We start from the raw sequence: 52,512 nt of genomic DNA, 5'->3' as shown, positions 1-52,512 counted from the left end.
CCAGCTCCTCCAGCCCGGTCTTGTCGTACACCGAGATCAACGCACGGCGGATGGGAACACGGTCAAGCTGCTTCAAGCTCACGCAAATCTCCAAGGATGGATGGCTTCGGGGATGCCTCAAGTCTAGCGCCGGGCCCCTCTCCGGCCCCGACTGTGAAGCCGGCCCGCGGTGTGGGTAACCTCATGAAGGCAGCAGAAGGAGAACGGAAGAACATGTCAGCACCGGCGGCGGAGGACGCAGCACTGCGGATCGGGCGCTTCTCACTGGCGGTGTGGCTGGTCGGGCTCCTGATCCTCGGCGGAGCATTGGCCTTTGCCGCACCACGGCTGCTGCCGCACCTGTTCAGCGCCGACTGGGACCAAGATTCCCCCGCACATTCGGCGGCAGAACCGGCAGCAGAGACCGGCGACGGCGACGCGCCCGTCCCCGGCGGCGATGCGGACAATGGGACTGACGGGGACAGTGGGACTGCCGCGAGCGCCGGGGCTGCGCCGGAGGGCCAAACCCCGGCGCAATCCGACCGGGCCGGCAGTTATTCGGGATCCGGCAATGCCGCGATTGATTACCAGCGGCCGGCCGGGTACAGCGGCCCGTTCGAGATCGTCGTCAACAGCGGCGTCGATGTCAGCGTGGCTGTGGACGATCCGGGCAACCCGGAGTGGCCGGTCCACTTCCTCTACAGCTCCGCCGACCGGGCCGAACCGGCCGCCGCGCTCCTGGCCCCGGCACGAGACAAGTTCACCCTTACCATCGAAGCTGAAGGCGACTGGCAGCTGGAGGTCCGGCCGGTCCCCTATGCCGAGCTGGAAGACGGCACGGCCTCCGGTAACGGCCCGGCCTTGGTGCGCTATGAGGGCGAGGAAGTGCTGGCCGAATTCACCTATCAGGGGGAAGCCAACATCGCCGTCTATACCTGGCAGGAATCGCGCCGGAACCTGGTGGTCAACAAGATCGGCAGCAGCTCCACCAGGTTCTCCTGGCAGCCGTACCCGGTGACCTATTTCCTGGTGGACACCACCGACGGCCAGTGGAGCTTCCGCGTGGGACGCTGAGGCCACGCCTGAACTGGGCCTAAGGTAGAGCCAGATCCCGAGTCAGTTCCTTTAAGGGGAGACACCCATGTCGTTTGCCGAAACGCTTGACCAGGCGTTCAAGGCCCGCATCCCGGTGCTGTACGTGGAGAGCCACGAAGAAGCACGGGTGCACGCCGAAGTGCTCAAGTGCGCCGCCGCCCTGCGCACGCCGCGGCCGGTATGGACGTGGAATGCCAGCAGCGGGCTGATCTCCCCCAGCGACGGCCAGCAGTCCAACACCACCGCCCCGGCGCGGGCCCTGGACCGGGTGCTCGGCACGCACGACCCAGGCGTTTTCATCTTCTTCGACCTGCACGCCTATTTCGGCACCGACCAGCGCCCGGCGGACCCCGAGGTGGTCCGGAAAGTCCGCGAAATCTCCGCCGTCTTCCGGCAGGGCAGCGCCGGACGGGTGCTGATCATCGTGGCCCCGCTGCTGCGGATTCCGCCCGAGCTGGACAAGGCCGTCACGCTGGTGGACTTTCCGCTGCCCAGCCATGACGAGATCCGGGCCATGCTCACCCACATGATCAACCAAAATTCCGACGGCGGACGGATCAAGGTCGCGCTCAGCGAAGCCGACCAAGAGAACATGGTCCAGGCGGCGCTCGGCCTGACCATGGCGGAAGCCGAGAACGCCTTTGCCCGCGCGATGGTCGACGACGGCGAGCTGACCGCCGACGATGTCCGGGTAGTGCTGGACGAAAAGCGCCAGACCATCCGCAAGTCCGGTCTGTTGGACTACGTGGACGTCAAGATCAGCCTGGATGAGGTCGGCGGCCTGAACAACCTCAAGCGCTGGCTGGCCAAACGGAAGGGCTCCTGGCTCGATGCCGCAGCAGACTTCGGCCTCCCCTCCCCCAAGGGCGTGCTGATCACCGGCGTCCCCGGCTGCGGGAAGTCCCTGACCGCCAAGGCGATGGCCTCGGGCTGGGGGCTGCCGCTGCTGCGCATGGACATCGGCCGGGTCTTCTCCGGGCTGGTCGGCTCCAGCGAGCAGAACATGCGAAACGCCATCGCCACCGCCGAAGCCATTTCCCCCGCCATCCTGTGGATCGACGAGATCGAGAAGGGCTTCGCCGGCACCAACGGCGAAGGCGATTCGGGCACCTCCGCCCGGGTCTTCGCGTCCTTCCTGACCTGGATGCAGGAGAAACGCCATCCGGTGTTCGTCGTCGCCACCGCCAACAACATCGACCGGCTGCCGCCGGAGTTCATGCGCAAGGGCCGGTTCGATGAGATCTTCTTCGTAGACCTGCCCAGCGACGCGGAACGCCGGGTGATCTGGCAAATCCAGATGGCCGGCCAGAGCACCCCGGCCAACCAGCTGGGCGCCATCGCCGACGATCCAGCCGCCGTCGAGCTCCTCGCCGGCGCTTCGGAGAACTACTCCGGCGCTGAGATCGAGCAGGCCGTGATCGCCGCGCTCTTCGACGCCTACGCCGAACACCGCCACGTACTTCTGGCCGACCTGCAGCGCGCCGTGTCCAACATGATCCCGCTGGCCATCACCCAGGCGGAGGAAGTCAGTGCCATCCGGCAATGGGCGGCGTTGCGGGCGGTCGGCGCCACCGGCAGCGAGGACCTGGACACCGGTACCCCGCATCCGGCCGATCCGCGGCCACCCGCCGGCACCCGGCCGGCCGTATCGTCGGGCCAGCCGGTCCGTGGCGGCCGCACCGTGGACTTCTAGCCAGCACCCGATTCCGAAGGAGAAGCGATGGACCAGCAACAACTCATTGTCACGGTCGGACCCGACGGCACCGTGGCGGCCGAAACCCGCAACATCTTCGGCAGCGACTGCCTGGACTACATCACGGTGCTGGAAGACCTGCTGGAAGCGGAAACCGTCTCCAGCTCCTACACCGAGGACTACGCCCGCACCGCGGTCACCGCCAGCGACTACGTACACAATGAGTCGGCAGACTAGCCCCGCTGCGCCCGACCAGCTGGCCGGACTGGCACCGGAGTCCCGGATCAACAACGGCTCGGTCCCGGCGCGAACCGATGCCGAAACCATCCGGTATGCGCGGTTCCTTCCGGCCACGGACGCCGAGGGGCCCGGCCGGCGGGCTGCGCTCTGGCTGCAAGGCTGCTCCATCCGGTGCCCCGGCTGCTTCAACCCGCACCTCTGGGCGGACCGCGGCGCAGACCTCGTTTCGACCGCGGAACTCGCTGCCGACATGGTTCAGCAGGCAGTGGCTGCCGGATCCCAAGGGCTGACCCTGCTGGGCGGCGAACCCTTCGAGCAGGCGGCGGCCAGCGCCGTCGTCGCGCGTTCCTTCCGGGACGCCGGGCTGTCGGTGATGACCTTCACGGGCTACCGGCACCAGGACCTGCAGCGCTGGGCGGCGAACCGGGAGGACATCGCCGGCCTGCTGGCCGCCACCGATCTGCTGGCCGACGGCCCCTATCTGCAGGACCGCCCTGACCTGCAGCGGCCGTGGATCGGTTCCACCAACCAGGGCCTGACCGCGCTGACCGGCCGCTACCGGGACCTGCTGGAGGACATCGGCGTCCAGCCGGACCGGATCGAGATCCGGATTGCACCCGACGGCACCGTCGGGCTGAACGGCTGGGCCTCCGATGACCAACTGGACGCCCTGCTGGCCGATCTGGGCACCCGCGCCGACCGGCCCGGCGCCAGGGCTCGCGCCGACAGGCCCGGCATGTCCGGCGCGGCTGCCACCCGCCGCAGCGCGTCCCGCCACGCTCTTGACCCCGCCACGTCCCGCCCGGTCCCGGCCGGCACCCGACCAGGAGAAACCCCATGAGTGTTTCCGTGCTGCTCATCCCCGCCGCCATCGCCGCCGTCGCCGCCGTCAACAGCGCCATCGACAACAGAGCCCAGAACCGTGAAGCGGCCAAGGCCCAGGAAGCAGCGGTGCCGCAGGTCCAGGTGCGCACCCGCATGCGGGACCTGGACTTGCTGCAGGCTGCCCTGGCGGACACGCAGGCCCAGGTCACCCGTGCCGCGAAGGACTCGATCGAGGCCGCTTGGACGGACGCCACCGCGGTGTTCGAGCGCGACGCCGAAGGCATCTGGCAGGTCCACTTCAGCGGTGAGGACGTTGACCGGCGGCGGGCGGCCGAAATCGTCCAGGCCATCGACGACGCCTACGCCCGGAGGGTCCAGCAGGCGGTGGTCCGGAAGCTGCGCGAACGGGCGCACACCGCGGGCTTGGAACTCGCGTCGGAGACGGTCGAAGAAGACCAAAGCGTCACCATGGTCCTGAATGTCCGCCGCTGACCAATCCCCTGCCATCACCGGCCGGACGGGCAAGCCGCCGCTCCTCTGGCTGGTTGCCGGCAGTCTGTGGTTGCTGGTGCCGCTGCTCGGAATCGGGTTCCTGAGCTGGGCCGGTTTCATCATCATCGGTTTGCTGGCCCGCCGTGCCGCTTGGATGTCTGCCGGCGCTTTCTACCTGGTGGTGCTGGTGGTTTCGCTCTTCATGAACGAACAACCAGGGCGCACCGCCCGCGTGCTGATCTGGGCCATCTGCTCCGTGCACGCGCTGGGCATCAATCATGCCTGGCTGCGCGATCGCTGGGCCCACGCCTCGCGCTCCTCCGGCAGCCTGTGGGCTGCCCTCCTACGCATGTCATCCCCGGACACTGCCATGGACAGCACGACGGCGATGCCCCCCGTCCGCGCACTGTTCCGCCGTCACCCCGGTGCTGCAGCCGCTCCCTTCCATCCCGGCACGGCACTTGCCCCTGCTCCCCGCTCTGGCCCCGCCCCTGCCCCTGCAAACTGGGCCGCCGAGCTCCTCAACGCTCCCGGGCTCGACGCCGCCAGTTACTACGCCGGCAGCGCCGCTCCCCACGCAGCCGGGACTTCGCGGCCTCCCGCCGATCCTGTGGACATCAATAGCGCGTCTGCGGCAGCGTTGCAGAAGCTGAACGGAATCAGCAGGCACAAGGCACGCAAGGCCGTCCGGCTGCGCAACGAGCGCGGACCGTTCCGCTCGGTAGAAGATTTCGGCGCCGCACTGGGGATTTCGCAACCTGACCTGGTGGTGTTGCTTCCGCTGGTGGTCTGCAAACTCCCGCCGACCATGCCGGCATCTTTTGGAAGGTCGGTGGATTACTGATGGCGCCTGCCCAACCCACCCTGGGATGGAATCTGCGCCAGAGCCTCTGGGTGCTGGTGCCCGCGGGGACCTTCGGGTTCCTGGGCGGGGCCGCCTTGCTGGTGGTCGGTTCGCGGGCGAGGCGGCCGCTGTGGTGGATCATCGGTCTGGTCCACATCACCCTCAGCGGAGTGGCCCTGGCGCTGCTTGACGGCACCGGGGTGCAGGAAGAGGTCGCAACGTGGCTGCTCTTGACCTGCTGGCTGGCCGGCAGCAGCTTTGCCGTGGCCATCAATCCCGAGTACCTACGGTTCAAGTGGGACCGTGACCGCACCGCGGCCCAGCCGCCCCGCACCACTGGGCGCACCACCGGGGCTCGCTCCGGCAGCCAGCTCAATACCCGGCGCCAGCCGCGTGACCGGGCTCGCGGAGCCAACGGCAAGCCGGCGCCCCGTGCCGGTTCCCGCAACAGAGCCAAGGCACCGGGAGCCGGGGTGTCTAGGAAATCCCGCTCGCCGCGCCGGGGCTCGGCGGCCTCTGCCAGCACCGGGGCCGCTGCCGGCGGGCCACCCGCACCGCATTCGAACCCGGCAAGTGTTGCCTCTTCGGCGCGTGCCGCCGCAGCGCTGGATACCGTCGACGTCAACACTGCCACCGCCAACGAGCTGGAATCCCTGCCGGGATTCTCCCGGGCTCTGGCCCAGAAAGCGGTCGAGGCCAGGAAGAAGCGCGGCGCCTTCACCTCGGAACAGGATTTCGCTGCCGCCCTGGATCTGGCGCCGCACATCTTCCAGCGGCTGCGCGGCCGTATCGTCTGCGGACGCCCGCCGCAGACACCGCCGTCGTTCGGACGGATCGTGGACTACTGAGGCCTTCCGCGCCTAACCGTCAGTGATGTGGGGCCGCGGGTGGTGGATCTATTTCCCCCACCGCCGGAAGAATTGCGCTCAGCGTCTCGTCTCGTACCTGGTGAGGACCACGCCGCCGGGAAAGGTCCGCGTCTCCACTAAATCCAGGTTCACCCAGCTGTCCAGCGCGGTGAAGAACGGCGTGCCGCCGCCCACCAGGACCGGATGGGTCACGATTGTGTACTCGTCGATTAGCCCGGCCCGCATGGCCGCCCCGGCGAGCGTTGCACCACCAACCCTCATCGGCTCGCCGTCGTCGGCCTTAAGTCGGCTGATCTCTGCTACAGCGTCGCCGGTGACCAGGCGGGTGTTCCAGTCGACCTCGTCGATCGTCGAGGAGAACACCACCTTCGGCGTGTCCCGCCAGTTCCGCGCGAACTCGATCTGCGCCGGGGTGGCATTGGGCTGCTGGTCGCCGGTCGGCCAGTGGGACCTCATGGCCTCCCACAGCTTGCGCCCATACAGCAACAGGCCGACCGCCCGCTCCTGGTCGAGCCACCACTGAAACAGCTCGTCGCTCGGCCCGCTCCAGCCGAGGTCGTCGCCGGGCGCGGCGATGTAGCCGTCCAGTGTCAGGTTCATGCCGTAGATCAGTTTCCGCATGGCGCCAGCCTTCCGTCAGTGGTGCTCCAGCGTATAGACCGGGCGCGGCCGAGTCATCCGGCAATGGCCAGCACGATGGCCGCGACGCCGAACGGGATGTCAAGCACGAAGCAGAACTCGGCCAGCGACCGCGGGACCACCGTGTTGCGCCGCCAGTGCACGTAGTCCCATGCGGCGTGGCTGGCCAAGGCGACACCGGCCAAAGCGAGGCCTAGACGTGGGGAGACCAGGACGGCGACGACGGCCACGCCGCCGAAGCCGAGCATCGCCAGCCCCTGGGCAGTGAGGGGATGGGCCTGGGCCCGGCGCAGCACGCCGGCGACGACCAGCACGGCCGCGAAGCCCGCCAGGCCCACCCACCAGGAGAGGCCGGTAATCTCGCTGACGGCGACCACGACCGACGCGACGGGGATTCCGGCCCAAGCGGCCCAAGGTCGACCGAGCGCTGCGGCGGCCAGGTAGCAGCTGGCCGCGGCCGCCACCGTGATGGCCACCGCATCGGCGGCCACCCCGGTTACGATCTGAAACGTCGCAGCGGCCAACCCCAATGCTGCGGGCCAATACCCTAGTACCGGCCGCCGAACACGGGCACCATCGGCGGCCACGGTCGTTGATCGATTCGTCGATGTCATGGCGCCGCGACCTTCACGATCCGACCCTTCCGCCGGTTCCACACTGGCCCGGTCCTGTGGTGGTGCGAGTAGTCCTCGCGGCGCAGGAGCATGGCGACGAACATCGGCAACACCATCTCGAAGTAGTGGCCGACCAACCTGAAAACCTGTGGCTTCATGACACAACCCTCAGTTCGTGGTAACGCGAACATTCTCGCATCAGCGACGTTACGCTGGGATGAGGATTAATGCAAGAGAATTCGCGTTATGATTCAGGGATGGACCAGGGACGAACCATGCAGCGCCCCGGAGGACGGTCGGCTCGCGTACGCTCCGCCGTTCACGCGGCCGCGCTCGAGCTGTTGGAAACGCGCTCGTGGGAGGAGTTGAGCATCCCGCTGGTGGCCGAGGTGTCAGGGGTGCACCAAGCCACGATCTACCGGAGGTGGGGGACGATGTCGGCCCTGCTGAATGACGTGGTCAACGAGTGGTCGGCCACGACCGCGTCGCTTCCCTGCACCGGCTCCCTGCGCGATGACCTCCACATCTATGCCGCGGCGGTCGCGAAATCGTTGAGGGATGGGAACGTCCCGCTGATCCTTCGGGCCGTGGTCCTGGAGATCCGTCCGGGAGAACGGCGTCAGGCTTCCCCGGCGTTCGCCGAACGCGAACGTCAACTGCAGTCGATGATCGACCAGTCAGAGGCGCGCGGCGAATCCGTGCCAACGCTGGCGGAACTGCTCGAGCTGGTCGTGGCGCCCTTGTACTTCTATGCCCTATTCACCGAAGCGATGGCCGAGGCGGAGGCGGCACGTCTCGTCGATCGGCTACTCGACATCGTCGCTCACCGTGGCCCCGATGCCCCGGCGGCGACCTCATGAGGGCTCTTCGGACGATCCGCGACCTGACCGAAAGAGGAAGCACAATCGGCGCATGATTGACCTCCATCGTGAAGGGCCGGCCCAGATCGCAATGAACGTCCCGCATGGCCATCGTGCAGTGGAGCGACTTCCGAATTGTTGAGTGTGACCGGAGCACCGGGCTGGCCGGGCCAGCCGGCGAGGTCTCCTGGGCCGTGGTCGTAGACGAGCGGGTCGTCCTGGAGACGGGCATCTGGGTGACGCGGGGCGCCCGTGGTCGCGGCGTCGGACGAGCGGCCATGGCCGCAGTGTTGCGCGAAGCCGCCAAACAGAAGGCCATTCAGCGACCGGTGCCGACGCCGACCCCGACGCGACTAAAGTTTGTAGCAACTCCGTTGGAAGGCCATGAATGACGCAGACCGCTTCCCTGCCCACCGGCGACCAGGTCGTGCAGGAACTTCCCTGGCGCTGGCGGGTCCAAGGCAAGATTTTCCTACTCGGCGGGCTCGGCTTCATGTTCGATGCCTGGGACGTCACGCTCAACGGCGTCCTGATCCCGTTGCTGTCCGACCACTGGGACCTCGTTCCGGCCCAAGCCGCTTGGATCGGCACTGCGAATCTGATCGGCATGGCCCTCGGTGCCTTCATCTGGGGGTCAATCGCCGACCTCATCGGCCGCAAGACGGCGTTCACCGCCACCTTGCTGGTCTTCTCCGTGTTCACGGTCTGCGGGGCCTTCGCACCGGACATCGTCTGGTTCTGCGTGTTCCGGTTCATCGCCGGCTTCGGGCTGGGCGGCTGCGTACCCGTTGACTACGCGCTGGTCGGCGAATTCACCCCGCGCCGGCTGCGCGGCCGCGTCCTCACCGCCATGGACGGCTGGTGGCCCGTCGGCGCCGCGCTTTGCGGTTTCGTCTCCGCCATCATCATGGCCACCGTGGCCGACTGGCGCTTCACCATGCTGATCATGGTCCTGCCCGCCCTGCTGGTCTTCTGGGTCCGCAGGTCGGTGCCCGAATCCCCGCTCTATCTGGTCAGCCGCGGCCGAACGGCGGAGGCCGAACAAGTCATCAACGGCATGATCGAGCGGACCGGCGGCACCGTTCGTGAATGGCGGCTGCCCGAAGCGGGCGAAGCACCGCGCTTGTCCGCCGTCAACGTCCTGGTGCAGTTCAAAGCCATCTGGAAATTCAACTGGAAAATTACGACGGCGGCCTGGGCCCTGTTCTTCAGCATCCTGCTGGTCTACTACCTGGCCCTGACCTGGATGCCGATTATCCTCATCGACGCCGGATTCGCCGCAGCGCGGGCCTTCCTCACCACGGCCGGCATGGCCGCCGTCGGCCTGGTGGGCGTCATCATCGCCGCCTACTTCGTCGAGAAGACCGGCCGGAAGTGGATCCTCGCCATCACCGGCCCGTTGTCGGCGCTGGCGCTCGTCGTCGTCGCACTCCTCATCGACGTTCCCCCGGCGGTGGTGGCCCTGCTGCTGGTCTACGGCATGGTCGTGCAGATCGCCATTCCCGTGCTGTATACCTATGTCTCCGAGCTCTACCCCACCGAACTGCGCGGGTCGGGCTTCGGCTGGGCGTCGACGTTCTCCCGCGTTGGCGCCGGCTTCGGCCCGCTCATCTTTGCATCGGTCATGTGGCCCTATCTGGGCCTTGCGTGGTCGTTCGCCATTGCCGGCGTCTTGGTGCTGATCGCGGTGCTGTGGATGGCTCGCTTCTCCCCCGAGACTAAGGGCGCCGAACTGCTCTAATTCGGGCAGTCACCTGGATGCCTCCCGAACCCAAATGCGCCCTTCCACCATCAGGCGGAAGGGCGCACGTGTAGAGGATCTGTCTTTACTCCGGCAGACCGGCATCCGGCGTTTCGTCGACAGCGACCATCGACCACGCGCCGTCGGCGTAGTTGGCAGTTACCGTCAGCGTGGTTCCGTCCGAATCCCACTCCTTGGTTTCCACGGTCTTGCCGTCCTTGTCCAGGGTGGTGCGGGCGTCTTCCATGTACGGGACCACGGCCCTGAGGTTTCCCTCGTCATCCTTGGCTTCTTCCAGCGCCACCACATTCAGCGCCTTCGGCTGTCCGCCGGCAATCCAGCCCCCATCTGCGTAAACAGCCTCAATGGCGTCCGCCTCGGACATGCAGCTGTCGCAGTCAGCTGCGACTTCGCGCATCAGGTCTGCATCGCCGGTTTGGATCGCATAGTTCATCGCATCAAAGTAGTAGTACGTGAAGGACGCCAAACCCTGGGCGGTGTCCTCGGCCATCCGGTCGTTCTTCTCCGGCGTCCGGACGTTCTGCGCCGGCGCTTCAGTGGTTGCCGACACCGGCTTGTTGCTTACTTCGGCCTTGTCCGACTCGGCCTCGCTGCCACAGCCCACAAGCGCAACAGCTGCCATGGTCACCACGGCGCCGGACATCATCAACTTCTTCATGGTCTCCCCTGGGATAACGGAATGAGAGGGAGCCGACGTCTTCGCATCTAGGCGGCGTCAGCACCGTCACATACCCTATCGCCGGGATGCACTCCAAACTCTGAAAAGAGTGCTTCAAGTGTGGCAGATCACACCCATCTTCCATGCCCGTTTAGCAACCCGCCCCCTCCGGATTCTCCAGGCAATTGTCTGCGTAGTTATTCACCACGGACCGCCAGACGCTGAGAGCCACTGCAGCGCTATCTATCTGCGCTTCACCCGAAATCGCTATCCAGTCCGAACCGTTGATCGAGTACTCGCCTCTGTAAGTAGTCGTCAACGAAACTTGAACGTCACCGGTCTTCGTATATCGGTGACTTGTAGCGGTCTTTTCCCCCAATCGATCAGCCGGGAGCGGGCCTCCAGGCTGGTTTGTCGGCCCCAATGAGGAGCCATCGCCGTAACTCCAGGTGTAGGAGGTGGGAATCGCGCGAACAATTACATCAAAACCATCTATCTCCTCATTAAACGTCTGCTCATTCGGACTCGCATAGACGTTGGTTTCAGCTCCGATCAACGTATGCGGAACAGGCTCAACTGACAGCCTCGATGGAGCAATCGGCAGCCGCCGGAAGAACTCAATGGTCAGCACCGGCAATTCCTCACCACCATCTGCAGTGGCTTCCAGTGGCCTATCTGAGTACTGACAGATTGTTCTAGTCGTATCCACCCACTGTGGCGGGCTCTGACCCGCCGGTGCTTCGAGAATGCGCATTAGAGTTCCATCAGCGCCGATTGAACATTGTGAGTTGATGAGCACACATTCAATGGCAACATTGGACAGGTCGGGCGCACAGACTGGCTCATATTTGCGTTGTGGAATTGCCACGTGTCCACCCACATTATGCGCTGCTGGTTCCTGTTCCACAGGCGCTTGTCCTGGTACCTGCTTTTCGCCCCGGACGACAGCATCATTGTCTAACCAGTCGGTGGCGATGTTCGGATTAGCCGAACTTACAGTCGCTGGAAGTGCGATAAGTATTGCCAGCAACGCCGAGATCGTTAGCGCTCTCGCGCAGAGCAGTTCCTGTGAATAGTATGGGATCACGAGGCACCATCCGGACGAGCGACTCCCTCGATGATCCACCGGTCTTCCTCGTAGCGTACTGTAGCGACCCAAAGAAGCGGGTCCACAAAACCATCAGCCTTTCCGACGACTTTGTCATCTTCATAGATAACCAAGGGCTGCTGGGTGATGAAAACGATCGGCGCATATTTCCCATCAGCCGTTTCAACGAACCGGTCTTCAATATCCGTGGGCTCAATCTGTCCTCCCACTATCCATTTATCGCCGTCATGGCCTGCGCGGATTGTCTTCTTAAATTCCTTACAGATGGCACACCCGGGCGCGGTGGCCTTCTCCAGCGGCGCCAAGTCTCCAGTCTCATAGGCATAAGACACAGTCTCAAACCAATACGGTAGGAATGCCTGAAGCCCCTGCGGCGATTTTAAGGATGCTGCATCTGGCATTTTTGGAACTGGGACGTTTTCGGCCGGGCCGTCTTCCGACGCTGGCTTGTATGTTGCAGTGGGGTCTGGACTTTGAACTGCCGCCGACGCAACGGGAGCGGGCGATGCGGATGGTTCGGCACCGCCCGGCCCGGTGCAGGCAGTGAGGGCGAGGGCTGCCGCAGTAATGAGGAGAACGGTGATGCGGGCGCGCGTTGTAGCTATGAGTGTTGGCTGCTGGCTCACTCAGACCCCCGGGTGCTGGACGGGCTGGACGCTTGGTGCGAGTCAGTCTAGCCAGACGCATCGACAGGTGCGGAGGTTTTCCACAGGTTTGGTTTTCTGCGGGTGGAAAGCGTGCGCCGCCCTTGACAGCAGCACGTAAATCTCGCGTGGCTAGGCGCAGGAGAACCGCGCCGACGCCCCCGTGGCGGGCACCGGCGTCGTTGTTCGAGGAAGCCTAGGCGAGCTTGGCGAGTGTCTCCACGAGGAGGCGGCGTTCCTCCACCTTGATCCGTTCGTGCAGCGACTCTTCGGTGTCGTCGTCCAGCACGGGCACCGCCGCCTGCGCAAGGATGGGACCGGTATCGACGCCGGAATCCACCAGGTGCACGGTCACGCCGGTGATCTTGACGCCGTGGGCCATGGCATCGCGCACGCCGTGAGCGCCGGGGAAGGACGGCAGCAGGGCCGGGTGGGTGTTGACCAGGCGTCCCTCGAAGCGGGCGACGAATTCGGCGTCAAGGATGCGCATGAAGCCTGCCAACAGCACCACGTCCGGGTTGTTGGCCGCAACGGCTTCTTCCAGGGCACGGTTCCATTCGGGCCGTGAGGCGAAGTCGGCGGGGGCCACGGTGAAGGTCCGGATGCCCGCCTCGGCGGCACGTTCCAGCCCGCGGCAGCCGGGGACGTCGCTGCCCACCGCGGCGATCTCGGCATCGAGCCGGCCGTCGCGCACGGCGTCGATGACGGCCTGCAGGTTGGTGCCGGAGCCAGAAACGAGGACCAGTATGCGCATGGAATCAACTTTATGCGTCCCTCTCGCCTAGGCTTAATCCATGCAGCAGACCACGCGCCCGGAGCCGACCGAGGAACAAATCAAGTCGGCGGGGCTATTTGTCCGTGTGCTGCTGCTCCTGCTGGCTTCCACCTTCCTAGCCACGGCTCTCCCGCTCCCTTGGAAAGCGGTGGCTCCGGCGCTGGCCGTGGCGAGCATCGTGGTGGCCGTGATCGGTCTGGTGAAAGCGGTGCGCGCGGGGCTGCCCGGCTCGCTGCGGCTCACCTATGTTCTGGGCATCGGTGCCGGTGCATTCTTCCTGCTGACCACGCTGGCGCAGGTGTTGTTCTGGCCTTTGACCGCCGCCTTCGAGGACTGCAATCAGTTGGCAGTCACGCAGTCGGCCCGCGAAGCATGCCTGGGCCATTATGAGGACAAGCTGATGAACTTCACAAACCTGTTGAACCCGTAGTTCACTTGCGGCTGCGGGCCCGGGCCGGCTCGCGCTCCAGCCAAGGCGCGACGGCATGGCCGATCATGGTGCCGAGCGCGACTTCACCGGCAACCCACAGCGCGGTCCACAACGGATCCGGCCCGATCTCGGTCAGCCGGCCGATACCGAGCGAACCATTGGACAGCCACACCAGCGCGGCCGCCGCTGCTCCCGCGACGGCACCAACGAACAGCCCCAGGAGCAGGGTGGAAGCGGAGGCCGTGAACCAGCGGGCCTGGATCTTGATGGAGAGCCACTCGTCGAAGTGGTTTTCACCCTCGCGCAGGAACCACCAGCCGGCCAACACACCGGCTACCACCGGTACGCCGAGGGCGGCCAGCCCGTAGGTCAGCTCGCCGGACGGCAGCGCGCCCAGCACCGGCAAGGCGGGCATCGGTCCCACCGTGGTTGCCAGCGGACCGATGGAACTGCCGGAGCCGATGGCGAATCCGGCCCCCGAGCTCCACGAGAGCGCCCACACGACGAAGTTGGGTACAAGTCCCAACTGCGCCACCGTCAGGACGACGCCGCCGATGATCCCGGGGCCGAGCTGTTCGTAGATTTCCACGACTTCGGCCCAGTGCAGGCCCAAATCCACTGCCAGCAGCAGCGCAGAGAGCGCCACCGCAGCGGTCACAGCCAGCAGCCCGGCACGGACGCCGGCCCACACGTAGGATCCGGCCCAACGGGAATGCTGGCTGGTGCGGGCCACCCATGCGGCCGCGTCGACGCCGATCAACCGGGCCCAGGACCCGGCTTCGCGGTACGCGCCCACAATCAGCCCCGCTCCCGCCGGCAGCAGCGGAATGAGGGCCCCGGCCAGCACGGAAATTTCCACTTCATCGGTCTGCACCAGATAGGCGGTCGCTGCGCCCACGGCAGCGTAGGTTCCGAGCGCACCGACCAGTGCCTGCCATAACTGGTCCGTATAGGAGGCCCGGGCCAGCCGCCGTCCGGCCCGCCAAGACAGGAAGAACGGGATGAGCGTGAGGCCCAGCGGTACCAGCGACAACGTTCCGCGCATCGTTTCGGCCGAACTGGCGCCGGTTTGGATGGCCAGGTCCAGCGGAACGCCGTGGATGAGCAGCCAGGCCTGGCCGCCGAGCCGAGCCAGCGAATCGAAGCTGCGGTCGTCAAAACCGTCGGCAAACCACACGCCCACCAGCGGCAACAGCACCACGATGGCCGACAGCAGGGCGCATTGGAAGAACTCGAAGGCACCCTGCAGCCACAGGGGCATCGGCAGTCCGGCCTGACCGTCCGGTCGCGACGTGAGTTTCATTGCTTCTATGGTGCCAGTCCAGTTGCCCCCGTCCGCTTAGCGACGCGGCGCCGTGGCCATCGGCACATGGCAAGCACACACCGGCGTCGTACTTTCCCAGAGCACGACGGCGGAGGCTCGGCTCACGCTCCCGGGTCCGGTAATCGGGCCTCAGGCAGCGGGTTCGATGTTCTGGTTGCCGCGGAAAACGTTAAGAGGGTCGTACTGGTGCTTGATCCGGGCCAGCCTGTTGTAGTTCTCTTCCCCGAATGCTGCCTTGATCCGGTCCTGCCCCTCGTGGCCGATAAAGTTCAAATACACCCCGCCGGTGGCGTAGTCGGAAATCTCCCGGCGGAACCCCCGTGCCCATTCGATGGCCTCCTCGGTCTGGGCAGGATCCTGCCAGAGCGCGAAGGGATGGCTCACCCAGGTGGCGTCGCGCCGGGCCATCGGCGTGCTCGTGTCGTCGACCTGAGCCACGGCACCGCCCCATGGGAGCAGCAGCAACTGCGAGGACGGGTGCGGCAACTTGGCTCCGCGGCGCAGGAAAACATCAATCGCGGGGTCCGGGAACTCGTCATGGTATTCGGCGGACCAATAATTAAACTGGTCCGGTTGATCGTCGAGCATCGATTGGAACTCCGCATACGGCCGCGGCGCCACGATGTCGACAGCGGGCCCCCAGTTGCGCACAATCTCGAGCGTTTCCTCGCCGGTTTCGGGCTCTCCCGCGTGGACAAAGACCACGCCGAGCGCGGGTTTGTTCTGCAGGTCAGCCGGAACGAATTCCTCCGGAGGGGCGATCACGGATGCCAGGGCGGTTCCCACGCCCGCTGGGGCATCCGGTGCGAAGTCGCGGTACGCCCGGGCCACCTCGGGCGCTGCTTCGGCGGGCCACAACATCAGGCCGGACAAGCTCTGCTCGCCGACCTGATGCATCCGGAAGGTCAAGGAGACCGCAACGCCGAAGTTTCCGCCGGCACCGTGCAGTGCCCAAAACAAGTCCGAGTTTTCTCGCTCGCTCGCGGTCACCAGTTCGCCGGCCGCCGTGACCAGATCAACCGAGACCAGGTTGTCGCAGGCCAGGCCCCAAGTCCGTTCCATCCACCCGGATCCGCCGCCGAGCGTGAAGCCGGCGACTCCTGTGGTGCTGACCCGGCCGCCGGTGACAGCAAGTCCGTAGGTCTGGGCCGCCCGGTCGAACTCGCCCCAGGTCACGCCGCCACCCACTGTGGCGGTCTGGGCCTCGGAATCCACCGTCACCGTCTTCATCGGACGGACGTCGATGACCAGTCCGCCGTCGTTCATCGACATGCCCGCTACTGAATGGCCTCCCGACCGCACTGCCACGTCCAGATGGTGCGCCCGGGCGTAGCGCAGTGCCTCGCCCACATCGTCCGGGTTGCTGCACTGGGCAATGACGGCCGGCCGCCGGTCGATCATCGCGTTGAAAAGTTTCCGAGCCTCGTCGTAGCCGGAGTCGTCCGGCCGGATCCATTTCATGGCGCTGGTCCTCCCACGTGTTGGACCCCCAGCAACAAAAACGGTACGCCGATCCTCGACGACACGCCAGACGATGGACTTTGGAGAAGGAACGACTGTTATTCGTGTTCCCGTGCCACGAGGCGTTCGTATGCACCGGCAGAAACACAAATCATCATCATCAAAATGGAATGGGCGGCCGGATGACGTTGAAATCATCCGGCCGCCCCGCAGGCGGATACTCGCTCATCGGAAATTCAACGCCGGAAGACTAATTCCGCGGACTCTTTCCGTGGCTCCGCCAGTCAGCAAGAACCGTGCAGCACGGTTCTATCGGTACCATCGGTCGGTGCCCTGTTGAAAGGTCAGCCTGTAACTGGGCTGCCGTTTCCACGGACAAGAATGGTTCCGGCGCGCTAACGCTTCCGGCGCTTGGGAATGGTTTCACTCTCCAAGTTCGCCTTTTCGCGTTTTTCGGCACGCTTTTCTTTAATGCTTCGGCCTTGCTTTTTCGCGCTTTCGCGCACAGGCGATTTTCCGGACATTCTTGCTCCTCTTTCTCAAGCGGGAAGTCTTGCTACAGACCATACCTGCTTTAAGAAATAAAGCCAGCCCGAATTTGGCAGCTTAAACAAACGGGAAACGGGGCAGTCAGGCCAGTAGATCCACCAGCCCCTTGGCCAACGCGCCGGCCGCTCCCAGAAAGGCCAGCACCACCACCGCGGCTCTGGCGTGTTCATCCCGCAGATGCCGGCCGATCCGTTCGCCGGCGAAGATGCCCACGATGATCGACAGCGCGATGACCGCCCACATCCACCACTCCAGCTGCGGCACGCTGCCGGGGTCCACCGCCAGCTTCACGCCGACCGTGATGAGGCACAGTTGCAGGAAGAACGGCTGCAGCGTTGCTGCGAACGGTCGCGGCGGCCAGCGGGACAAGATGGCGTAGGCGCTCACCGTTGGACCGCCCACCCCGGCGAGCGCGTTGGTCAGCCCCGAGCCGAGCCCGGCGAGCGCCTTGGGCAGCTGCCCGGACACGGTGACCTGCGCACGGCCCAGCACCACCGCGACGGCCAGCCCGGCCATCACCACCGCGCCCACCACGGTGGACAGCACGGCGGGCGGGACCTGGACCGCAAGCCAAGAGCCGAAAACCGTACCGGCGACGGCGGGAACGGACAGCCACAGCAGCAGCTTCCAGTCGATCTCCCGCCACACGCGGGGCACAATCAGTCCGCAGGAGACCACCGCGCAGATGTTGATCATCATGATGCCCTCGTGTGGCCCCAGCAAGATGGCCAGGATCGGCGCCACCAGCAGGGCGAACCCGATGCCGGCGATGCGCTGGGCCACCGAGCCGAAAAAGATCGCGCCGGTGATCAGCGCCAAGAGTCCCATGGTCACCCGACCACCCTGCCAGAGCGGAGTTAGGCCGCCGTTCACCGACACGACCACGTCTGCTCGCCTGCTTGTTGCCGGCCGCAGGCAGGCTGGGTGGCGTGAGGATAGCTATCGTCGCCGAATCGTTCCTGCCGCACATGAACGGTGTCACCCATTCGCTGCTGCAAGTCATCGCGCACCTGCGGCGCCGCGGCGACGACGTCCTGGTGGTGGCACCGACGTCGTCGTGGCTGGAGGACACCGCACCGGCGACGGTGGAGGGCTACCCGGTCTACCGGCTGCCGTCCATCCCTCTGCGCGGCTACCCGAACGTGCGCGTGGCGGCCGGAACCGTGGCACGGATCCGCCGGGTGCTGGCTAGCTTCCGGCCGGACGTGGTCCACGTGGCCTCCCCCTTCATCCTGGGGTGGCGCGCGGTGCAGGCCGCCCAGCAGCTCGGCCTGCCCACCGTCTCCGTTTACCAGACCGAGGTGCCCGCCTATGCCGCCCGCTACGGTGCACCGTGGCTGCAGGAGCTGCTCTGGCAGCGGGTGGAGAGCATCCACAACGCGTCCACGCTGACCTTGGCGCCGTCGTCGTTCGCCATGGAGCAGCTGCGCAGCCGCGGCATCCGCGTCCACCTGTGGCGCCGCGGGGTGGACACCACCCGCTTCCATCCACATAAGCACGACGCCGATTGGCGGGCTTCCGTAGCACCCAACGGGGAACGGATCATCGGCTACGTGGGCCGCCTGGCGGCGGAAAAGCAGGTCGAAGACCTGGCCGTGCTGGCCGATCTCCCCGGGACCCGGCTGGTGGTGGTCGGCTCCGGGCCGCTGAAGGAGGAACTGCAGGCGAAGTTGCCCGGCGCATACTTTGCCGGCTTCCAGACCGGCGAAGAGCTGGCACGACACGTCGCCTCGTTCGACCTCTTTGTGCACCCGGGCGAATCGGAGACGTTCTGCCAGACCATCCAGGAGGCCATGGCAAGCGGTGTGCCCGTGGTGGCTGTGGGCCGCGGCGGCCCGCTGGACCTGGTTGATCCTTCGAGGACCGGCTGGATCTACCGGCCCGGGGACCTGGCCGAGCTGCGCGAGTACGTCCGGGACCTGACGGGCGACGACGCCAAGCGCCGGGCGCTGGGCGAGGCGGCTCATCGCTCGGTGCAGGGCCGGACGTGGCCGGTGCTCTGCGAACAGTTGGTGGACTACTACCGGCTTGCCGTCAGGGTCAAGCGCCGGGAGCTGAATCTGGAAGCCCGGGGCGTGCTGGGTTTCCTGGCCGGGTGAGTGTTTCAGCCGGGTTCCCGGCTATACAGCGCCCCGGCTCGTTCCACTAGGATGTGGCCATGCCCACAGAAACCGGATCCGTCTCGCCCGAATCTGCTCCCTCTTCCCGGCAGGAGCACCGGCCGCCGGCCGGTCCATCCGTGCCGGAGCGGCTGGCCGAACAACTCAAGTCGCTGGGCGTTGCCCGGACCTTCGGAGAGCCGCTGCAGGTGGGCGGAGACACCGTGGTGCCGGTGGCCTTGGTCCAGTACGGTTTTGGCGGCGGCGGCGATGCCGAAGGAGCCGCCGGCGGTGGCGGCGGCGGTTTAGCCCTGCCGCTCGGCGCCTACACCGGGCGCGGCGACGGGCCCGCGACGTTCCGGCCGAACACCGTTGCGCTGCTGGCCGTGCTGATTCCCTTGGTCTGGACCGCCGGCCGGGCCGTGGCCCGGGTTGTCCGCGCCGCCAAGAAATAGGTGGCACCCGCGCGCGGTCTCCACGCGTTCGCTGGCGCTCACATTGGTCGACCAACGGCAGGTTTTGGCGCCCACTCGGTCGGCCACCTGGCGGCACTAGCGGACGTTGCGGCGGAACCGTAGGCTCGAACGTGACAGCGGACAACACAGATTCGAGGACTCCCGATGAAACTGAGCCACATTCCGTTGCGCCTCTCCACCGGCGCGTTCATCCTCAATTCCGGGCTGGGTAAACAGAAGCTGGACAAGGACACCGCCGCCGCCTTGCAGGACATGGGCAGCCACGCGTTTCCCTCATTGAAGCAAATGGATCCGGAGAAATTCGGCAAACTGATGGCCTACGGCGAAACCGCCTTGGGCGCGGCACTGCTGCTGCCGTCCGTGCCCAGCAGGCTGGCCGGCCTGGGCCTCGCCGCGTTCTCCGGCTCGCTGCTGGCCATGTACTTCAAGACGCCGCACATGACCGCCGAGGACAACGTCCGCCCCAGCCCCGAGGGCACCCCCTACGCCAAGGACGTCTGGATGTTCGGCATCGCCTTGGCACTGATCCTGGATCCCAAGAACAAGAAACCGACGGTGCTCCAGACCGCCTAGCGTTCACAGCGGAGCACGACGGCGGCCGCCCGGGGCCTCCCCTGGCGGTCCTCCTCCCCTGTCCACAGCTTCAGCTGCACGTGCCGGCCGCCGCTTCCACCGTGAGATGATGGAGGTCATGGCCGCACACACTTTTCCGCTGGTTGACGTCAGCGAAATCATCAGGCTGGTGGGCGGCGCCGCCTTTGCCCGCGGCAAGATCTATGCCTCCGACGGTTCCGTGGCCGAGCTCGACTGGGATCCCTCAGTCCGCCTCCTGACCGCCAAAGTCATCGGCACCGCCGCGCTGCCGTACCGCTGCCGGATCTATCTGGAGACCGGCACCAGCGGTCAGTGGCGTCCGGCCTCGGCCTCCTGCAGCTGCCCGGTGGGCTCCGACTGCAAGCATGTGGCCGCCGTGCTCCTCAACAGCAACGGCAAGCACCTGATCACCAACCAGGCCTTCGCGCGCGAGCCGGAACCGGAGCAGGCCGGCTGGCAGGATTCGTTGGCGGGACTGATCGGCGGCACACCGGACGGCGCCAAGGGCGGCGCAGGCAAACCGGCGAAGGCCAAGACGAAAAGCACGTCCGCGCTGGGACTGCAGTTCGAGCTGATGGAGCCCGGCCGCAGGAACGACCGCCAGTACCGGCCCTCGGGCCTCTCCCTGCCGGAGGCCTCCGCAGCGGGCCCGAGCTGGGCGCGCAAGGCCGGAAACCGGCTGCGGGTGGGCGTCCGGCCCGTGCTGCAAAACGAGACCGGCCGGTGGATCCGCAGCAAATTGCGCTGGAACACCATCAGCTACAAGACCTACGGCCTGCCGCTGGACACCGAACAGCACCGCTGGTTCAGCCAGTTCGCGCCGCTGCACCGGGCCACCGGACTGACCTACTTCGGCGAAGACAACGACTGGCTCTTCCTCGACGAATTCAGCAGCCCGCTGCTCTGGGAGCTCTTCGCCGAAGCCAAGCGGCTGGGCATCGCGCTGATCGGTGCCAAGGCGGACACCGTCGTCGAGATCCGGGACCAGGCCGTGATCGGCCTGGACGCCCATCTCGACGGCGTAGTGCCGGCCGCCGGTCCGACCGAGGCCCCAAAGGGTGCCGAGACGCGCGACGGTGGCGCCGGGGACCACCCGGAAAGCGCCGACCTGGTCCTCACCCCGTCGCTGCGGATCGACGGCCAGGAGCTTCCCACGCAGACGGCGGGCATCGTCGGCACCCACGGCGTGTATCACTATGCCGTCGCCGGCCAGACCATCATCACGCTGGCCCCGACCGCGCATCCCGTCACGGACCAGGAAGCGAACCTGCTGCTCTCCGGCACCCCTTTGACGGTTCCGGCCGCCGACGTCGAGCAGTTCATGGAGCGGTACTACCCGGCGCTCAGCCAGCGGATCGCGGTGGCCAGCAGCGACGAATCGGTCAGCTTCCCGGAGATCGTTCCTCCGGAGCTGGTCCTGACCGCTTCCTACCGCAAGGGCAACGTGCTGCAGCTCGGCTGGCACATCGAGTACCGCCACGGGGACAAGCCGGTGCGGCTTCCGGTCGACGACGAAGCGGACACCAGCCACTACCGCGACCTGCCCGCCGAGCAGGACCTGCTGGAGGCCGCCGCGGCGGTGCCGGGCGTGGGCACGACGGCGGCGCGCACCCTGCGGGACATGGCCACCGTGGATTTCACCCGCTACGCGCTGCCCGCGCTGGAGCAGGTGGACGGCGTGCGCGTGGACATTGTGGGCGAAAAGCCCGACTACCAGGAGCTGACCGAGGCACCCGAGCTGACCATCAGCACGGTGGAGACGGAGGAGAGCGACTGGTTCGACCTCGGCGTCATGGTCCGCGTCGCCGGCCGCTCCGTGCCGTTCGGCAACATCTTCAAGGCGCTGGCCCGCGGCCAAACGCGGCTGCTGCTGGTGGACAAGTCCTACCTGTCGTTGGAGCAGCCGGTGTTCGACCGTCTCCGCCAGCTGGTGGACGAAGCCCGGCAGATGCAGGACCGGGAATCCGGGGAACTGCAGATCAGCCGCTACCAGGCCTCGCTCTGGGAGGAGCTGGAGGATGTCGCCACCGAAACCGTGCAGGCCCGCACCTGGCGCGACTCGGTCCAGGGCCTGCTGGCGCTGGAGACGGTGGAACAGACTCCCCTGCCGGCCGGATTAAATGCCGAGCTCCGCCCTTACCAGGCCGAGGGTTTCAACTGGCTCGCCTTCCTCTGGCGGCACCGGCTGGGCGGCGTGCTGGCGGACGACATGGGGCTGGGCAAGACGCTGCAGGCCTTGGCCCTGCTGCTGCATGCCAAGCAGCACGGCGAGCCGGAGCTTGCGCGCCCGTTCCTGGTGGTGGCGCCCACCTCCGTGGTGTCGAACTGGGTCCACGAGAGCCAGCGCTTCGCCCCCGACCTGAAGATCGAGGGCATCACCGACACGCAGGTGCGAGGCCGCCGTCCGCTGTCGGAAATCACTGCGGAAGCCGACGTCGTGGTCACTTCCTACACGCTGTTCCGGCTGGATTTCGAGGCCTATCAGGAGACGGAGTGGGCCGGGCTGATCCTGGACGAGGCGCAGTTCGTGAAGAACCGCGCCACCAAGGTCCATCAGTGTGCCCGCGATCTGCGCGCGCCCTTCAAGATGGCGATCACCGGCACGCCGATGGAAAACAACCTGATGGAGCTGTGGTCCATCTTCTCCATCGTGGCGCCCGGTCTGTTCCCGTCCGCCGTGCGGTTCGTTGACCAGTACCAGCGCCCGATCGAACGCAACCAGGATTCCGAGCTGCTGCAGAAACTGCGCCGCCGGATCAAGCCGCTGATGATGCGCCGCAGCAAGGAAGCGGTGGCCCGGGACCTGCCGGAGAAACAGGAGCAGGTCCTGGAGGTAGAACTGACCCCCAAGCACCGGCGGATCTACGACACGCACCTGCAGCGCGAGCGGCAGAAGGTCCTGCGGCTGGTCGAGGACATGGACAAGAACCGGTTCACCATCTTCCAGTCGCTCACCCTGCTGCGGATGCTGAGCCTGGATCCCTCGCTGGTGGATGCAAAGTACTCATCCGTGCCGTCCAGCAAGCTCGGCGTCCTGTTCGAGCAACTCGAAGACGTCATCGGCGAGGGGCACCGGGCGCTGATTTTCAGCCAATTCACCAGCTACCTGAAGAAGGCCGCCGAACAGTTGGATGCGGCCGGCATCGAGTACTGCTATCTGGACGGTTCCACCCGCCGCCGGGCCGAGGTGATCGAGAAGTTCAAGAGCGGCAGCGCGCCGGTGTTCCTGATCAGCCTCAAGGCCGGCGGCTTCGGCCTCAACCTGACCGAGGCCGACTATTGCTTCCTGCTAGATCCGTGGTGGAACCCGGCAACCGAGGCCCAGGCGGTGGACCGCACGCACCGGATCGGCCAGACCAAGAACGTGATGGTCTACCGGATGGTGGCCCGCGGGACGATCGAGGAGAAGGTGATGGCCTTGAAGGAGCGGAAGGCCAAGCTGATCTCGTCGGTGCTCGAGGACGATGCCATGTTCTCGTCCAAGCTGACCGCCACCGACATCCGCGGCCTCTTCGGCGACTAGGTGCGGTCCGGAACGGGAAGGACTGCTTCGGCCGGCACGCTACTGTACGATGACCTGCAGCAAGCGCCAGCCATCCGGCACCTGCGCTTCGATGGCGGCTCTGGCGTCGGCATAGGACTCACCTTCAGCTGACAATTCCTTGGTTTCGACCGGCTGGATAATTCCTACAACTTTGACCACAAACTAAAGCTATCCCTGGACCAACCGGGGCCGCGGCATCCTTGAGCATGGTTCCGGTCACGTCCGCCGGCAAACCGCCGCGGGCCGCGCCCGAGCGCCCTCGGGCTAAGGTGGTAGGCGGGATCGTCCGTCTCCACGGGCCGTCCCGTCCACGGGATTGAGGGGGCAGGGTGCTGGCACTGGTACGCCACGGACAGACGGATTGGAACGCGGCGGGACGGCTGCAGGGACACACCGATGTGCCGCTCAACAGCCTCGGCCGGCAGCAGGCGTACGACGCCGGCGCCTCGCTGTCCGCGGGCGGCTGGGACGTTTTGGTGTCCTCGCCTTTGGGCCGTGCCGTGGAAACCGCGCAGATCATCGGCAGCCAGGTGGGCCTGGATCTGGCGGAAACGGTCCCGGAACTCCTGGAGCGCGATTACCGCGGGATCGAAGGCACCGTGCTGCGCGGCATGGACCGGCCGCACATCGACAAACTGATGCGGCAGGCCGAACCGGAGGCGGACGTAGCCGCCCGCGGTATCGCCGGGCTGCAGGCATTGCTCCGCGCCTACCCGGAACAAAACATCATCGCGGTGGCGCACGGGACCATCCTGCGGCTCACGATGAACGTGCTGCACGGAACGCCCCGGGACTACATCCTCAACGGTGAAACAGTGGAACTGGACCCGGACGTGGTGCTCGGCTACCGCGCGGATCCGGACCAGTTGGCTGCCACCCGCTCCTGACGACGGCGGGGGCGGGTGGCACCGGGGCGGTAGGGCCGGCGTCGTCCTACTCGCCGTCCAAATGCTCGTGAAGAGTTGCCACGGCGTGCTCGGACAGTTCTTCGCGAGGCGCACACCAGTCCACCCAGCGGTGCAGGAACGCGGTGAGTTCGCCGGGGTCAACCGACTCCATGCCGCCTTCCGCCATCAGCGTCTCGCTGATCAAATCCAACTTGACCGGGCTCACCCGGGTGAAGCGTCCGCCGTCGTAATCCCAGCTGTAGCCAAGAATCAGGTTCACCATTCCGCGCTCCGACGCCGATTCGCGTCCGGTCTCCCGCAGATAGCGGGCGGCCATCTCGTCAATTTCCTCCTGCCGGAGCGCCTCGACCTCCTCCTCCAAACTGCCGGCCGCCGGTTCCGTGTCACCGCCCTGCCGCGTCGCGCCGGGCGTGAGACCGACCTCGGCGTCGTCGAGCTCCGCGTAGTCCTCGTCGGAGAGCCAGTCTTCGCTCTCGTCCTCCGTCTCGTCCGCCAGTTGGATGATGGTGCGCAGCCAGGCCTGCGCCACCCAGCGGCGGGCGCCGAAGTCTTCGTCCACCATGTGCTCGGGCAAATCCAGCGAGGCGTCCAGCCCTTCCCACGCGTCCAGCGCGGTGCCGGTCAGGTCGGCGTCGGCGTCGAGCAGCAGCCCTTCTTCCTGGGCGTCTTCGTTCAGGTCCTTCAGTGCCGCCGCCGGGTTGTCCACCAGCCCGGTCTCCATCACCGTCCCGCCGAAAATGTTGCCGTCCAGCAGCACCAGCAGGCCTACTTTTTCATTGCCGGCCATGAACTCAAAGAGCATGTTGGCCTCGTCGCCGAAAGCGTCCGCATAGCGGTGCAGGGCCGTCACCGTCACCGGGTGCTTGGCCCACTCCGGTTCGGTGAAGCCGTCGGCTACCATCCGGTCCGCCAGCGTTTCCGCGTCGCGGCGCATATCCGGGCGGTCGATCAGGAACGCCAGCGCGCGCAGCATCGGCACCGCGCCGGGTCCATTGCGGTCCTCGGCCAGGTCCAGCCATGCATAGAACAACTCATTGCGGCGCTGCCGGCCGGCGTCGTCCTGCGTGTCCCACAGATCCAGCAGGTAGCCGCCCAACGAATGGGCTTCAATCGGGCTGGCCGTCTCCAAGGTGTCGGCGAATGGACGTTCCAGCTCAACGTACAGCTCCAGCAGCGGGTCGGTGTCCTGCCCGGGCTGCCTGCCCGAGCCGGGCTGCCGGTTCTTCAGCTTTTTCGGCTTGCGCTTGCGGCTCACAGGGCTCATGCCACGAGTCTGCCATGCCCTCGCCGCGAAGGTAACCGCCGGGGCCGGCCCGGCGGCTAGAGCAGGGACTGGATGACCAGCCGCCATTTCTCCAGCCAGGCGGCGCTGCTTTCCGGGTCCTGCCAGGACTCCTGGTTCAGGTACAGGCCCTGGACCGGGACCGTGGCGCCCAGTTCCACCAGCACCGGTTTGAGCAGCAGCTCCGGCGCCAGCGCATGGGCCGGGCCGGCGCCGAGCATCAGCGGCACGGCCACCACGCCGGCCAGCCCGTCGCCGGTGGCGAACTGGTCGAGGAACAGCTTCAGCACCCCGGAGTAGGTGGCCTTGAAGGTGGGCGAAGCCACGACGACCAGTTCACTGCCCTGCACCGTCTTGACGGCGGCGGCCACGCCCGCATCGCCCCACCCCAGCAGGCCCGGGCCCAAGGTCACCACGTCCACCTCGTGGTCCGCGGGCGCGCCGGTGATCTGTTCGGCCAACGCTCCGGCGGCGGCCAGCGTCCGGGAGCCGGGTTTGGGGTTTCCTGCCACAACTGTCACGGTCATGCTCCGGACGCTACCGCGCCGAGGGCCCGATCGCCAGCACCGCCCGTGGTGATTGCGGCCTGAGGCGCGGTGTTACCCCATGTTGCCCATAGGAAACGTCTGCCCCGGATGCCACACTGGCCACATGCCGTTTTACCAGGACGCCGCCGCCACGGAACCCCTGACGGCAATCCATCTGGTCCAGCGCACCAAGAGATGCTTCCAGTTGGCGCAGCCGATCTACTACCGGGCGGATGCTGCTGCCGCCATCGTCCGGATTGAAGCGCACGATCTCTCCGCCGGGCTCAAGAACAACTCCACGGACCTGGCTTCGGTGCCCACCTGGATGTGGGGGCTCATCGCCAGCTACGGACGGCAGACGGCCCCGGCCCTGCTGCACGACCAAGGCATGGCAATGTGCGCCGAACTGTCGCCGGAGGAGGCGCTGCGGCGGCGCCGCTTCTATGACGAGGAGTTCCGCCGCGCCCTGCTGGACACCGGGGTCGCCGCGTTGCGAGCCCGGCTGATGTGGGCGGGCGTATCGGTCCAGGCCTACCTTGAACATTCCAGGGGCCGAGGGCTGCTGCTGGCAGCGTCCGTCGGGGTTGGGGCGCTGGCTTTCATCGCCGCCAGCTGGCTCGCCGCAACCGGTGCCGGCCAGCTGCCCTTGGCGGGAGCCGTGCTGCTGACCGTCGCGCTGTGCCTGGTGTGGACCCGGGACTGGCCGGTGGTTGCCGTCCTGGTTCCGGCCTTCGCCCTGTTCTCCCCCGTTCTCGCGGCAGCGGCCGCCGGGTCATTGCTGCTGTGGCTCTGCGAGACCGGCTGGTGGGCGGTTACCAAACCGTTCGCCGAACACCCCAGCCCACCACCCGTCGTCGGTCCCCTCACGAGGACACCCCATCCATGATCCAGCTCACATTTACTGGCCCGCAAATGCCGGAATCGGCCCTCCGCAAACACGCACCCAAAATGCCAGTTGGTTTGATTGGCACAACCAAACGGAATCGACTACGATTGAGGCATGCCCCCCAACCCCCGCAAGCAACCCGATCCGGGCGTCATGATCCGTGACGCCGTGGCTCAGGTGGTGCGCTGGACCTCCCATGCCGACACGCGGAAACAGCTGTTCGATCCGCGCGAAGCCGGCCTGACACCCACCGATGTCGCCCTGCTGGAGTACATCGACGACAAGGGCCCGGTCCGCGTCTCGGAGCTGGCCACGCAGCAAGGGGTGGACAAGTCCACCATGACTCCGCAGGTCCGCCGCCTTGAGGACAAGGGGCTGGTGGACAAGCAGGCGGATCCGGACGACGGCCGGGCGACCCTGCTGACGGCCTCCACGGCCGGCCGGCGGATGCACCGGAACATCGGCAAGGCCGGTGCGGCCGTTGTCGATGAGATCCTGGCGGATTGGTCCGACGACGACCGCGAAGCTTTTGCCCAACTCTTTACCCGTTTCGCCGAGCAGCTCATGCGCGGTGAACCCTCACAACGATCCGATTCGGAAAGGAACACGCCAGGCGATGTCATCAAAGGCTCTTGAGCAGGATGGCAAACACGATCTGCTTTCGCTTTCTTCACGGCTGTTTGCCACCTGGCAGCTGCTGGTCAGGAAAGTACGTACCGCCGGTCTGCTGTTCCCCTTGCTGACCTTGGCCGCCACCGCGGCGTTCTGGTCCATCGTCTGGCTGCTGGACACCACGCCGGTCCACGCCCTCTCCCCGGTCAACGCGCTGCTGCGGATTTACGGCACCGGCATCGCGGTGATAGCCACCATGGTCATTGTCGGCGCGTCCCTCTGGCTGATTGCCAAGCGGCTGGGCTACGCGGACAGGTTCACCGGTGCTCTTTTCGAACCTTCCGATGACATCGGCCCCGTTCCCTCCACCGCCAACAGCCTGGTCCAGAATGCCGCTGCCCCGGCACCGGTGGCCGACCAGATTTTTGCGGCATTGCCCGCGGCTCCGGCCCGGCTCCCCCTGGCGGCGGCACCGACCGACGACGGCGCGCGGCCGGCTCCCGCCCTCACCGCGCCAGCCGCCCCGTTGGCTACGCTTTCTCCCACTCCGTTTGCGGAACCGGAAGCCCCGGCCAACACGGCGATCGTGGAGGAACCTCTCCTAGCCGAGGCGCACGCCCCGGAAGACAGCGTCCAGGCTGCTCCGGCCCGGCCGCTCACCAAGGCCAATCCACTCAAAAAGAGCAAGGGCCGCAAGAAGTAGCAGCCCCACTAGACCAATGACCGGCGCCAGCGAACGGGCGCCGGTCATTTTCTTGCCCGGCCACGCAGGCCGACCCCGTCCGCCGGGTCCCGGGCCTTCTGCGCGCGGGGTCAGGCGCTGGACGGATCCAGTTGGGCGGCTGCCGCGGCCTGGTGATCGGGATGGCCCGTCTGCAGGGCGTACATGCCGTAGGCCACCGGGCCGGCTGCTACCAGTTCCGCGCAGTGCTCTCCGAGCCGCGGCGGGACGCGTCCGCCCTCGTCCCGGAACGCCCGCACGGTCAGATCGAACGCCAGGGGCGTGGACATCATGTGGTGGAGGCTGAAATCAGCTGCCGGATCGCCCACCCTCGCCGTCGTCCAATCCAGCACGGACCGGATTTCATTGTCCTCGTCCAGCAGCAGGTGGGCGGGGTAGAGCTCTCCGTGCACAAATGCCGTCCAGTCGGGCCAGTAGCTGTCGTCGGCGAGCCAGGCCGTCCAGCGGTCCATCAGCTCGTCGGCAATCCGAAACTCGGCGCTGACCGCAGCCACATTGCTGCGCCATTCTTCCCGCACCCCGGCGGGGGTCAGCACCGGCACGCCCTTGGCCCGCGCTTCGGCCGCGTTGATCCGTTGCAATTGGGCGATCAAGCGTCCCAGCGAGGCGCAATAGGCCGGCGACTCGCGGTCGAAATGCCAGACCGGTTCGCCGTCTTCCACCGTGAGGCCCAGTTCGCCGGGCAGTTCCGGATAGGCAATCAAGGATCGGTTCCGGATCCGCCAGTCGGGGACCGCGGCGGAGATCTTGTTCTTGACCAGGTCCAGGATTTTGGCTTCATCCGAGATCTTGGCCGAGACGTCGGGCCGCCGCGGAATCCGCAGCACCCACCTCTTGCCGTCCGTGGCCGTAGCGAAGGCGACCAGGTAGTCCAGCCCGGCCTCATTGAACCGCACGGATTTTGGCTGGATCGTCATCCCGTTCTGGGAGGCGAGATCGGCCACGTAGTCCGGCGTGAATTCGTCCGCAGTAATCATGGGCACCTTCCTCGTACCTTGGTGCCACTGTAGCCATGAAGGCATCGTGCGGCTATGGATACCGAGTCAGGGAAAGTACGACGGCGGTGCCTCACCCCCACGGGATGCGGCACCGCCGTCGTCAGTCCTTGCGTCAGTAACGGTCCGCCAGGTCGTCCGCCGCGACTCCCCTGCGCAGGGTGGCGCCGCGGAAGAACTCCGGGTTACGCCGGTACATCAGCACCATCAGCACTGCCCCCAGCAGGATCACGCCGCAGCCGAGCACGAACACCAGGCCCACTCCCCCGATGGAGGAGCCGGAGCCGTAGTCGGGGTCCAGCGAGTCGACCGCCGTCTGCACGAACATCACCAGCAGGATGATCCCGCCCAGCAGCGGAGCCAGGAACTTCAGCCCAAAGTTCCGCAGGGAGGCGAACGCATCGGCCCGGAAGTACCAGACGCAGGCCAGCGCGGTGACGCCGTAGTAGAAGCAGATCATCATGCCCAGCGCGGTGATGGTGTCCCACAAAGCGTTCTCGGACAGCACCCGGGTCACCGTGTAGAAGCCACCGGCTGCAATCGCGGCGGCCACGGTGGCGTAGCTGGGCGACTTGAAGCGCGGGCTGATCTTCCCGTAGCCGGCCGGCAGCGCTTTGTAGTGTCCCATGGCCAGCATGGTCCGGGCCGGGGAGACGAACGTGGACTGCAGCGAGGCCGCCGAACTGCTCAGCACGGCCAGCGACATCAGGATGGCGAACGGTCCCATGACCGGCCCGGCCAGTGCGGCGAAGATGCTTTCCTGGTTGTCCGGGTTGCCTGCCCCGAGCCCCTCGGTGCCCACGCCGGCATAGGCCAGCACGGCCAGTGCCACGGTCATGTAGATGACGACAATGACCAGGATGGTGGCAGTTGCCGCCCGGCCCGGCGTCTTCTCCGGGTTTTTGGTCTCCTCGTTCATGGTCAGGGTGACGTCCCAGCCCCAGAAGATGAAGATGGACAGCGAAATTCCGGCGGCGAAGGCGGAGAAGGACTCAACGCCGAACGGGTTGAACCAGTCGGCCGAGATTTCCAGCGCATTGAATGCCGTACCACCGGACACATGGCCGAAGGCGGCCACCGCGAACCAGATCAACACCACTACTTGGAAGGCCACCAGCACATACTGGAAGGTCTTGGTGGTCTCCATGCCCCGGTACGAGATCCAGCAAGCCAGGCCGATGAACACCCAGGTGGTGGCGATGTTCAGCGGAAGGTTGTTGGTCAAATCGGCGAGCGCCTCGTTGCCCGTGACTTGGGCGAGCATCAGGTAGAAGAAATCCACCGCCACCGCCGCCAGGTTGGACAGCACGATCACCGTGGCGGCGATCAGCCCCCAGCCGCCCATCCAGCCCACCCAGGGACCGAAGGCACGGGTGGCCCAGGTGAACGAGGTGCCGGAGTCCGGCATCGCACTGTTCAGTTCCCGGTAGCCCAGGGCAACCAGGAGCATCGGGATGAAGCCCACCAGGAAGATTGCCGGCAGGTGCACGCCCACTTCGGCGATGGTGGGGCCGAGCGCCCCGGTCAGCGTGTAGGCCGGGGCGATGCACGAGACGCCGATGACGACGGCGCCCAGCAAGCCGACCGACCCCGATTTCAATCCCTTGCGGCTCAATCCGCCCGGGGTCTTTCCGGCGCGTTCAATGGTGCTGGTCATGGTCATGCCTCCTGCTGGCCGTCGCCGTCGGAAAGAACCGGAGCATGGGACAGCCCGGGGTTGTCAATAGGTAATGGCGCACTCCGGTAGCCGCGAGGCACCACCACCATCGGCACCGGCAGGGCACGCAGCACCTTGCTGGCGGTCGCGCCGAGGAACAGGCGGCTCTGAGGTGCCAGCCGGCTGGAACCGATCAGCATCACTTCCCCTTCGTCCCACTCCAGAGCATCGATGGCGTCTTCGATCGAGCGGCCTTGCGCAACGTGGGCCGTGACTTGGCCGGCCAGCGTGGTCTCGGCATGGGCCAGCCGCTTGTTCATATGGGTTTCGGCGCGTGACGCGGCGTCCGGGTCGGACGAATCGAGGGCCACCAGCGAGAGCAAGCGCAGGTCCAGTCCGCGCCGCTGGGCCGCATCCAGGGCAACGTGCAGCACGTCGTCGGCGCCGGCCCGGTTGCCCATCCCTACCGTGACCCGGGTGACCGGCTCGGAGCGGCGGTAGCCCCTAGGTGCCAGCGCTACCGGCACCGTCGAGGCATGCAGCAGGCCGCTGGCCACCGTCCCCACGCTGAAGCGGCGGAACACGCTGTTGCGTCCGGCGCCGATCACGATCAGCGCGGCGCCGAAGTCCTCGGCGGCGGCAATCAGGCCTTCCGCGTTCGATTCGGCCGGGCGCACATGGGCACGGGCCGTCACGTCGTCGGGAACCAGGCTGAGCCCCTCGGCCAGCCACTCCCGGATCTGGTCCGAGAGAATCGAGTCGTAGCCCGATTCCGGCCTCGGGTAGGCCCCCGAATACGGCGAGGACTCCGGCAGCACCATGACCAGGTCCAAGCTGCCGCCCTGCCGGCGCGCCAGCGCCGTCGCCAGGTTGACCGCTTCGCGTCCGCTGCCCGTTGCCGTATAGGCAACAACGTACCGGCGCACGCCCTAGCCCTGCCGTCCGGCCGCACCGGCCAGCTCGCCGCGGGACGCTGCTGCTTCCGCAAGGATGCGGGCCGCTGTCGCGTGCCCCATCCGCACGGCGCCGTCCACATGCTGGTAGCCGGCACCGGCCAGGTCGGAGCAGGACCAGTAGATCGGTCCCACCGGCGCCAGCTGGTCCTTGCCGTACCGGGACAGCCCGCCCAGGTCGTAGCTGGCGGCATAGGCGCCGCGGGTCCACTCTTCGGAGCCCCAATCGGACTCGTAGTACACCACCGGATCCAGTGCCGCCGGGCCCAGGTAGTCGGCAATGGCGGAGAGGATGGCGGCCTTGCGCCCTTCCGGGCTGAGCTCGAACATGGCGTCGGCTTTCTCGTCGCTGACGAAGCCGACCAGCGTGCCGCGGGCATCCCCGTGGTTGGTGTTGTCGTAGACTTCCTGCACCACCGACCCCGCACCGAAGCAGGTGCCGGAGAGGCCATCGGCCCGCCAGAACGGCGTCTCATAGACGGCGTGGACCTTGATCACCAGGCCCAGCGACTGATGCTGGTGCATCTGGTGCTGCCGGCGCGGCAGCGGCGGCTCGAAGGAGACGCGCGAATACAGGTTCGGCGGCACGGCCATCACGGCATACCCCGCCTCCACGGTGACCCCGTCCGCGACGGCCAACACGCCGTCGTCGCTCCAACGCAGCGTGCGCACCGGAGCGTTCAGCAGGACATCCTCGCCCAGCTCGGCGGCCATCCGGACGGACACTTCCTGCATGCCGCCCAGCACGCGCTTGTCCAGAATGAAGTCGTCGTCCACCAGATTGCTGAACGAGCCGGCCGACGCGGCCATCAGCACCGCCTGCAGCACCGAGAACGAATGCGCGGGCTTGGTCAGCATGCCGCCGGCCACGAACAGGCCGATGTTGTTGCAGGCCTCCTCATCGGCGGACTGCCGGCGGAGCCAGTGGTGGAAGGAGATGGTGTCCAGCTCACGTGCCCGCGGATGCGCCCACGGCTCCTCGGCGCCCACCTCGGCCGCCAGTGTGTCCAGCAGGTGGATCAGCCGGTTCATTTCCGCCTCGGTGGAGTCGCTGACCGGGAACATGGCGCCGGTGTAGCGCTTGGCCTCGCCGGCGGGATCCAGGTAGACGCTCTGGCCGTCTCGGTAGCGGCTGTAGGTCTCCAGGCCCAGCTCCCCGAGCAGCTCCAGCAGGGCCGACTGGTCCGGCGACACCCACTGGCCGCCGATCTCGAGCATGGCGCCGTCCACCACGTCGGTCCAGGTGCGGCCGCCCACTCGGTCCCGTGCCTCCAGCACCGCTACGGACATGCCGGCCCGCTTCAGATCACGCGCCGCGGTCAGTCCGGAAGGTCCGGCACCGATAACCACTACGTCCCGCTTCAACTTGCTCACTGTTGTTCAACTCCAATTCGTACTGCTGCGGACCGCGGTGTGATTCCGGCCTCCGCTTAAATGAACTGTATTCATTTAGCGACAACTGTAACCGGCGCCACAGGGTTTTGAAAAGCGATGCGTAGGATGGTTACACGGGTTGTACCGCCGCAGCCCCGAGCGGACAAGGAAGAAGGTGTTTGTCGTGACAGCACGCTCGGCGCCCGACGACGCCCCTGCCCCTACGTCGAACGGACACAGACCGGCCGGCCGCCCCACCGAGAAGCTGCTGTCCAAGGAACTGATGACGACGGCGGCGCTCGGCCTGATCGAAGCGCGCGGCTATGAGGGACTCACTATGTCCGGCCTGGCCCGGAGCCTTGGCGTTGCCCCGTCGGCGCTGTACAACCACGTGGCCTCCAAGCACGACGTCCTGCTGCTGCTCCAAGACCACCTGATGGCCCGCGTCGACGTGGCTGCCTTCTCCGAACTTCCGTGGCCGGACGCCGTGCGCCGCTGGGCCTGGTCCTACCGCGACGTCTTCACCCATCACGCCCCGCTGATTCCGGTCATCGCGGTGCTGCCGGTGACCGGCGCTCCGCACACGCTGGCCATGTATGAGGCGGTTGCCGCCGGCTTCCTGCAGGCGGGCTGGCCGGAGCCGCAGGTGGTCCCCGCCATCGTGGCCCTGGAGTCCTTTATCTTCGGTTCGGCCTTCGACGTGACGGCGCCCGCTGACATCTTCGAATCCGGCGAGCTGGCCGCGGCGAACCCGGTCTTCACCTCCGCCGTGAGGTCGCAGGATACCGGTACCGCCGGGTCCGCAGCCGACGCCGCTTTCCAGTTAGGGCTTGAGGCCCTGATCGCCGGCCTGCAGGCGCAGCTCAAAGCCGCCCAGTCCGCCTAATCCCGGCGCGGCGGGCCTGACTCCCGTGCCCGGGCTGGACACTCTCCGGTTTCCCCTGCGTCGCCTCATCGACTGTTCAGATAACGCCGTTTTCAGGCTCGAAAAGGGCGTTATCTGAACAGTCGTTTTTTCTGGAGCCGGAGACCTGCAGCAGAAGGCGGGGAGGGTCCGTGGGCGGCAACCGGCGCACAGCTTCGGTGTCTCGACGGGCGCCATCTTTCCGCAGCTAAAACCATTAATCCGCAGCGAAAGTGCATCGTTTACCCACACTTCGAAGCATTCCGCTTCGAGAGTCACAGGATTGCCAAAAGCCAAGCTGAAAGGGCGAATCCCGTTGCTAATTTTCTTGAGGAGCTGGCGAGGTGCCAGCCGGGCGCTGGCAAGAAATGCTAGCGATTCATACGCACAGGAGTTCTCATGCTTTCCATCATCGCCACCCTTCAGACCCTCGGCTTCACCGTCAAGAACCGCCTTCAGCGCGAGGAAACCGGCGCCACCGCCGTTGAATACGCCCTCATGGTCGGCCTCATCGCCGTCGCGCTCATCGGCGGCCTGACCATGTTTGGACCGCAGCTCGGCAGGTTCTTTGAGAACCTCGGTGGCGAGCTGGGTATCGCCGAAATTGCAGGTGAAGCTGCCTGATAATTCGCCGTTTGTTCCCTTAGGACCATCAAGCGAATTGTGGTTTGGGGACGGTTACGCCTTAGCGCAACCGTCCCCACTCCTGGATCCCAGAAAGCGCAGGACACATGAAGCGGATGAAATCAGAACGAGGTGCGGCAGCCGTCGAATTCGCCCTGGTTCTTCCGCTCCTGCTGCTCTTGTTGCTCGGGATCATTGAGTTCGGGCGGGTCTACAATGCCCAGATGCAGCTAACCGCGGCCGCCCGGGACAGCGCCCGGGTCATGACGATCGGCAACCCGGCCGCTTCCGTAGCCGAGGCCCGGGCGGCGGCGATTGCCTCCGCTCCCGCGCTGAGTCCGCGGATCGCGCCGGAGCAGGTGGCCATCAGCGTCTCCCCCAGCGCCACCGGCGTGTGTGCGCCCGGCTCGGTCGCCACCGTCACCATCAGTTACCCCCTCAGTTTTCTGTCCGGCATCTTCGGTGCCGGCATCACCTTGACCGGCAAGGGAGTCATGCAGTGCAGCGTCTAAAAGACGAACGCGGCGCCACCGCCGTCACCACCGCCATCTTCATGGTGGTCCTGCTCGGCATGGTTGCCGTGGTGGTGGACATCGGGGCCCTCTACTTTGAACGGGCGCAGTTGAAGAACGGCGCCGACGCAAGTGCCCTGGCCATTGCGCAGAACTGTGCGGCGGGGAACTGCAGCATGGATTTCACCGCTCTCGCCTCCTCTTTGGCCTCCCAAAACGCGAACGACAACATGGCCGACGCAGCCGTGGAACTGGACGCTGCGGCCGGCCGGGTGACTGTCGCCACCAGCACGCTGGGATCGGAGGGGCACTTCATCGCCCAAGCTTTCGCTCCCATTCTTGGGCTGGACGACACTGCAAGTCTGACAAGCCAGTCCCAGGCCGGCTGGGGCGCTCCCGTAGCCGGGAAATCAATCCTCCCCATTGCCATTTCCTACTGCCAGTTCGCCGGCATGCTCGATAAAGGCCTGCAACGGGTGGACTTCAACCCGAGCGCCGGAACATCCCATGGGTGCTCCAGTTCAACGCTGCCCGGCAGCACCGGCGCCGCTTACACAATTCCTGGCGGCTTCGGCTGGCTCAAGCAGGATCCGGCCCGTCCGTGCCAGGCCAGGATCAACATCGGCGCAACCGGGCTTCCAGGCTTCCCCGTCGATCCGGAAATCGCCAGCGACACAGGCAACGACGTGCCGTCCTCCTGCAAGCAAACGAACCTACTACGGCAGATTGCACACACCACGGTGCTGCTGCCCCTGTACGACAAGGCCGGCGGCACGGGCACGAATGCCTGGTACCACATCATCGGTTTCGCGGCCTTCAAGGTCACAGGCTGGAACTTCAGCAGCACGGCCTACAACAATCTCAGCCCCGCGTCCGTTGCCTGTACCGGCAACTGCAGGGCACTCATCGGCGAGTTCGTCACCTTCGTGACGCTCGACGCCGGTGAGCAAGACTTCATCTTCGGCGGTGCCCCGAATGTTTTCGGCGCCTCCCTCGTGACCCTCGTGCGCTAGGAGCACTCTCGGTGAAAAGAAGAATTATCGGCGCAATGGCCGCCCTGCTGATGGCCGCCGTCGGAACCGTGATGGTGCTGTCCTACATCGGCGGTGCCGATCAGCGAGCACTGGCGGGCACTGAAAGCGTGGAGGTTCTCGTCGTGGCCGAGCCAGTTCCCGCCGGCACCCCGGCCGAACAGCTCAGCGCCTACGTTTCTACCGAACTTATCCCGGCCAAGATCGTGGCAGCCGGGGTAGTGACGGACCTGCAGAAGCTGTTTGGACAAGTAGCGACCGTGGATCTGCTGGCCGGCGAACAGTTGATGTCCGAGCGCTTTGCGCTCCCTGCAGACCTGCAGGATCCGGGAACGGTGGCCGTGCCCAAGGGTATGCAAGAGGTGACCATCTCCCTGGAACCGTCGCGCGTGGTGGGCGGGCAGTTGGCAGCCGGAGACACGGTAGGCGTTTTCATCTCCATGGAAGACGGTCCTGGAAACGTTGGAGCGGTCACGCACCTAGAGCTCCACAAGGTGCTAGTAACCAGAGTCCAGGGGGTTGCCGTCGCCCCGGAAGCGTCCGATGCATCGGCAACGGTTCCGGCGAACAATGTGCTGGTCACGCTGGCGATCACGGCAGCCGACGCCGAAAAGATCGTGTACGCCCAAGAATTCGCCCGCACCTGGCTCTCGAAGGAGCCGACTGATGCCAGCGAAAAGGGAACGCGCTTGGCGGACAAGGATGAGGTGTACGAATGAGCCGCTACGTATTGGTCGGCACCGATCAGGACTTTGAGCAGCGGTTCGCTGCTGCGGCTGTCGGATCATTGGCCGGCCAGACCCACCTGTGGGACGGGACAGGTCTTCCCACCGAGCCCAATGATGTTCTTTCCGTGCTGCCCAATCCGCAGCTACTGGATGCCGTGGTGTTGGGAACGGGGTTACCCATTGAACAAGCACTGGATTTGGCCGCCGAGTTTGAATCGCAGCGGCCCGAGGTGTCGGTGCTGCTCGTCGCAGGGGCGAGCGCCGACGTCGTCCTGGCCGCTATGCGGGCCGGTGTCCGGGACGTTGTCGCTCCCGTTGCCTGTGTCCGGGACATTGCCGCACTGCTCCACCGGGCGGTCCGCAGCGCAACCCACCGGCGGCGCAATGTACCGTCCGTCGAGGGTCAGTCCACCGACGGGCGCGTCATCGCCGTTGTTTCTCCTAAAGGTGGTGCCGGCAAGACGACCGTTGCCACCAACCTCGCAGTCGGACTGGCCGCAGCTGAGCAGCAGACCGTGATTGTGGACCTTGACCTGCAATTCGGCGACGTTGCCAGCGCCCTCTGCCTTGACCCGGAGCATTCCCTGGTGGACGCGGTGCAGCCGGGCGCGCAGAAAGACAACATGGTGCTCAAGTCCTATCTGGCCCGGCATTCCAGCGGCGTGTATGCGCTGTGCGCGCCGCTGTCGCCGGCGGATGGGGACGAGATCACCGCCGAACAGGTGTCGCAGCTGTTGAACCAGCTGGCCGGCCAGTATGCGCACGTCATCGTCGATACGTCCCCCGGCTTATCCGAGCACACGCTAGCAGCATTGGACCGGGCCACCGACTATGTCTTCGTCGGCGGCATGGATGTGCCGAGCGTCCGCGGCCTCCGCAAAGAGCTTGAAATCCTGCGCCAACTGGGCATGGAACCGCTGACCCGGCACATCGTCCTGAACGCGGCAGATCCTCGGGACGGATTGACCCGCCGCGATGTGGAGTCGACGCTCGGCTGCAAAGTCGACGACGTTATCCCCAATACACGGGCTGTCCGGATTTCGACCAATCAGGGCGTGCCGGTGCTCGAGAACGCCCCGCGTGATCCTGCCGCCCGCACGCTGCAGAAGATCGTCAACCGTTTTGCCCCCGTCCAAACCCGCGCCCTCCAGCGCAGCGCCCGCCACCGGAGAGGAAAGTCATGAACCTTGCAGAACGCCTCCACGCCGTCCACGGCACTGCCCCCGCGCCCGTGATGGTGCCCCACGCGGCTGCGGAAGCTCCGGCTCCGGCCGAGGCCGAGTCCGCCGTCCCGGCTGCCCCCAGTGCGACCGCTGCGAAGCCCGCCATACCCAGTCGGAGCGCCCAGCCACCCCACCAGCCGCCGGCTCAAGATGCCCTGGGGAAGATGAAGGAACGTGCCAGCACGGTCCTGTTCGAGCGCATCGGCTCCCGGTTACTGGATTCTTCGCTGGATGAGGACAAGCTCCACCACCTGGTGCAGCAGGAGCTGACCAAGGTGGTTGAGGAAGAGGAAATTCCGCTCAGCCACCAGGAACGCCAGCGCCTGATCCGTGAAGTCAGCGACGATGTGCTCGGCTACGGTCCGCTGCAGCCACTGCTGGAAGACCCTGACGTTTCCGAAATCATGGTCAACGGGCCGGACATGGTGTACGTGGAACACCGCGGCAAACTGGCTCTTAGCGCCACCAGTTTCCAGTCTGAAGAGCAGCTGCGCCGGGTCATTGAACGCATTGTCTCCAGAGTCGGACGCCGGATCGACGAGTCCTCCCCCCTGGTCGACGCCCGGCTGGCGGATGGGTCCCGTGTCAATGCCGTTATCCCTCCGCTGGCCGTCAACGGCTCGTCCCTGACCATCCGGAAGTTCGCCGCCGACCCATTCCAAGTCCAGGACCTTATTGGCTTCGGGACCCTGTCACCGGAGATGGCCAAGCTGCTGGACGCCTGTGTCCGGGCAAGGCTGAACATCATCGTCTCCGGCGGTACCGGTACCGGCAAGACCACGTTGCTTAACGTGCTCTCCTCCTTCATTCCAACCGGCGAGCGCATCGTCACGATTGAGGATGCCGTGGAACTGCAGTTGCAGCAGGACCATGTGGTCCGGTTGGAAAGCCGCCCGGCCAACATCGAAGGCAAAGGCGCCATCACCATCCGCGACTTGGTCCGCAACTCCCTGCGCATGCGTCCGGATCGGATCGTTGTCGGCGAGGTCCGCGGCGGCGAGACGCTGGACATGCTCCAGGCGATGAACACGGGCCACGACGGCTCTCTGTCCACCGTCCACTCCAATTCTCCCCGGGATGCCATTGCCCGGTTGGAAACCCTGGTGCTGATGGCCGGCATGGACCTGCCGCTGCGCGCTATCCGGGAACAGATTGCCTCGGCGGTGGACGTCATTGTCCAGCTGACGCGCCTGCGCGACGGCACCCGTCGGGTCACGCACGTGACCGAGGTCCAGGGGATGGAGGGTGAAATCGTCACCTTGCAGGACGCCTTCGTGTTCGATTACAGCGCCGGCGTTGATGCCAATGGCCGTTTCCTAGGGAAGCCGGTTCCCACCGGGGTGCGGCCGCGGTTCACCGACCGCTTCCGTGAACTGGGCATTGAACTGCCTGCCCAAATCTTCGAACCGGCCGGACCAGCGCGGACCAAGGGAGCAATCCGATGAGCCCGGCCCTGCTGATTGCCGGCATCCTGCTCTGCTACGGAGCTTTGGCGCTGCTGGCCACGACGGTGCTCGGCGTCCGATCGGTACGGTTAGCGGCCTCCCGCCGGGGTGCGGCCAAACCGGCCAGCTCCGGCCTGAGCACCCTGGCCGCGCGGACCACCGCCATGATCGAAGGAGTGCTGGCTCGCCGCCGGGAGGCCTCGGGCCTGGCTGCTGCCATTGAGGCGGCCGGGCTGACGCTGGCTCCGGCCGAACTAGTGGTCATGGTCCTTGCCGGTTCCGCGGCCGGGGCAGCGCTGGGACTACTGCTGGCCGGTCCGGTGGCGGCCCTGCTGCTGGCCGCTGCCGCCCCCGCTGCCGCCAAGGCGCTGCTGGTTATCCGGGCAGGTCGGCGGCGGGCGGCGTTCGCGGACCAACTCGACGACTCGCTGCAGTTGCTGGCCAGTGGCTTGCGCGCGGGACACAGCCTGCTGCGTGCCGTGGATGCGGTATCCACCGAATCCCCGGCCCCGACATCCCAAGAGCTCCGGCGCGTGATCAACGAAACCCGGTTGGGACGCGACCTCGGCGATTCCCTCCGCGACACCGCCGACCGCATGGGCAGCCAGGATTTCCACTGGGTGGCCCAGGCAATCGATATCCACCGCGAGGTCGGTGGCAACCTGGCCGAGGTCCTGGACCAGGTCAGCGGCACCATCCGCGAGCGCTCCCAAATCCGGGGCCAGGTCAAGGCGCTCAGCGCCGAGGGCCGGATCTCGGCCTTGGTGCTGATGGTTCTGCCGTTCGCTCTGGGTGGCTTCCTGCTGGCGGCCAGCCCGGGCTACCTGGACAAGTTCACCCAGAGCCCGCTGGGCTTCATGCTCCTGGCGGTCGGCGCAGGCCTGCTGGTCACCGGTGGGCTGTGGCTGCGCAAAGTCGTCAGCTTCAAGTTCTAATGCACGCCCCGTTGGAAGGAGTCGTCCCGTGCCGTTGATCATGTTGATTGCCGCAGCAATCCTGTCGTTGTCGCTCCCGCTGCTGGCCTGGTCCATTGTCGGCGGCAAGAACCCTCAGCAGACCGCTATCCGGGCCAACCTCACCCGGGGCTTGTCCGGGGCCCGTGCCGCCAAACGCCAACACCACAACCGTTTTGAGGCCTTGGCCCGCAGGTTCACGCCCGGCAGCTTTGCCGCACGTTTGGAACGCCAACTGGCCCTTGCCGGCCGGCCGGAAGCCTGGCCGCTGAAACGGCTCATGATGGCGAAGATCGTCCTGGCCGCCGCCGGAATCGCCGTCGGCGTCTTTTATCTGGCAGCCGCGCCCACGGCAGGGAGCTTCGTGCTGGCGGCGGCCATCGCCGTCGTCGCATATTTCCTGCCGGATTTGCTGCTGCACAGCGCCGGGCAGAAGCGTCAGCAGGTCATCGGCGAAGAGTTGCCGGACACCTTGGACCAAATGACCATCGCGGTCGAAGCCGGACTGGGTTTCGACGCGGCGGTGGCCAGGGTCGGGCACAATGGCTCGGGGCCGCTGGCCTCCGAACTGGTCCGGGCACTGCAAGACATGCAGGTAGGCCGGTCGCGCCGCGAGGCCTACGAGTCCCTGGCAGGCAGGACCACCTCGAAGGACCTGCAGCACTTCGTCCGCGCCGTCATCCAGGCAGATGCCTATGGCGTATCCGTCTCCGCCGTGCTCCGGACGCAGGCGGCGGAGATGCGCGTCAAGCGCCGCCAGCGGGCCGAAGAAAAGGCGATGCAGATCCCGGTCAAGGTGGTCTTCCCGCTGATGTTCTGCATTCTCCCGGTTCTTTTCATCGCGCTCCTCGGCCCCGCAGCGCTGAACATCATCGCCACGCTCGGCGGATGACTCCTGCGATGTCCAGTTGTTGGCCGCCTCAGCAAACCCGCAGCATTAGCCAAGGAATCCGGAAGAACCGGAGTACTTCCAGCAGCCAGAAAGTAGTCTCGAAAGATGTCCACCCCGCCCCAACCGCCACCGCTCACTGACCCGATGGCTCTGCATTCGACTGGGTCTGCGCCGGAGGCCGTCATGATTCCCACCGGCCAGCACCAGATGCTGCCGCTGGTTGACCGATCGGTGGTCGATGATCTGGGCGAGGGGCTGGCTGACCCAGGCATCGCACAGGCATTGGTCCGGGACTTTGCCGATGCCTGGCACACACGCTTCCAGTGCCTCGAGACGGCACTCGAGAGCCAGGATCGGGCCGATTCCCTTGATGCGGTCCTCAGCATCAAGACCTCGTCAATGATGGTGGGTGCCAGCCAGCTGGCATGCGTGTCCAGCCAGGTGGAAGCCCAGGTCCGGGCCGCCGACTACAGGGGGGCCACCGCGGCCCTGCCTCTGGTCGATCGCTGCGGCACGGCGACTGTGAACGAGCTCCGGAAAGCGCTCGACGACGGGGAACGCTCCGCTACGCCCGCCGCTCAGGCGCCAGACGGTAACCGATTCCCCGCACCGTAACCAGCCAACGCGGACGGTGCGGGTCTTCCTTCAGTTTGCGGCGCAGATTGCCCACGTGGACTTCGATGGCGCGCTCGTCGGCTTCGCTGATGTAGGAGTCTTCGGGGTAGTAGTCGCCGCGAACGACCTTGACGAGCTCGGCCTTGGACCGCACAGCACCCCGGCTGCGCAGCATCTCTTGGAGGACGTTGAACTCGCTTCTGGTCAGGCGCAACTCGTCCCCGTCAAGCGAAGCGGTGCGCCGGTTCGAATCGAGGGCCAGCCCGTTGTGCTCCAGTAGGTTCTGGTCAGCGGCCGGCGCTAGGGGAGCCACCGGAGCACTTACGGCAGACAGCTCCAGCGGATGTGGATTCCGGGGGCGGCGGAGCATCGCGTGGATCCTTGCGCGCAGTTCACGGGGCCGGAACGGTTTGGTGACGTAGTCGTCGGCTCCCAGTTGCAGGGCTGTCAGCGTGTCCAGCTCGTCACTCCTACTGGTGACCATCACGATGTAGCAGTTGCTGAACTGGCGGATGCGGCGGAGCACTTCAAAGCCGTCGATGTCGGGCAGTGCAACGTCCAGCGTGACCACGCTGGTGACTCGTCGTCGAACCGCTTCAATTCCTTCCCGGCCGTTTGTTGCAGCATGGACATCAAACCCAGACTGCAGGAGGACCGCGCACACCAGATTGCGGATGTCTACGTCGTCTTCGATGACAACCGCCGCACCAGGATCACTCATCTGCATCTCCTCCTTCACGGTCCGGACGAGACCGATGCCTTAAGGGCTTTTCGGTCTCTGCAGAAGGCCAGATTTCTGATACTGCTAGAGGTTAATCGATTCCACTTATCGAGCTTATGCCCAGTGGCGGTGCAACGAAAGGGTGACCAGTTATCCGCAGACCCGAATTGTCCCCGCCACTAGGCCTCCTGACCAGCGGGTGGCACCGGTGACGGTGGTGTTACCGCTGATGCTCGCCGCCGCCGGAGCTGTCGCCGGATGGTCGGCTTTTCCGCTAGCACAGCAAGAGAAAAGGACCAGCCTTCCGGCCGGATGGCGCTGGGCTTTAGCTGCTGCCACTGGCGCCGTCTGCGCCATCACGGCTTTAATCCGCGAACCAGCAGAGATACCTGCTTTCGCCCTACTTGCCGTCCTAGGGTTGCTGCTGGCCGCTGTCGACCTACGGCACAAGCTGCTGCCCAACCGCCTGGTCTTGCCATTCTTCGGACTGGCGTTGGTTCTGCTGGTCATCGCAGCCCTAGCTGCCCCCGAGCGGCAGCTGTTGATGGCCGCCCTGTTGGGCTCGCTGACGATGTTCGCCTTCTTCCTGCTGGCAGCCCTGGCCAAACCCGGCGGGATCGGAATGGGAGACGTGAAGCTTGCTGCGGTGGTCGGTCTGTACGCAGGCTACGAAGGCTTTGCCGCCTGGATGGCCGTCCTGTTGGGAGCTTTCCTGCTCAACGCCGCGGCCATCATCGTGCTCATGCTGGCCCGGAGACTCAAACGGGATTCGGACATCCCCTTCGGACCCTCGATGATCGCCACCACGATCTTGGTCTCGCTGACCAACCCGCTGGTCATGTAGACGGGTTTACAGCAAACGGCGGGCACCGTCGGCCGGACGCACGGTGAACAACTCGGGTTGCCGGAAGCCGCGCGCCGCGAAAGCCCGCAAGACCGCATCCCGCACCGCATCCACGTCACCCGCCGGAACCAGGGCGGTGGCTGAACCGCCGAATCCCCCGCCCGTCATCCGGGCGCCGAGGGCGCCGCTGTCCCGGGCAGCATCCACGGCCAAGTCCAGCTCGGGACAGGAGATCTCGAAGTCGTCGCGCATGGAAACGTGGCTGCCTTCGAGCAGCGGGCCGATGGCCGCGGGCCCCTCGGCGCGCAGCGTCCGAACGGTCTCCACCACCCTCTGGTTCTCGGTCACGATATGCCGGGCGCGGCGGAAGGTCTCATCGTCGAGCAACTGCTGCGCTTCCAAAAGCCGGTCGGGCGACACATCGCGCAGCAGCGGGATACCCAAGGCTTCCGCGGCCCGGCTGCAGGAGTCGCGGCGGCTGGCATAGTCTCCGGTGGCATGGGCGTGCGTCACCTTGGTATCCATGACCAGGCAGGCCAGGCCGGCGGCGTCCAGGTCCAGCGGTACCAGCTGGACCTCTTCGCTGCGGCAGTCCAGGAAGACGGCGGACCCGGCGGAACCGAACAGGGAGGCGTACTGGTCCATGATGCCGGTGGGGGCGCCCACCATCTCGTTCTCGGCGCGACGTCCGACCGCGGCCAGTCCGGCGCGGTCGAACCCCCGGTCCGGCCCGGCCTTGCCCTCCGGCTCGGCCCTGCCACCCCGTTCACCCAGTTCGGTCAGTTCCGTCAGGCCCACCGCGACGGCGCACTCCAGCGCCGCGGACGACGACAACCCGGCGCCGACCGGCACGCCGGAGTCCACCAGCAGGTCGAAGCCGGGCAGCTCCACCCCGGCCTGCTCCAGCGCCCAGGCCACGCCCAGCGGATAGGCCGCCCAGCCGGTCACGCTGCCCGGACGCAGGCCGTCCAGGTCCACTTCCACGGCCTCGGTCCCGGACAGGGCGGAGGCAACCCGAACGGTGCGGTCGGCACGGACGGCGAGCGCCGCCGTCGTTATTTTGTCGATGGCGAACGGCAGCACAAAGCCGCCGTTGTAGTCGGTGTGCTCGCCGATCAGGTTCACTCGTCCGGGGCCGGCCCACACGCCCGCGGGCGCGCGGCCGAACCGTGCGGCGAAGGCGTCGGCGGTGCGGGCGGCCAAGGCGTCGGCGCTCATTGCCCGCTCCCGGTGCCTGCGCCATTCCCGCTGCCCGCATCGCGCAGCGCCGCGGCGACCTGTTCGGGCAGCGTGTCATTGATGAAGGCGCCCATCGCGGCCTCGGAACCGGCCAGGTACTTGAGCTTGTCGGCCGCCCGGCGCGGCGAGGTCAACTGCAGGTGCAGGTAGCCCGACTCGCGCAGCGCCGGATCCAGGGGCGCCTGGTGCCACGCGGCGATGTAGGGCGTGGGGCTGTCGTAGAGCGCGTCGAAGCGTCCCAGCAGCCGGGGGTACAGCTCCGCCAGTTCGTCCCGCTCGGCTCCGGTGAGCCCGGCCAGGTCCGCCACCTGCCGGTGCGGCACCAGGTGCACCTCCAGCGGCCAGCGCGCGGCGAAGGGCACGTAGGCGCTGAAGTGCTCGCCCTCCAGAAGCATCCGCGAGCCGTCGGACCGCTCCCGGGCCAGCACCGATCCGATCAGCGTCTCCCGCCCGCCGGAAGCGGCAAAGTGCCGCTGTGCGGCCGCCGCCATCACCGCCCCACGCGGCGGCAGGTAGGAGTAGGCATAAATCTGCCCGTGCGGGTGGTGCAGCGTCACGCCGATCTGCGCCCCGCGGTTCTCGAAGCAGAACACCTGCGCCATCCCGTCCAGCGCGCTCAGTGCCGCGGTCCGGTGGGCCCACGCGTCGATCACAGTGCGCACGCGGCGGAACTCCAGCCCGCCGAACGATCCCGTGTGCGCCGAGGTGAAGGAGACCACCTCGCAGCGCCCGCCGGCGGTGTAGGCCCGGCCCCACTCGGGGTGTTCCGGTACCGTCGGCAAGTCCGGGCCAAGCGAGGGAAACCGGTTCTCGAACACGGCCACGTGATAATCCGCGGCCGGGATCTCGGAGGCGTACTCGGGCGTGCTCGGGCACAACGGGCAGGCGTCGGCCGGCGGCAGATACGTTCGGGTCTGCCGGTGCGCGGCCAGCGCCACCCACTCCCCGGTCAGCACGTCGTAGCGCAACTCCCCGGCCGGCGGCCGCCCGGGGAGATCCCGGGTGTCCTGCGCGGCCCGCAGAACCGGCTGCGCGCCGTCGTCGAAATACAGCAGTTCCCGTCCGTCCGCCAACCGGGTGCTGGTCACCGCGGTGACCGGTTCTCCTTCGGGCACAACGACGGCGGTGCCCGCCGTGGGCGCGTTGTGTTCCGTCACGCCCGCTCCCCCGTTCCGGAGGCCACCAGCAGGTTGACGCCGAGGTCGGCATAGCTTGAGCGGACCTCGTCCGGGATGCCCGCGTCGGTGATCAGCGTTTCCACCGCGGCCAGCGGGACGATCGGGGCGAGGGCGCGGATGCCGAACTTGGTGTGGTCGGCCAGCACCACCAGACGGTCGGCCGACTCCGCGAGCGCGGCGTTCGTGTCCGCCTCGGCCAGGTTGGGCGTGCTCAGTCCGCCCTCGGGGTGGATGCCGTGCACACCCAGAAAGCAGATGTCCACGTGCAGCGACCGGATCGCCGACGTGGCAACGGGACCCACCAACGCCTCGGACGGCGTGCGCTCGCCACCGGTCAGGATCACCGTCGCCTCGCCGCCGGTGGAGCGCCGGGCCACGTCCGCCCCGGTCAGCGAGTTCGTGACCACAGTCAGCCCCTCCAGTCCCGTGAGCAGGCCGGCCAGGCAATACGTGGTGGTGCCGGCCGAAATGGCGATCGTGGCGCCGGGCCGCAGCAGTTCCCGGGCAGCCCGGCCGATGGCCAGCTTCGCCTGCCGCTGCCTGCCCAGATTCACGCTGAATCCCGGTTCCGCCTCCTGCGTGCCGCGCAGCCTGGTGGCGCCGCCGTGGACCTTGCGCAGCACTCCTTCGCCGTCCAGCGCATCGATGTCCCGTCGCACGGTCATCTCGGAGACCTTCAGCGTGTGGGCCACCTCGGAGACGCGCACGGTTTCGCGGACGCTGAGTTCCTGCAGCAGATAGCGCCGCCGTTCCGGTGCCAACATGGACGGGCCTCCCACAGATCGATCAAATCCGCACTTTATCCCTCAAAGTAGCACAGGGACGCACAACGACGCCGGTGCCCTCGCCTGCGGAAGGCGGGCACCGGCGTCGTGCTTTCCCGGGTGAGGGTCAGCGGCGGTGTTTCGCTGCGCAGGTGACACAGTATTGCGCTTCCGGCCTGATCTCCAGCCGTTCGCGCGGAATCGGGTTGCCACACGACATACACCGGCCATAGGTCCCGGCCTCCAGCCGGGCGCGCGCGGCGGAAATGTTGGCCAGCGCCTTTTCCGTGCTGACCAGCAGCGCTACTTCGCGGGCCCGTTCCAGCGTGGCCGTCGATCCCTCGGGGTCATGTTCGTCGTCAGCCGGGATGTCGCGGGTCGCCGCGGTGACTTCCGCTATGTCCACGGTGAGACGTTCAACTTGTGCCCGGTCGGACGCCTCCCGAGCGTCCAGCAAGGCAGCGAAATGCTCCACCTCGTCCTGGGTTAGCTGGTCGCTCATGCTGGCCTCCCATCGTCGCGCCCTCCGGCAGGATCCGAACCGGAGTGCCCCTAGAATACGCCGTTGCCGCAGGCGCGGCGCGGTCACCCGGCCAAAAGGCCGGCCAGTTGGGCCGGGTCAGCCGTTCAGCTTGCCGGCCATCCGCTCGCGCATGGCCACGCTGGCGGAGTTCAGCCCGATGATCTGCACATTCTTTCCGTGCTGGCGGTACTTCTCGGTGATCGCATCGAGCGCCGCCACGGTGGAGGCATCCCAGAGATGGGAGGCGTGCATGTCGATGACCACCTGGTTCGGGTCCAACGCATAGTCGAACTGGGTGTAGAGGTCGTTCGAGGACGCGAAGAACAATTCGCCGTCGACCACATAGGTGGCCGTTTCTTCGCCGTTCAGTTCCAACACCGTCCGCTCCACGGTCACCAAGTGCGATACCCGGTTGGCGAAGAGCACCGTGGCGGTCAGCACGCCGAGGCCCACGCCGACCGCCAGGTTGTTGGTGGCTACCGTGGCGACGACGGTGACCAGCATGACGGCGGTCTCGCTTTTGGGCATCATCTTTAAGGTCGAGGGCTTGATGCTGTGCCAGTCGAAGGTTGCCCAGCACACGAAGATCATCACGGCCACCAGCGCGGCCATCGGGATCAGCGCCACCACATCGCCCAGGGCCACGACCAGGATCAGCAGGAACACTCCGGCCAGGAACGTGGAGATTCGGGTCCGGCTCCCCGAGGCCCGAACGTTGATCATGGTCTGGCCGATCATCGCGCAGCCGCCCATCCCGCCGAGGAAGCCGGTGATGATGTTTGCCGCTCCCTGTCCCCATGACTCGCGGGTCTTGGACGAACGGGTATCGGTGATGTCGTCCACCAGCTTGGCCGTCATCAGCGATTCGAGCAGCCCCACGAAGGCCATAGCCAAGGCATACGGGAAGATTACCCCGAAGGTGTCCCAGGTCAGCGGCACCTGCGGAAAGAACAGTGCGGGCAGACTGTCCGGCAGTTCGCCCTTGTCCCCCACCGTCGGCACGGTGACGGACGCGAACACCGTGATCAGCGTCAGCACCACGATCGCCACCAGCGGCGCGGGCACCACGCTGGTCAATTTCGGCAGGCCAAAGACAAGCACCAGCGCCAACGCGGTCAACGGGTACACGAGCCACGGAACGCCCAAGAGCTCGGGCACCTGCGCCATGAAAACCAGGATGGCCAGCGCGTTGACGAAGCCCACCATCACCTGCCGCGGAATGAACCGCATCAGCTTGGCCACCCCGAGCAGCGCCAGCAGCACCTGGAACACGCCGGCCAGGATCACGGCAGCCACTAGATAATCCAGGCCGTGGCTGTCCACCAGCGGGGCGATCACCAGCGCCACCGCGCCGGTGGCCGCGGAGATCATCGCCGGCCGGCCGCCCAGGAAAGCAATCGAGACCGCCATGGTGAAGGAGGCAAACAACCCGATGCGCGGGTCCACGCCGGCGATGACGGAGAACGCAATGGCCTCCGGGATCAGGGCCAGCGCAACCACCAGTCCGCCGAGCACTTCGGTCTTCAGCAGCCGCGGCGATTTGAGCGTCCGCAGGACTGACTGCCGCTCCTCGGGAGTCAGTTCCGGCTGCGCGGTCGTGGTGGGCACCAGTGGGCTCCGATCTTCTTGCGGGGGGACCGATCAATTCTACCGGCGGCCCCTGCCCATCAGGTCAGCCATCCCTCTGCCGCTGCCGCATCGCCAGCGGTACCCTCGGTTCAGGAGGTAGCGCCATGACAGCCGAACTGCAGACCGACGTGCTGATCATCGGGGCCGGCCCCACCGGGCTCATGCTCGCCAACTGGCTGGCCAAGCTGGACATCAAGCACATCATCGCCGACGGCAAATCGGGTCCCACCCGCGAATCGCGGGCTTTGGGCGTGCAAGCGCGCAGCATGGAAATCTACGACCAGCTGGACCTAGCGGAAACGATTGTGGCTGAAGGAAACCTGGCGGAGGCCATCATCATGGGATTCGGGCCGAGGCCGCGCGGCCGCGTCCCGCTGGGCCGGATGGGCCGTGGCATCACGCCTTTCCCGGGCATCATGTTCTACGAACAGAGCAAGAACGAAGAGTTGCTGCTGCGGAACCTGAAGGCACTGGGCGGCCAAGTGCTCTGGGAGTGCCGGCTGGCCGAGCTGGAGCTGGAGGACGGCGGCGCGCATTTTGACCACCCCGTCCGGGCCACACTGACGGGACCGGCCGGCGAGGCTTCGGTCCGCGCCCGCTACTGTGTCGGGGCGGACGGGGCCTCGTCGACCGTGCGCGCCAGCCGCGGCATCGCCTTCGAAGGCTCCACCAGTCCGCACACGTTCTTCGTCTGCGATGCCACCGACGTCCGCGGCCTGTCGCCTGATTCGGTCAACGTCCGCGCCGGCATCGACGAATTCCTGCTGGGTTTCCCCATGACGGGTTCCGGCCACGAGCGGCTCATCGGCGTGGTCAGCGATGCCTCAGTCGCCACCCAGGGACAGAACAACGACGGCGGTGCGGACGTTTCGGAGGAGGCCATCCGGAAGCGTCTGGCCCAGAAATTCAACGTCGGTTTCGGCGGCTCGAATTGGTTCTCCACCTACCGCGTGCATCACCGGATCGCCGGGCAGTTCCGCGACGGCCCGGTGTTCCTCGCCGGGGACGCCGCGCACGTTCACTCCCCCGTGGGCGCGCAGGGCATGAACACCGGGCTGCAGGACGCCCACAATCTGGCGTTCAAGTTCGACGACGTCCTGCGCGGCCGGGCCGCGGACTCCTATCTGGACCGTTACCAGGCCGAGCGGCGGCCGGTCGCGGTGCGGCTGCTGCAGACCACGGACCGGGTCTTCGGGTTCGTCACGTCCACCGCGCCCTGGGCCGTCGCCGCCCGGAAGTGGGCGCTGCAGTTCCTCATCCCGGTGGTTACACGGGTGGTGCCGCGGTCGCGGGGCGCTTCCCGCATGTTCGGCTACATTTCGCAGACAAGGATCCACTACTGGATGTCCCCGGAAGCGAAGGAAGCGGCCGGAGGCCGGCGCGGCAAGGTCGTCGGACGGCGGCTGCCGTACGCGGGCAGCAACTTCGAGACGCTGCGCAGCCTGCAGTGGCAGGTGCACTCCTACGGTGAGCCGGGCCCCGCCGTCGTCAATCATGTGCAGTCAGCGCTGGGGCTGACCATTCACGTGCTGCCGCGCTACGGGAACACCACGCTGGATCCGGAGCAACTGTACTTGGTGCGGCCGGACGGATTTGTTGCCGCCCAGGCGGTGCCCAGCTACGCCGTGTCGACGTTCACCCAGGCGCTGCGGCGCGGACGCCGGTCCGCCAAAGTCTGACCCGCATCCCCGCCGCGGGCCGGAGCCGTTCGAAAGGAACAAGATGTCCCTCTATTTATCGAAGTTCAGCTACACCCCGGAGGCCTGGGCCAGGATGGTCAACAACCCCGAGGATCGGCGGAAAGCCGCCAAGTCCTACATCGAATCCGTCGGCGGGAAGCTTCACGGCTTCTGGTACGCCTTCGGCGCGCACGACGGCTACACCGTCTGGGAGGCCCCGTCCAACGTATCCATGGCCGCTGTGGCACTGGCCATCAGCGGAGGCGGCGCCATGAGTTCGTTCGAAACAACGGTGCTGCTGACCGTCGAGGAGACCATCGATGCCTTGCGCATGGCCGGGGAAGTCCGCTACCGGGCTCCCGGCACCGCGGGCACCGGCTAGACCTCCACGCCTTTGGGAACCACCATCATGGGGCACATTCCGTGGTGCAGCACGGCCTGGCTCACCGACCCGAGCAATAGCCCGGGAAAGCCGCCGTGGCCGCGCGTGCCCAGCACCATCAATTCGGCGGTGCGGGTGGCGTGGATCAGCACCTGGGCAGGTTTGCTCAGATAGAAATTCCAGCTGGCATCCAGCTCCGGAAACCGGCCCCGGACCTTGGCCAGCGCAGCATCCAGTTCGGCGGCGACTTCCTCGCGGAACCGTTGCGCCCCTGCCACATTGTCCAGCCAGAGCGAGTCGCGGTAGAACGGCGCGCGGGCGGACAGCATCCGCAGCGGGATGGCGTGCCGTCCGGCTAGTTCGGCGGCTGCCCACAAGGCCGGATTGGAGCTGCCGGCGGCATCAAGACCAACCACCACCTGCCCGGCGTAGCTGAACTTTTCGTTGGGATCCGGCGGGTGCAATCCCTGGTCCGTCCCGCCCTGCGGCGACGGGACCAGCCACGGCACCGGCCCGCCGGGCAGCGCCGCAGCGGCGTCGGCGGAGACTTCAGCCGCCGTCGTTCCGGGCGTCCAGCGCTCCGGCACCACCACCGTGGGACACTCTCCGTGAGCCGCCAGCCCGGAGGAGACACTGCCCAACAGCCGGCCCGCGAAGCCGCCGCGGCCGCGTTTGCCCACCACGGCCAGCCCAGCGGTCGCCGATTCGTCCACCAGCACCTCGCTCGGGTCACCGGAGACCACGTGCCCTTCGGCCCGCAGCCCTAGCGCTCCCGCACGGTCCAGCGCGGCCTGCAGCACATCTTCCCCGCCGCGGCGGGCGGTCTCCAGGTACTGGTGGTCCACCTGCGGATCGTCAACACCGGCGGTCGAGACCACCGTGACCAGCCGCACCGGCCAGCCCCGGGATAGCGCCTCGGACAGCGCCCAGTCAAGTGCCCGGCCACTGGTTTCCGAGCCGTCGAATCCCACCAGGACGACCTCTTCCATGCCCCCACCCTAGGGGAAGCCGACGGCGCTGAGTAGATGTGGCAGCAAGGACGACGGCGGGTGTCCGGCGGGCAGCGAAGGTCGTTCCCCGCGCACCGCTTTCCAGCCGGCCCTTCGCTTCCGCTAG

Annotated in this window: 57 protein-coding genes; 32 read left to right on the top strand and 25 right to left on the bottom strand. The window is 66.6% G+C overall.

Going from position 1 to position 52,512, the window contains the following annotated elements:
- The first annotated feature begins 213 nt into the window (after positions 1-213).
- The 7 genes from AC5RWT_RS01430 (at position 214) to AC5RWT_RS01400 (ending at position 6,016) form a co-directional block, all read left to right on the top strand.
- Positions 214-1,053, top strand: a complete 840-nt coding sequence (locus tag AC5RWT_RS01430) for a hypothetical protein (protein WP_494078828.1) — start codon at positions 214-216, stop codon at positions 1,051-1,053.
- Positions 1,054-1,120: 67 nt separating this feature from the next.
- Positions 1,121-2,767, top strand: coding sequence for an AAA family ATPase (locus AC5RWT_RS01425; protein WP_494078827.1), 1,647 nt, complete (start codon positions 1,121-1,123; stop codon positions 2,765-2,767).
- A 27-nt stretch (positions 2,768-2,794) separates the two neighbouring features.
- Entirely contained in the window at positions 2,795-3,004 is a 210-nt protein-coding gene (locus tag AC5RWT_RS01420) for a DUF2997 domain-containing protein (RefSeq protein WP_494044535.1), read from the top strand.
- Positions 2,988-3,848 (top strand): 4Fe-4S single cluster domain-containing protein, encoded by an 861-nt coding sequence (locus tag AC5RWT_RS01415; protein WP_494078826.1) that lies wholly within the window; start codon positions 2,988-2,990, stop codon positions 3,846-3,848. Before AC5RWT_RS01420 ends, AC5RWT_RS01415 begins: the two co-directional genes overlap by 17 nt.
- Complete coding sequence (locus AC5RWT_RS01410) at positions 3,845-4,324, top strand: hypothetical protein (protein ID WP_494044533.1); 480 nt, start codon at positions 3,845-3,847, stop codon at positions 4,322-4,324. The genes AC5RWT_RS01415 and AC5RWT_RS01410 overlap by 4 nt, the downstream gene beginning before the upstream one ends.
- The gene (locus AC5RWT_RS01405) at positions 4,311-5,168 is read left to right on the top strand and encodes a ComEA family DNA-binding protein (protein WP_494078825.1); all 858 of its coding nucleotides are present in this window, start codon (positions 4,311-4,313) and stop codon (positions 5,166-5,168) included. The genes AC5RWT_RS01410 and AC5RWT_RS01405 overlap by 14 nt, the downstream gene beginning before the upstream one ends.
- Positions 5,168-6,016 (top strand): ComEA family DNA-binding protein, encoded by an 849-nt coding sequence (locus AC5RWT_RS01400; RefSeq protein WP_494078824.1) that lies wholly within the window; start codon positions 5,168-5,170, stop codon positions 6,014-6,016. Before AC5RWT_RS01405 ends, AC5RWT_RS01400 begins: the two co-directional genes overlap by 1 nt.
- Before the next feature lie 78 nt (positions 6,017-6,094).
- Here AC5RWT_RS01400 and AC5RWT_RS01395 read toward each other — a convergent pair whose 3' ends face one another.
- The 3 genes from AC5RWT_RS01395 to AC5RWT_RS01385 form a co-directional block, all read right to left on the bottom strand.
- Entirely contained in the window at positions 6,095-6,658 is a 564-nt protein-coding gene (locus AC5RWT_RS01395) for a dihydrofolate reductase family protein (protein WP_494078823.1), read from the bottom strand.
- A 53-nt stretch (positions 6,659-6,711) separates the two neighbouring features.
- Positions 6,712-7,167, bottom strand: a complete 456-nt coding sequence (locus AC5RWT_RS01390) for a hypothetical protein (RefSeq protein ID WP_494078822.1) — start codon at positions 7,165-7,167, stop codon at positions 6,712-6,714.
- 119 nt (positions 7,168-7,286) lie between these two features.
- Positions 7,287-7,448: a hypothetical protein gene (locus tag AC5RWT_RS01385; protein WP_494078821.1), complete on the bottom strand. Its 162-nt coding sequence runs from the start codon at positions 7,446-7,448 to the stop codon at positions 7,287-7,289.
- Between the two features lie 99 nt (positions 7,449-7,547).
- Between AC5RWT_RS01385 and AC5RWT_RS01380 the strand changes: the two genes are divergently transcribed.
- The 3 genes from AC5RWT_RS01380 (at position 7,548) to AC5RWT_RS01370 (ending at position 9,891) form a co-directional block, all read left to right on the top strand.
- On the top strand, positions 7,548-8,150 hold the full coding sequence (locus AC5RWT_RS01380) for a TetR/AcrR family transcriptional regulator (RefSeq protein WP_494078820.1): 603 nt from the start codon (positions 7,548-7,550) through the stop codon (positions 8,148-8,150).
- Positions 8,151-8,254: 104 nt separating this feature from the next.
- Entirely contained in the window at positions 8,255-8,542 is a 288-nt protein-coding gene (locus AC5RWT_RS01375; RefSeq protein ID WP_494078819.1) for a GNAT family N-acetyltransferase, read from the top strand.
- Entirely contained in the window at positions 8,539-9,891 is a 1,353-nt protein-coding gene (locus tag AC5RWT_RS01370; protein ID WP_494078818.1) for an MFS transporter, read from the top strand. Before AC5RWT_RS01375 ends, AC5RWT_RS01370 begins: the two co-directional genes overlap by 4 nt.
- 85 nt (positions 9,892-9,976) lie before the next feature.
- Here the strand turns inward: AC5RWT_RS01370 and AC5RWT_RS01365 are convergent, their stop codons facing one another.
- From AC5RWT_RS01365 to purN, 4 genes are all read right to left on the bottom strand, one after another.
- The gene (locus AC5RWT_RS01365) at positions 9,977-10,570 is read right to left on the bottom strand and encodes a DUF6318 family protein (protein ID WP_494078817.1); all 594 of its coding nucleotides are present in this window, start codon (positions 10,568-10,570) and stop codon (positions 9,977-9,979) included.
- Between the two features lie 151 nt (positions 10,571-10,721).
- Positions 10,722-11,324: a hypothetical protein gene (locus tag AC5RWT_RS01360; RefSeq protein WP_494078816.1), complete on the bottom strand. Its 603-nt coding sequence runs from the start codon at positions 11,322-11,324 to the stop codon at positions 10,722-10,724.
- A 329-nt stretch (positions 11,325-11,653) separates the two neighbouring features.
- Positions 11,654-12,304, bottom strand: coding sequence for a DUF6318 family protein (locus AC5RWT_RS01355; protein ID WP_494078815.1), 651 nt, complete (start codon positions 12,302-12,304; stop codon positions 11,654-11,656).
- A gap of 214 nt (positions 12,305-12,518) precedes the next feature.
- Positions 12,519-13,076 (bottom strand): phosphoribosylglycinamide formyltransferase, encoded by a 558-nt coding sequence (gene purN, locus AC5RWT_RS01350; RefSeq protein ID WP_494044523.1) that lies wholly within the window; start codon positions 13,074-13,076, stop codon positions 12,519-12,521.
- Positions 13,077-13,116: 40 nt separating this feature from the next.
- On the opposite strand from purN, the gene AC5RWT_RS01345 reads away from it, so the two are divergent.
- Positions 13,117-13,527, top strand: a complete 411-nt coding sequence (locus AC5RWT_RS01345; protein WP_494078814.1) for a hypothetical protein — start codon at positions 13,117-13,119, stop codon at positions 13,525-13,527.
- Between the two features lies 1 nt (position 13,528).
- On the opposite strand, the gene AC5RWT_RS01340 is transcribed toward AC5RWT_RS01345, so the two are convergent.
- The 4 genes from AC5RWT_RS01340 to AC5RWT_RS01325 form a co-directional block, all read right to left on the bottom strand.
- Complete coding sequence (locus tag AC5RWT_RS01340) at positions 13,529-14,830, bottom strand: cell division protein PerM (protein ID WP_494078813.1); 1,302 nt, start codon at positions 14,828-14,830, stop codon at positions 13,529-13,531.
- 150 nt (positions 14,831-14,980) lie between these two features.
- Complete coding sequence (locus tag AC5RWT_RS01335) at positions 14,981-16,312, bottom strand: FAD-binding oxidoreductase (RefSeq protein ID WP_494078812.1); 1,332 nt, start codon at positions 16,310-16,312, stop codon at positions 14,981-14,983.
- A gap of 395 nt (positions 16,313-16,707) precedes the next feature.
- Positions 16,708-16,836, bottom strand: coding sequence for a hypothetical protein (locus AC5RWT_RS01330; protein WP_494044519.1), 129 nt, complete (start codon positions 16,834-16,836; stop codon positions 16,708-16,710).
- A 106-nt stretch (positions 16,837-16,942) separates the two neighbouring features.
- A complete protein-coding gene (locus AC5RWT_RS01325) occupies positions 16,943-17,689 on the bottom strand; it encodes a sulfite exporter TauE/SafE family protein (protein ID WP_494044887.1) in 747 nt (248 codons plus the stop codon).
- Positions 17,690-17,790: 101 nt separating this feature from the next.
- Between AC5RWT_RS01325 and AC5RWT_RS01320 the strand changes: the two genes are divergently transcribed.
- The 4 genes from AC5RWT_RS01320 (at position 17,791) to AC5RWT_RS01305 (ending at position 23,553) form a co-directional block, all read left to right on the top strand.
- Positions 17,791-18,960: a glycosyltransferase family 4 protein gene (locus AC5RWT_RS01320; protein WP_494044518.1), complete on the top strand. Its 1,170-nt coding sequence runs from the start codon at positions 17,791-17,793 to the stop codon at positions 18,958-18,960.
- Between the two features lie 59 nt (positions 18,961-19,019).
- Positions 19,020-19,415: a hypothetical protein gene (locus AC5RWT_RS01315; protein ID WP_494044517.1), complete on the top strand. Its 396-nt coding sequence runs from the start codon at positions 19,020-19,022 to the stop codon at positions 19,413-19,415.
- Positions 19,416-19,580: 165 nt separating this feature from the next.
- Positions 19,581-20,009, top strand: a complete 429-nt coding sequence (locus tag AC5RWT_RS01310; protein ID WP_494078811.1) for a hypothetical protein — start codon at positions 19,581-19,583, stop codon at positions 20,007-20,009.
- 118 nt (positions 20,010-20,127) lie between these two features.
- A complete protein-coding gene (locus tag AC5RWT_RS01305) occupies positions 20,128-23,553 on the top strand; it encodes a DEAD/DEAH box helicase (protein WP_494078810.1) in 3,426 nt (1,141 codons plus the stop codon).
- A gap of 39 nt (positions 23,554-23,592) precedes the next feature.
- On the opposite strand, the gene AC5RWT_RS01300 is transcribed toward AC5RWT_RS01305, so the two are convergent.
- Positions 23,593-23,733: a hypothetical protein gene (locus AC5RWT_RS01300; RefSeq protein ID WP_494044514.1), complete on the bottom strand. Its 141-nt coding sequence runs from the start codon at positions 23,731-23,733 to the stop codon at positions 23,593-23,595.
- Between the two features lie 170 nt (positions 23,734-23,903).
- On the opposite strand from AC5RWT_RS01300, the gene AC5RWT_RS01295 reads away from it, so the two are divergent.
- Positions 23,904-24,461 (top strand): histidine phosphatase family protein, encoded by a 558-nt coding sequence (locus AC5RWT_RS01295; RefSeq protein WP_494078809.1) that lies wholly within the window; start codon positions 23,904-23,906, stop codon positions 24,459-24,461.
- 46 nt (positions 24,462-24,507) lie between these two features.
- Here AC5RWT_RS01295 and AC5RWT_RS01290 read toward each other — a convergent pair whose 3' ends face one another.
- Entirely contained in the window at positions 24,508-25,746 is a 1,239-nt protein-coding gene (locus tag AC5RWT_RS01290) for a hypothetical protein (RefSeq protein ID WP_494078808.1), read from the bottom strand.
- Between the two features lie 56 nt (positions 25,747-25,802).
- Positions 25,803-26,291, bottom strand: coding sequence for an NADPH-dependent FMN reductase (locus AC5RWT_RS01285; RefSeq protein WP_494078807.1), 489 nt, complete (start codon positions 26,289-26,291; stop codon positions 25,803-25,805).
- A 124-nt stretch (positions 26,292-26,415) separates the two neighbouring features.
- On the opposite strand from AC5RWT_RS01285, the gene AC5RWT_RS01280 reads away from it, so the two are divergent.
- The 3 genes from AC5RWT_RS01280 to AC5RWT_RS01270 all read left to right on the top strand — a co-directional run bounded on the left by AC5RWT_RS01280 (position 26,416) and on the right by AC5RWT_RS01270 (position 28,492).
- The gene (locus tag AC5RWT_RS01280) at positions 26,416-27,177 is read left to right on the top strand and encodes a DUF1353 domain-containing protein (protein WP_494078806.1); all 762 of its coding nucleotides are present in this window, start codon (positions 26,416-26,418) and stop codon (positions 27,175-27,177) included.
- Between the two features lie 114 nt (positions 27,178-27,291).
- Positions 27,292-27,813: a MarR family winged helix-turn-helix transcriptional regulator gene (locus AC5RWT_RS01275; RefSeq protein WP_494078805.1), complete on the top strand. Its 522-nt coding sequence runs from the start codon at positions 27,292-27,294 to the stop codon at positions 27,811-27,813.
- Entirely contained in the window at positions 27,794-28,492 is a 699-nt protein-coding gene (locus tag AC5RWT_RS01270) for a hypothetical protein (protein ID WP_494078804.1), read from the top strand. The genes AC5RWT_RS01275 and AC5RWT_RS01270 overlap by 20 nt, the downstream gene beginning before the upstream one ends.
- A 110-nt stretch (positions 28,493-28,602) precedes the next feature.
- Here AC5RWT_RS01270 and AC5RWT_RS01265 read toward each other — a convergent pair whose 3' ends face one another.
- From AC5RWT_RS01265 to AC5RWT_RS01250, 4 genes are all read right to left on the bottom strand, one after another.
- Positions 28,603-29,508 (bottom strand): macrolide 2'-phosphotransferase, encoded by a 906-nt coding sequence (locus tag AC5RWT_RS01265; RefSeq protein WP_494078803.1) that lies wholly within the window; start codon positions 29,506-29,508, stop codon positions 28,603-28,605.
- Between the two features lie 133 nt (positions 29,509-29,641).
- Positions 29,642-31,183: an APC family permease gene (locus tag AC5RWT_RS01260; protein ID WP_494078802.1), complete on the bottom strand. Its 1,542-nt coding sequence runs from the start codon at positions 31,181-31,183 to the stop codon at positions 29,642-29,644.
- Between the two features lie 2 nt (positions 31,184-31,185).
- On the bottom strand, positions 31,186-32,109 hold the full coding sequence (locus AC5RWT_RS01255; protein ID WP_494078801.1) for a universal stress protein: 924 nt from the start codon (positions 32,107-32,109) through the stop codon (positions 31,186-31,188).
- A gap of 3 nt (positions 32,110-32,112) precedes the next feature.
- Positions 32,113-33,510, bottom strand: coding sequence for a flavin monoamine oxidase family protein (locus AC5RWT_RS01250; RefSeq protein WP_494078800.1), 1,398 nt, complete (start codon positions 33,508-33,510; stop codon positions 32,113-32,115).
- 184 nt (positions 33,511-33,694) lie between these two features.
- Here AC5RWT_RS01250 and AC5RWT_RS01245 point away from each other — a divergent pair, with 184 nt between their 5' ends.
- The 10 genes from AC5RWT_RS01245 to AC5RWT_RS01200 all read left to right on the top strand — a co-directional run bounded on the left by AC5RWT_RS01245 (position 33,695) and on the right by AC5RWT_RS01200 (position 42,437).
- Entirely contained in the window at positions 33,695-34,396 is a 702-nt protein-coding gene (locus tag AC5RWT_RS01245) for a TetR/AcrR family transcriptional regulator C-terminal domain-containing protein (RefSeq protein WP_494044503.1), read from the top strand.
- Between the two features lie 417 nt (positions 34,397-34,813).
- Positions 34,814-35,038: a Flp family type IVb pilin gene (locus AC5RWT_RS01240; protein ID WP_494078799.1), complete on the top strand. Its 225-nt coding sequence runs from the start codon at positions 34,814-34,816 to the stop codon at positions 35,036-35,038.
- Between the two features lie 116 nt (positions 35,039-35,154).
- A complete protein-coding gene (locus AC5RWT_RS01235; RefSeq protein WP_494078798.1) occupies positions 35,155-35,550 on the top strand; it encodes a TadE/TadG family type IV pilus assembly protein in 396 nt (131 codons plus the stop codon).
- Positions 35,538-36,563 carry a pilus assembly protein TadG-related protein gene (locus AC5RWT_RS01230; RefSeq protein ID WP_494078797.1) on the top strand — a complete coding sequence of 342 codons (1,026 nt, stop codon included), beginning with the start codon at positions 35,538-35,540 and terminating at the stop codon, positions 36,561-36,563. Before AC5RWT_RS01235 ends, AC5RWT_RS01230 begins: the two co-directional genes overlap by 13 nt.
- 11 nt (positions 36,564-36,574) lie before the next feature.
- Positions 36,575-37,300 carry a Flp pilus assembly protein CpaB gene (gene cpaB, locus AC5RWT_RS01225; RefSeq protein ID WP_494078796.1) on the top strand — a complete coding sequence of 242 codons (726 nt, stop codon included), beginning with the start codon at positions 36,575-36,577 and terminating at the stop codon, positions 37,298-37,300.
- Positions 37,297-38,493, top strand: coding sequence for a CpaE/TadZ family protein (locus tag AC5RWT_RS01220; protein WP_494078795.1), 1,197 nt, complete (start codon positions 37,297-37,299; stop codon positions 38,491-38,493). The genes cpaB and AC5RWT_RS01220 overlap by 4 nt, the downstream gene beginning before the upstream one ends.
- Positions 38,490-39,977 carry a TadA family conjugal transfer-associated ATPase gene (locus AC5RWT_RS01215; protein WP_494078794.1) on the top strand — a complete coding sequence of 496 codons (1,488 nt, stop codon included), beginning with the start codon at positions 38,490-38,492 and terminating at the stop codon, positions 39,975-39,977. The genes AC5RWT_RS01220 and AC5RWT_RS01215 overlap by 4 nt, the downstream gene beginning before the upstream one ends.
- Positions 39,974-40,912 (top strand): type II secretion system F family protein, encoded by a 939-nt coding sequence (locus tag AC5RWT_RS01210; RefSeq protein WP_494078793.1) that lies wholly within the window; start codon positions 39,974-39,976, stop codon positions 40,910-40,912. The genes AC5RWT_RS01215 and AC5RWT_RS01210 overlap by 4 nt, the downstream gene beginning before the upstream one ends.
- 28 nt (positions 40,913-40,940) lie before the next feature.
- On the top strand, positions 40,941-41,822 hold the full coding sequence (locus AC5RWT_RS01205; RefSeq protein WP_494078792.1) for a type II secretion system F family protein: 882 nt from the start codon (positions 40,941-40,943) through the stop codon (positions 41,820-41,822).
- 105 nt (positions 41,823-41,927) lie between these two features.
- Entirely contained in the window at positions 41,928-42,437 is a 510-nt protein-coding gene (locus AC5RWT_RS01200; RefSeq protein ID WP_494078791.1) for a hypothetical protein, read from the top strand.
- Here AC5RWT_RS01200 and AC5RWT_RS01195 read toward each other — a convergent pair.
- Complete coding sequence (locus AC5RWT_RS01195; protein ID WP_494078790.1) at positions 42,388-43,158, bottom strand: response regulator transcription factor; 771 nt, start codon at positions 43,156-43,158, stop codon at positions 42,388-42,390. The two genes, AC5RWT_RS01200 and AC5RWT_RS01195, sit on opposite strands and share 50 nt — an antisense overlap.
- A 208-nt stretch (positions 43,159-43,366) precedes the next feature.
- Between AC5RWT_RS01195 and AC5RWT_RS01190 the strand changes: the two genes are divergently transcribed.
- On the top strand, positions 43,367-44,002 hold the full coding sequence (locus AC5RWT_RS01190) for a prepilin peptidase (protein ID WP_494078789.1): 636 nt from the start codon (positions 43,367-43,369) through the stop codon (positions 44,000-44,002).
- A 6-nt stretch (positions 44,003-44,008) separates the two neighbouring features.
- On the opposite strand, the gene galK is transcribed toward AC5RWT_RS01190, so the two are convergent.
- The 5 genes from galK to AC5RWT_RS01165 all read right to left on the bottom strand — a co-directional run bounded on the left by galK (position 44,009) and on the right by AC5RWT_RS01165 (position 49,314).
- A complete protein-coding gene (gene galK / locus AC5RWT_RS01185) occupies positions 44,009-45,220 on the bottom strand; it encodes a galactokinase (protein WP_494078788.1) in 1,212 nt (403 codons plus the stop codon).
- Complete coding sequence (gene galT, locus AC5RWT_RS01180) at positions 45,217-46,398, bottom strand: galactose-1-phosphate uridylyltransferase (RefSeq protein WP_494078787.1); 1,182 nt, start codon at positions 46,396-46,398, stop codon at positions 45,217-45,219. Before galT ends, galK begins: the two co-directional genes overlap by 4 nt.
- On the bottom strand, positions 46,395-47,183 hold the full coding sequence (locus AC5RWT_RS01175) for a DeoR/GlpR family DNA-binding transcription regulator (protein ID WP_494078786.1): 789 nt from the start codon (positions 47,181-47,183) through the stop codon (positions 46,395-46,397). The genes galT and AC5RWT_RS01175 overlap by 4 nt, the downstream gene beginning before the upstream one ends.
- 127 nt (positions 47,184-47,310) lie before the next feature.
- Positions 47,311-47,685, bottom strand: coding sequence for a TraR/DksA family transcriptional regulator (locus AC5RWT_RS01170; RefSeq protein WP_494044499.1), 375 nt, complete (start codon positions 47,683-47,685; stop codon positions 47,311-47,313).
- 117 nt (positions 47,686-47,802) lie between these two features.
- On the bottom strand, positions 47,803-49,314 hold the full coding sequence (locus tag AC5RWT_RS01165) for a SulP family inorganic anion transporter (RefSeq protein ID WP_494078785.1): 1,512 nt from the start codon (positions 49,312-49,314) through the stop codon (positions 47,803-47,805).
- A 125-nt stretch (positions 49,315-49,439) separates the two neighbouring features.
- On the opposite strand from AC5RWT_RS01165, the gene AC5RWT_RS01160 reads away from it, so the two are divergent.
- A complete protein-coding gene (locus AC5RWT_RS01160) occupies positions 49,440-51,014 on the top strand; it encodes an FAD-dependent monooxygenase (protein WP_494078784.1) in 1,575 nt (524 codons plus the stop codon).
- A 43-nt stretch (positions 51,015-51,057) separates the two neighbouring features.
- Positions 51,058-51,396 (top strand): GYD domain-containing protein, encoded by a 339-nt coding sequence (locus AC5RWT_RS01155; RefSeq protein ID WP_494078783.1) that lies wholly within the window; start codon positions 51,058-51,060, stop codon positions 51,394-51,396.
- Here the strand turns inward: AC5RWT_RS01155 and AC5RWT_RS01150 are convergent.
- Positions 51,393-52,385, bottom strand: coding sequence for a universal stress protein (locus AC5RWT_RS01150; protein WP_494078782.1), 993 nt, complete (start codon positions 52,383-52,385; stop codon positions 51,393-51,395). The genes AC5RWT_RS01155 and AC5RWT_RS01150 overlap by 4 nt on opposite strands.
- Between the last annotated feature and the right edge of the window lie 127 nt (positions 52,386-52,512).

This window comes from Arthrobacter sp. Dra40 (genome assembly GCF_059091905.1).
The sequence above is the reverse complement of the archived record's forward strand: the minus strand, read 5'-3'. Positions and strand labels throughout refer to the sequence as shown.

What these genes read in the sequence shown, in the direction of transcription:
- AC5RWT_RS01430 (WP_494078828.1), top strand. Translation starts at nt 214, where the DNA reads ATGTCAGCACCGGCGGCGGAGGACGCAGCACTGCGGATCGGGCGCTTC.
- AC5RWT_RS01425 (WP_494078827.1), top strand. Translation starts at nt 1,121, where the DNA reads ATGTCGTTTGCCGAAACGCTTGACCAGGCGTTCAAGGCCCGCATCCCG.
- AC5RWT_RS01420 (WP_494044535.1), top strand. Translation starts at nt 2,795, where the DNA reads ATGGACCAGCAACAACTCATTGTCACGGTCGGACCCGACGGCACCGTG.
- AC5RWT_RS01415 (WP_494078826.1), top strand. Translation starts at nt 2,988, where the DNA reads ATGAGTCGGCAGACTAGCCCCGCTGCGCCCGACCAGCTGGCCGGACTG.
- AC5RWT_RS01410 (WP_494044533.1), top strand. Translation starts at nt 3,845, where the DNA reads ATGAGTGTTTCCGTGCTGCTCATCCCCGCCGCCATCGCCGCCGTCGCC.
- AC5RWT_RS01405 (WP_494078825.1), top strand. Translation starts at nt 4,311, where the DNA reads ATGTCCGCCGCTGACCAATCCCCTGCCATCACCGGCCGGACGGGCAAG.
- AC5RWT_RS01400 (WP_494078824.1), top strand. Translation starts at nt 5,168, where the DNA reads ATGGCGCCTGCCCAACCCACCCTGGGATGGAATCTGCGCCAGAGCCTC.
- AC5RWT_RS01395 (WP_494078823.1), bottom strand. Translation starts at nt 6,658, where the DNA reads ATGCGGAAACTGATCTACGGCATGAACCTGACACTGGACGGCTACATC.
- AC5RWT_RS01385 (WP_494078821.1), bottom strand. Translation starts at nt 7,448, where the DNA reads ATGAAGCCACAGGTTTTCAGGTTGGTCGGCCACTACTTCGAGATGGTG.
- AC5RWT_RS01380 (WP_494078820.1), top strand. Translation starts at nt 7,548, where the DNA reads ATGGACCAGGGACGAACCATGCAGCGCCCCGGAGGACGGTCGGCTCGC.
- AC5RWT_RS01375 (WP_494078819.1), top strand. Translation starts at nt 8,255, where the DNA reads ATGGCCATCGTGCAGTGGAGCGACTTCCGAATTGTTGAGTGTGACCGG.
- AC5RWT_RS01370 (WP_494078818.1), top strand. Translation starts at nt 8,539, where the DNA reads ATGACGCAGACCGCTTCCCTGCCCACCGGCGACCAGGTCGTGCAGGAA.
- AC5RWT_RS01365 (WP_494078817.1), bottom strand. Translation starts at nt 10,570, where the DNA reads ATGAAGAAGTTGATGATGTCCGGCGCCGTGGTGACCATGGCAGCTGTT.
- AC5RWT_RS01360 (WP_494078816.1), bottom strand. Translation starts at nt 11,324, where the DNA reads ATGCGCATTCTCGAAGCACCGGCGGGTCAGAGCCCGCCACAGTGGGTG.
- purN (WP_494044523.1), bottom strand. Translation starts at nt 13,076, where the DNA reads ATGCGCATACTGGTCCTCGTTTCTGGCTCCGGCACCAACCTGCAGGCC.
- AC5RWT_RS01345 (WP_494078814.1), top strand. Translation starts at nt 13,117, where the DNA reads ATGCAGCAGACCACGCGCCCGGAGCCGACCGAGGAACAAATCAAGTCG.
- AC5RWT_RS01340 (WP_494078813.1), bottom strand. Translation starts at nt 14,830, where the DNA reads ATGAAACTCACGTCGCGACCGGACGGTCAGGCCGGACTGCCGATGCCC.
- AC5RWT_RS01335 (WP_494078812.1), bottom strand. Translation starts at nt 16,312, where the DNA reads ATGAAATGGATCCGGCCGGACGACTCCGGCTACGACGAGGCTCGGAAA.
- AC5RWT_RS01330 (WP_494044519.1), bottom strand. Translation starts at nt 16,836, where the DNA reads ATGTCCGGAAAATCGCCTGTGCGCGAAAGCGCGAAAAAGCAAGGCCGA.
- AC5RWT_RS01325 (WP_494044887.1), bottom strand. Translation starts at nt 17,689, where the DNA reads ATGGGACTCTTGGCGCTGATCACCGGCGCGATCTTTTTCGGCTCGGTG.
- AC5RWT_RS01315 (WP_494044517.1), top strand. Translation starts at nt 19,020, where the DNA reads ATGCCCACAGAAACCGGATCCGTCTCGCCCGAATCTGCTCCCTCTTCC.
- AC5RWT_RS01310 (WP_494078811.1), top strand. Translation starts at nt 19,581, where the DNA reads ATGAAACTGAGCCACATTCCGTTGCGCCTCTCCACCGGCGCGTTCATC.
- AC5RWT_RS01305 (WP_494078810.1), top strand. Translation starts at nt 20,128, where the DNA reads ATGGCCGCACACACTTTTCCGCTGGTTGACGTCAGCGAAATCATCAGG.
- AC5RWT_RS01290 (WP_494078808.1), bottom strand. Translation starts at nt 25,746, where the DNA reads ATGAGCCCTGTGAGCCGCAAGCGCAAGCCGAAAAAGCTGAAGAACCGG.
- AC5RWT_RS01285 (WP_494078807.1), bottom strand. Translation starts at nt 26,291, where the DNA reads ATGACCGTGACAGTTGTGGCAGGAAACCCCAAACCCGGCTCCCGGACG.
- AC5RWT_RS01280 (WP_494078806.1), top strand. Translation starts at nt 26,416, where the DNA reads ATGCCGTTTTACCAGGACGCCGCCGCCACGGAACCCCTGACGGCAATC.
- AC5RWT_RS01275 (WP_494078805.1), top strand. Translation starts at nt 27,292, where the DNA reads ATGCCCCCCAACCCCCGCAAGCAACCCGATCCGGGCGTCATGATCCGT.
- AC5RWT_RS01270 (WP_494078804.1), top strand. Translation starts at nt 27,794, where the DNA reads ATGTCATCAAAGGCTCTTGAGCAGGATGGCAAACACGATCTGCTTTCG.
- AC5RWT_RS01265 (WP_494078803.1), bottom strand. Translation starts at nt 29,508, where the DNA reads ATGATTACTGCGGACGAATTCACGCCGGACTACGTGGCCGATCTCGCC.
- AC5RWT_RS01260 (WP_494078802.1), bottom strand. Translation starts at nt 31,183, where the DNA reads ATGACCAGCACCATTGAACGCGCCGGAAAGACCCCGGGCGGATTGAGC.
- AC5RWT_RS01240 (WP_494078799.1), top strand. Translation starts at nt 34,814, where the DNA reads ATGCTTTCCATCATCGCCACCCTTCAGACCCTCGGCTTCACCGTCAAG.
- AC5RWT_RS01235 (WP_494078798.1), top strand. Translation starts at nt 35,155, where the DNA reads ATGAAATCAGAACGAGGTGCGGCAGCCGTCGAATTCGCCCTGGTTCTT.
- AC5RWT_RS01220 (WP_494078795.1), top strand. Translation starts at nt 37,297, where the DNA reads ATGAGCCGCTACGTATTGGTCGGCACCGATCAGGACTTTGAGCAGCGG.
- AC5RWT_RS01215 (WP_494078794.1), top strand. Translation starts at nt 38,490, where the DNA reads ATGAACCTTGCAGAACGCCTCCACGCCGTCCACGGCACTGCCCCCGCG.
- AC5RWT_RS01210 (WP_494078793.1), top strand. Translation starts at nt 39,974, where the DNA reads ATGAGCCCGGCCCTGCTGATTGCCGGCATCCTGCTCTGCTACGGAGCT.
- AC5RWT_RS01200 (WP_494078791.1), top strand. Translation starts at nt 41,928, where the DNA reads ATGTCCACCCCGCCCCAACCGCCACCGCTCACTGACCCGATGGCTCTG.
- AC5RWT_RS01195 (WP_494078790.1), bottom strand. Translation starts at nt 43,158, where the DNA reads ATGAGTGATCCTGGTGCGGCGGTTGTCATCGAAGACGACGTAGACATC.
- galK (WP_494078788.1), bottom strand. Translation starts at nt 45,220, where the DNA reads ATGAGCGCCGACGCCTTGGCCGCCCGCACCGCCGACGCCTTCGCCGCA.
- AC5RWT_RS01175 (WP_494078786.1), bottom strand. Translation starts at nt 47,183, where the DNA reads ATGTTGGCACCGGAACGGCGGCGCTATCTGCTGCAGGAACTCAGCGTC.
- AC5RWT_RS01170 (WP_494044499.1), bottom strand. Translation starts at nt 47,685, where the DNA reads ATGAGCGACCAGCTAACCCAGGACGAGGTGGAGCATTTCGCTGCCTTG.
- AC5RWT_RS01160 (WP_494078784.1), top strand. Translation starts at nt 49,440, where the DNA reads ATGACAGCCGAACTGCAGACCGACGTGCTGATCATCGGGGCCGGCCCC.
- AC5RWT_RS01155 (WP_494078783.1), top strand. Translation starts at nt 51,058, where the DNA reads ATGTCCCTCTATTTATCGAAGTTCAGCTACACCCCGGAGGCCTGGGCC.
- AC5RWT_RS01150 (WP_494078782.1), bottom strand. Translation starts at nt 52,385, where the DNA reads ATGGAAGAGGTCGTCCTGGTGGGATTCGACGGCTCGGAAACCAGTGGC.